Below are 57,671 nucleotides of genomic sequence, written 5' to 3'. Positions count from 1 at the left end.
ACCGCGGGCGGCGAGCACGGCGACGGGCTCGGAGACCCGCCACGCCTCCCGGCGCGGGAGCAGCAGCGCGAACGCGGCCTCGCCGTCGCCCGCCGCGAGGCAGGCCTCGGCCTGGAGCAGGGCGTTGAGCGGGGTCCGGGGGGATTCGAGGGGGTTCCCTGCCTGCGGAGGGCTGCGCCGCGCGGACGGGTTGCGCCGGCCGAGCTGCGCCCAGGACGCCGCCGTGATGGCGTCGGAGAGGCCGACGTGGTCGCCGCGGCCGGCGGCCCTCGCCACGTCGCGGCACTCCTGGGCCGCCGCGAGCGCGTCCGCCATGCGGCCCGACTGGTAGTGGACGTAGCCGAGGGTGTCCAGGAGCGGGGCGAGGAGATGGGCGTCTCCCCTGGCCCGGACGGCGGACAGCGCGCGCTCGGCGTGGCCGTGCGCGGGGCCGTACCAGCCCATCAGGGCCTCGGCCCAGCTCAGCAGGAGCAGCAGGGTGCTCTCCTGTTCGTCGGCCGGGCCGTCGTCGAGTTCGTCGAGCGTCTGGGCGGCGGCCTCCAGGGCCCGTTCGGCGGCACAGGTGTCGCCGGCGACGACGGCGCACAGTCCGCGCAGGGTGAGGGCGCCGGCCTCGGTGACCGGGCCGGCTCCCGCCGTGGCCCGGACCAGCCGCTCGACGTCGGTGCGGGCGGGCACCTGCCCGGCCAGCACCTTGGAGACGTGCCGGCGCAGCTGGAGCATGGCCGCGGCCTCCCGCGAGGGGCCGGGTTCGGCGGAGAGCTCCGCGGCGATCAGCCCCTGGGCCTCCTCGTCGCGGCTGAGGGCGGCCAGGACGGCGGACAGGTGGGCGACGATGCCGGCCCGGTGGGCGGCGCCGGTCCGGGCGGCGGGGCCGGCCAGGATCTCGCGCACGAGCCGGACGACCCGGTCGGCGTCGCCGACGGCGGCGAGGTGCTGGACGACGGACTGCCACAGCTCCTCGGTGACGGGTTCGGCAGCCGCGGCTCCCTCCTCGGTCCGGTCGGCGTGGCTTCCCGCGTGCCCGCGGCCGGTGTTCTCCGCGGCGTGCGCGGCGCGGTCGAGCCGGATCGCCACCGTCAGCCAGTGGGCCGCCGCGGCGGGCCGGCCCAGGTGGAGGGCGACGCGGGCCGCGGTGCCGAGGTCCCGGCGGTCGGCGGCGCCGACGCCGGGGCCGGCCCGTTCGATGTGCGGTGCCAGTTCGGTGGCGGGCATGCCCGACGCGCGCATGGAGTGGAGGGCCCGGCCGTGCGCCCACGACCGCCAGCACGCGTCGGTCGCCTCGTACAGGCGTCTGCGCAGCAGCGGATGACGGAAGGTCAGGTACCCGGGCTCACCGGTGGGGCGGACCAGGTCGCGGTGGCGGAGTTCGCCGAGGACCGCGCAGCTGCGGTCGCGGCTCACCTCGGCGACCTCGGCGACCGTGTCGACGGTGAAGGTGTCGCCGAGGACGGCGGCCGCCCGGACGACGGTCAGCGCCACCTCGTCGAGCGGTGCGAGTTCGGCATGCAGGTGCACTGCGAAGCCGTTCAGCGGGGGTGCCGCCACCGGGCTCGTGCCGTCGTCCTGCCGCTCCTCCTCGGCGAGGGCGAGCAGGTACAGCGGGACGCCCCCGGCCTGGTCACGCAGCCGCGGCAGGGCCGGGTCGGCGGGGTCGACGCGCAGCACCGCGGCGCACTGCGCCAGGTCCAGCGCGGGCAGCTCCACGAGATCGACGCGGCCCTGCTCCACGCCCTCGTGCAGGGGGGCGCGGACGGCGGCGGGGATCTGGCGGGGCCGGTGGGCGACGGCGACGGCCAGGCCTGCGGGGACGGGCCAGTGGATCAGGGTGTTGACGAGTTCGGCGGTCGCGTCGTCCGCCCAGTGGTAGTCGTCCAGGACGAGCAGGACCCCGCCGGGGGTGCCCGCCAGGCACGCGCCGATGAGTCGGCGTACGTCGGCGTAGTACTGGCAGCGGCTCCCGGCCGTCTTCTCGCGGCCCGGTCCCCGGGCGAGCAGGCTCAGGAGTTCCTCCGTGGGCGGCGCGTCCGCGCCGGGGGCGGGTTCGTCCTGCCAGGTCGAGAAGGCCTGGACGAAGGGGCCGTGAGGGACGGGTTCCGCTGCCTCGCCGCAGCGGCTGCGCAGGACGCGCAGCCCCCGCCGCTCCGCCCGCCGGGCCAGGGCGGTGAGCAGCCGCGACTTACCGCTCCCCGGGTCCGCGGTGAGCTCGGCGACGGCGGACCGCCCCTCCTGTGCCTCGCCCAGGATCCTTTCCAGACGGTCGAGTTCGGCGGTGCGGACGGTGGCGGGCGGGGGGTTCACGACGGTGGCGATGGTGGTGGTCACGCGGTGCGTCTCCTTCCCGGCGATGGCCAGAATCGAAATCGACCCGAAGACAGCCTACGAGACGCTTGATTCGGTCAACTCGCCTGTAACAGAAGGTTAATGGCGTCCCGAGACGGTTTCCCGCCGCGGCCTTAGGCGAGCTTTAGAGCTCCGCGTGAGCCTGAACTCCCGCCGGGCGGCGACCTGCCGTGCCGGCTCTCCGGACACCGCCTGAGGGAGTCGCCCGTGCTCGCGCCTGGGGAGACCGTCGCCGATCGTGCCGTACACCGGGTGCCGATCGGGGACCGTACGGACCTGCTCGTCGACCTGGTGTCGGGGCGGCCGCGGCTGCGCCGGCTGGATCTGGTGCTCGCCGGGGCAGGCCGCCATCTGCGGCTGGTCCGCGTGTTCCACGGCGATCGCGCCGCCGACGAGGGGTTCGGGCCGGGCTGGTCCCTCTCCGCGGAGGAGGCGACCGTCGAGGCCGGTGCCGATCCGCTGCGCGTCACCGACGCCCTGGGCCGGGTGACCACGCTGCACCGGGACGACGAGGGCCGGTTCACCAAGCTGCTCGACCCCTCGGGCGCGCAGGCCGGCGCGTTCGGCTACGACGCGGCGGGGCGCCTGGTCCGCGACGCGGACGCCACCGGCGCGGTCACGGAGTACAGCTGGGACGACGCCGGGCTGCTGGTCCGGATCACGCCGCCGCACGACGGTCCGCTGGAGCTCGGGTACACCGTGGACGGCAAGCTCGCCACGGTGGGCTGGACCGGGCCCGAGGCGCCGGTGCGCCTCGGCTTCGCGTACGGCGAGGGGCGCACGACCGTGACCGGCCCGGCCGGCCGCCGGACCGTGTACGCCCTCGACGCGCACGGTCGGCCGACCGCGGTGACCGACGCGCTGGGCAACACGGCGCGGCAGGAGTGGGACGACGCGGGCCGCCCCACGCGCACGACGGACGCCGCCGGGGGCACGCTGCTGCGCCGTCACGACGAGCGCGGCAGGGCCGTGTCCCTGCGGCTGCCGACGTCCGGGGAGTTCTCGGCGGCGTACGAGGATCCCGGCCACCCCCATCTCGTGAGCGCGCTGCGGAGCCCGGCCGGGCACGAGCTGCTGCTGGAACGGGACGCGGCGGGCCGGGTGGTGCGCACCCGGGTCGCGGGCCGGGCGGAGGCGCTGGACTCCCGGGCGTACGACCCGGAGCACGGCGGGATCACGGAGTTCACCGACGGGAACGGGGCGACGACCGCCTTCCGGTACGACGAGGCCGGCGTGCTCGTCCGCGTCGTGCCGCCCGAGCCGCTCGGGGCCACGGTGTTCCGTCGCGACGCGCTCTCCCGGATCACGGCCGTGACGTCGGGCGACGGCCGTACCCTCGGGCACCGGCACGACGCGCTGGGCCGGCCGACGGAGGTCACGGACGAGGACTCCGGCGAGACGCTGCTCTCGCTGAGCCACGACGGTCTGGGCCGGCCGGTCGGCAAGTCCGGTCCCGGCTGGTCGTACTCCTTCGGCTGGACCCGCACGGCGGGTGGCCCGAGGCTGACCCGAGCCGTGCGCACCGACGCGGAGGGCACGGAGGAGATCCGGGCCGCGTACGACGCCGAGGGCCTGCCGCTCGCGCTGACCACCCCGGGGGGTGCGACGCGCTACACGTACGACGCCGCCGGCCGCCCGGCCTCCGTCACGACCCCGGCGGGTGACACGGCCGCGCTGACACACGACGCGGCGGGCCGGCTGGTCGCGGTGGACTACGGCCCGGCCGTCCAGGAGATCGCCCGTGACGCCTCGGGCCGCCCCGCCTCCCTGACGGTGCGGCACGCCGACGGGGCGGTGCTGCTGTCGGTGCGGTACGGCTACTGCACGGGCAGCGGGGCGGACACCGGTGTCCTGCGGAACACCGTGGTCGACGGGGAGTTCACCGGCTACGGCTACGACACGCTGGGACGGCTCGTGCGCGCCGGTGACGTGGAGTTCGCCTACGACGACGCCCACCACCTGGTGCGCCTGGGCGAGGTGCGCTTCACGCTCAACCCGGCGGGCCAGGTGACCCGCTTCGGCGAGACGACGTTCGCCTACGACGGGGCGGGCAACTTCACCGAGGAGGAGAACCCGACCGGCTGCTTCACGTACAGCCCCTCGGGTCAGACCCTCACCGGGGTGTTCGGCGGTCAGCGGGTGGTGGACATCGCCTACGACGGGCTGGGCCAGGAGCTCCCGCGCAGGATCACCGAGACCACCGTCGACGGGCGCACGGTCACCCATGTGCTGACGCACAGTCACCTGGGGGTGGTGCGGGTCGTGGACGACGGCACGGCCACCGACTTCGTCCGGACTCCGGGCGGCGCCCTGCTCGCCGTCCTGACCGCGGACGGACGGCGCCACTGGGCCGTGACGGACGACCAGGGCTCGGTGCTCGCGCTCCTCGACGAGGAGGGCCGGCTCGCCGCCCGCTACCGGTACACCCCGCACGGGGCGGTCACCGCGACCGGCCCCGCGGCCGCGTCCAACCCCTTCCGCTACCGCGGCGCGTACCAGCTGCTGCGCAGCGCGCACGTCCTGGACCACCACCTCTACAACGGGTTCTGGGGGCGCTTCACGCAGCCCGATCCGACCGGTCTGCAGTACGCGCCGTACACCTTCGCCGACAACGACCCGCTCAACACCGGCACCTGGACCCGGGGCAGCTTCTGGGCGGTGCTGACCCGGACCGGTGAACCCGCGGCGGAGGTCTTCTTCCCCTCCCCCGACACCCGGCGCGCGGCCTTCGACACCGGCCCGACGACCGCCCTCACCGGGCCCGGTGTCTTTCCCGGCCGACCGCCGCTGATCGCGGGCACCGGGCCGGCCCCGGCCCTGTGACACCCCTGCACCGACCTCGCACACCCATCGAGAGGAACCGCACCATGGCAGACCAGATCGTGATCCGCGTGCCCGAGGAGATCGTCGTCAAGGTGGTCGACGACGTGGAGGTGGCGGACCCGCGGACCGGGCAGACCGGCACCTTCGACGACGAGCTGTTCGACGAGGCGGGCAAGCTCATCGGCACCTCGCACGGCTCGTTCCGGATCGAGTACGTCCGGCCGGGCGACGGCGGCCTGATGACCTACTACACCGAGGACATCACCCTCGACGACGGCACGATCCACGCCGAGGGCTGGGCCGACTTCAACGACGTCCGCACCAGCGAGTGGGTGTACTACCCGGCGACCGGGACGAGCGGCCGCTACGAGGGCCTGACGGGCTTCCGCACCTGGCGGATGACCGGTGTCCGGGCGTCCGCCGAGGCACGGATCCTGCTGTCCGACTGACCCGCGGCGAGCGCCGGGAGAGAGCACGAGGAGAAGCCACTGATGACCGGTCGGGACGTACACATCCTCTCGGCGGCGTCCGCGCTGCCGGGGCCCGCCGTGGACAACGCCGCGCTGGCCCGGCGGTTCGGCATGGACGCGCTGTGGGAGCAGTGGGTCGAGGCCTTCATCGGCACCAGGTCCCGCCATCTGGCGCTGGACCTGGAGTCGGGGCGGATCACGAGTTCGCTGGCGGACCTGGCCGAGCTGGCGGGCCGGCGGGCGCTGGAGTCGGCGGGGCTGAAGGGCTCCGACGTGGACGCGGTGGTGCTCGGCACGGCCACCCCGGACCGGCTGATGCCGGCCACGGTCAACATCGTCGCGGACCGGCTCGGCATCGACCAGGTCCGCTCCTTCCAGCTGCAGTCCGGCTGCTCGGGGGCGGTCCAGGCGCTCGACGTCGCCCGGCAGATCCTGCGCAGCGGCGACGGCCGCCGGGTGCTGGTGCTGGGCGGGGACGTGATCGCCCGGTTCTACGACGTGACGGCGGACCTGAAGAAGGCCGCCCCGGCCGAACTGGTCAACTACGTGCTCTTCGGGGACGCGGCCGGCGCGGCGGTCCTCGGGGTCGACCCCGGTCCCGGCTCGGCGCGGGTGCGGGGCCTGTTCACCCGCCTCGTCGGCCTGGGGCGGGATCCCGGGGCGGTCCTGGAGTGGTACGGCCCGGCCGACCGGGACCGGGATCCGGACCGGCCGGCGGCGAGCGAGGACTACAAGGCCATCGAGGAGCAGGTGCCGGCGCTGGCCGAGGAGGTCCTCGAGGAGCTGCTCGACACCGCGGACTGGCGCCCGGAGGACGTGGACCTGCTGCTGCCGCCCCAGCTGTCCGGCCGCATGACCGGCCTGATCTCCCGGCGGCTCGCGCTGCCGGCCGCCGAGGACGTCTCGGTGGTGACCGAGGCCGGCAACAGCGGCAACGCGATCGTCCTCCTCCAGCTGGAACAGGCGCTGGCCGGGCGGCTCGGGCCGGGGCGGAAGGCGGTCGGCATCTCGATCGAGTCCAGCAAGTGGATCAAGTCCGGGTTCGCTCTGGAGGGGAACTGACATGACGGTGGAGTCGCTGAGCGAGCTGCACCGGGCAGGGCGGCTCGCCGAGCGGTATCCGGACGTGGCGGGTCTCCTTGCCCGGTCGCCGGAGACGGAGCTGATCCGCTCCGGCCGGCTGCTGGCCCGGCTGGATCCCGAGGAGGTGCTCGCCGCCCATCCCGCGGTGCCGGCGCCGCTGGTGGCGGTGACCGGGCACGGCACCCTGTCGGCCCTGGTCCCCTCGCTCACCGTGGAGTTCGCGCGGCACGGGCTGCTGGCGCGGGTGCGGCTCTCCGACTTCGACCGGTGGGTCTTCGACCTCGTCGATCCGGACAGCTCCCTGTACGAGGCCGGGCCCGCGCTCGTCCTCTGTGTGCTCGACCCGTCGGTGGTCGCCGACGAGCTGCCGGCGCCCTGGCGGGTCGGCGACGCGGAGCGGGTGCTCGACGCGAAGCTGGCCCTGGTCGAGCGGGCCGCCGAGGTCTTCGCCGCCTCCTGCCCGGGCGGCACCCTGGTCCTCAACACCCTGCCGCTCCCACGGGAGTTGACCGCGCAGCTGATCGACCGCCGGGCACGGGCCCGGCTGGGCGCGCTGTGGCGCGAGGCGAACGTCCGCCTGCTGCGGCTGGCCGAGGAGCGACCCGGTGTGGTGACGGTGGATCTCGACCCGCTGCTCGCCGAGGGCGTGGCGGCGTGGGACGTACGCCAGAGCGTGTACGCGAAGGCCCACCTGTCGGAGCCCCTGCTCGCCGGATACGCGCGGGAGGTGGGCCAGCTGGCCCGGCAGGCCACGGGCGGCGGAAAGAAGGTCCTGGCGCTCGACCTCGACAACACGGTGTGGGGCGGGGTGCTCGGCGAGGTCGGGCCCGAGGGCATCGAGACCGGGGAGAGCCACCGCGGCGAGGCGTTCCGCCGGTTCCAGCGGGTGGCGGCGCAGCTCGGGTCGCAGGGCGTGCTGCTCGCGGTGGTCAGCAAGAACGACGAGGAGCCGGTGGTCAAGACCTTGCGCGAGCATCCGGGACTGGCGCTGCGCGAGGAGGACCTGGTGGCCGTCCGGGCCAACTGGGCGCCCAAGCACGACAATCTGACGGCGCTGGCCCGTGAGCTCAACGTGGGCGTGGACAGCGTGGTCTTCGTCGACGACAGCTCCTTCGAGTGCGGTCTGGTCCGCCGGGAGCTGCCCGGGGTCGCGGTGGTGCAGGTCGACGAGGAGCCGGCGCTGCACGTGCCCCGTCTCCTTGCCGAGGGCTGGTTCGACGTACGGGAGCTGACCGACGAGGACCGGGCTCGGCCGGCCCGCTACCGGCAGGAGCAGGCCCGGCAGGACTTCCTGGACGGTTTCGACTCGCTGGAGGGCTATCTGCGCGAGCTGGACGTCTCCGTGACGGTGGCTCCGGCGACGCCCGAGCAGTACGCCCGGATCTCCCAGCTGACGCTCCGCACCAATCAGTTCAACCTGACCACCGAGCGGCTTCAGCCCGCCGAGGTGCGCGCGCTGGCGGAGGACCCGGACGCCTCGGTGCTCGCCGTCTCCTCGGCCGACCGGTTCGGGGACAACGGACTCGTCGGCGCGGTGCTGCTGCGGCGCGCGGGCGACGCCGTGCACATCGACAACTTCCTGCTGAGCTGCCGGGTCTTCTCCCGGGGCATCGAGAACACGGTCCTCTCGGCGGTGCTCCGGGAGGCCCGGGAGCGCGGCGCGGGGCAGGTCCTCGCGTCGTACCGGCGGACCGCGAAGAACGGGAAGGTCGCCGACTTCTATCCGCGTGCGGGCTTCGCCGTGGTCGACGCCGACGAGGACGCGACGGCGTTCCGGCACGGCCTCGATCCGTTGCCGGAGCCCGCGGACCACATCCGACTCACGGCGCGGTTCGAGGCCGCGCCCCCGAAGGGAAGTGCCCCGTGAAGACCGTCGAGGACTTCGTCCTGCTGCTGCGGGACGAACTCGCGCTGTCCGTGACCGTCGAGGACCTCGGGCTCGGCTTCGACGCCGTGGACTCCTGGGACTCGGTGCATCTCCTGGCGCTGTGCACGGCGCTGGAGCGGGAGACCGGCCGGCCGCTGTCGCTGGCCGACGCGCTGGAGGCGGAGAGCCTGGCGGCGCTGTACCGGCTGGCGGTGGGGGCGGCGTGACCGAGGAGCAGGAGGGCGTGCCGCTGCCCCGGCAGCGGCGGCACACGCTGTTCTTCCTGGAGGCCGTACGGGACTTCGCACCGGTCTTCCTGGACACCGAGGTGGACATGGGCCGGGTGCTGGCCCACCGGGCCGAGGCGCGGGAGCGCGAGGGCGTGCGGTACTCGATCTCCGCGTACGTGCTGCGCGCGGCCGGCCGGGTCCTCGCGGCGCATCCGGACGCGAACGCGGCGATCGAGGGCGGCCCGCGCCGTCCGCGGATCGCGCGCTATCCGTTCGTCAACGGCAAGCTGGCCCTCGACCGGACGCTGGAGGGGCGCCGGGTGGTGCTCGGGACCGTCGTGCCGGACCTTCAGGACGCCGAACTCGCCACGGTCCAGAAGCACATCGACCGGGTGCGGGACGGCGATCCGGAGGTGCTGGAGGAGTTCGCGTCGATCCGCAGGCTGCACCGGCTGTCCTGGGCGGAGGGCCGGAAGGCGTTCCGGCAGGCCGCCGGGTCGCTGGCGCTGCGGCCGCATCTGACCGGGACGTTCTCGGTGACGTCGCTCGGGCACCGGGCGGTGGACTCGTTCCACTCGGTCGGTGGCACGACCACCACCTTCGGGGTGGGCCGGATCCTGGACCGGCCGGTGGTCCGGGACGCCCGGATCGTGATCGCGCCGGTGCTGCGGCTGAGCCTGGCGTTCGACCACCGGGCGATCGACGGCGCCGAGGCCGCCGACGTGCTGACCGAGGTGAAGGAGGCGCTGGAGAGCGTATGAACGACATCGCCGAGCTGAAGAACTTCGTGGTGGCGCACACCCGTTCACAGGGTCTGCCGCCCGAGACGTACGATCCGCTGCTCGCCCGGATCCGGCACGACGGGGACGGCACGCCGGGCTCCTGGGTGCGCGAGTGGAGCACGGAGGCCGCCCGGCTCGCGGAGGCCGGGAAGCCGCTGGAGGCGTCCGTGCACTACAACATGGCGCGCTTCCCGTTCGTCGACGGCGCCGCCCGGGCGGCGGCGCTGGCCGCGTGCACGGCCTCCTTCGCGCAGTGGGCGGCGGGTTTCCCCGCCGTCGAGCGGCTGGACGTGGAGCTGCCCGGCGGGCGGGTGCGGTGCTGGACGGTGGGTCTCGACGCGAGGAACCGCCGGCCGCTGCTGGTGATGACCGGCGGCATCGTGTCGATCAAGGAGCAGTGGGCGCCGGTGCTGCTCCAGCTCGACCAGCTGGGCTTCGCCGGTGTGGTCACGGAGATGCCGGGGGTCGGTGAGAACACGCTGCCGTACGACGCGGAGGCGCACCGGATGTTCTCGGGGCTCCTGGACGCGGTCGCGGGGCGGGCCGACACCTCGCGGACGTACGCGCTGGCGCTCAGCTTCAGCGGTCATCTGGCCCTGCGGGCGGCGCTCTCGGACGAGCGGATCCGGGGCGTGGTCGGGGCGGGGGCGCCGCTGCACGACTTCTTCACCGACGCCGGCTGGCAGCGGACGGTGCCGCGGGTGACCACCGACACGCTGGCGCACCTGGCCGGGACCACACCCGGCGAGGTGTACGGGCTGCTCGCGGACCGGGCGCTCGGTCCGGAGGAGCTGTCGGAGCTGCGGATCCCGGTGGCGCACGTGACGAGCCTGCGGGACGAGATCATCCCGCCCGGGGACGCCCGGCTGCTGCGCGAGCGGGTGCGCGGGGTACGCCTGCTGGCCCATGACGACGTGCACGGTTCGCCGCGGTTCTTCGCGCAGACACGGCTGTGGACGCTGTTGTCGGTGCTGCGGATGCGGGGCGGGTACCGGGAGCAGCGGATCGCGCTGACGCGGGAGTTCGCCCGGCTGCGCTACGCCCCCGCGGTACGGGACGCGAAGGCCCGGCCCGCGGGGGTACGGGATGCGGGGGTACGGGATGCCGCCGTACGTGACGGGGCGGTGCGGGCGTGAGCGGGATGACGGCCGCGCCGGCCGACGAGCGGTGTCTGCGCAGTGTGCTGGGGCGGTTCGCGACGGGGGTGGTCGCCGTCGCCGCGCGGGACGCGGTGACCGGCGAGCGGGCGGGCCTGGCCGCGAACTCGTTCTGCTCCGTCTCCCTGGATCCGCCCCTGGTCTCGTTCTGCGTCGCGCACACCAGCTCCAGCTGGCCCCGGATCCGTGAGGCCGGGACGCTGGGGATCTCGATCCTGGGGGCGGGGCAGCGTGAGGCGGCGACCCGGCTGGCGGCGCGCGGGGGCGACAAGTTCGCGGGGGTCGCGTGGTCGGCCTCGCCCGGGGGCGCGCCGGTCCTGGACGGGGCGCTGGCCTGGCTGGAGTGCGCGATCGAGGCGGAGCACCGGGCGGGCGACCATGTGATCGTGGTCGCCCGGGTGCTCCGCCTCGACGCGTCGCAGGAGGGTGAGCCGCTGTTGTTCTTCCGTGGCGAGTTCGAGCGGATCAGTCGCTGACGTCCGCGTCGGCGGCGGGGCTCCCGGTGGTCCGGCCGGGGGCCCCGAAGGCGCGCAGGAAGGTGTCGACGCCCGCCGTGACCACCTGGCGGACCTGCTCGGGGTCGAGTGGCCGGGTGCCCAGCGCGCTCAGGCCGGGCAGCTCCTCGTAGACGAGGGCGATGAACTGGTTGGCGGCCCGCTCGGGGTCCTCGATGCGCAGGTGTCCGGCGTTGGCGAGGCGGGCGAGCCGGCCGGCCAGCGCGTCGGTGAACTGGTTGGGCCCGCTGGCGCGGACCTCGTCGAACAGGTCGGGGAAGCGGACGGCCTCCGCGTACAGCAGCCGGCGGACCGACTCGGACTGCTCGTCGCAGTAGCAGTCGACGAGTTTGTGGGCCACGTCCTCCAGGCCGGGCCGCAGCCCCTGCGGGTCGGTCGGAAAGGACTCCAGGACGTCGAGGGTCTTGGCGTTGGAGCGGGCCGCCGTCTCGGTCATCACGTGGCGGAAGAGGTTCTCCTTCGACCCCAGGTGGTTGTAGATCGTGGGCTTCGCGACGCCCGCCTCGGTGGCGATGAGGTCGAGGCTCGCCTGGCTGTAGCCGACGCGTGCGAAGACCCGCAGGGCCGCCTCCACGATGGCCCGTCGCTTGTCCATCCGGCCCCGGTCCGCCGGGGCCGTCTTCGTCTTCGGGGTCTCGTCCGTCTGGGGGGTCTCGCCAACGCTCATGTGCCCATGCTACCGTCACAGCCACAAAAATTAACTACCCAGTTCAAATTGATGGGCACACGAGTACAAAGGAGTTGCCGTGTCTGCAACAAAAGCGGCGGAGGGCGCCCCCGCCCGGCTCGATTCGGGGCTGCTCACGCTGCTCGGCGTGATGGTGCTCGGCGGGATGATGTCGTACCTGGACGCGACGATCGTCAACGTCGGAATCTCCACCCTGAGCGGCGAGTTCACCGTCACGCTGGCCACCATCGAGTGGGTCACCACCGGCTATCTGCTCGCCGTCGCGCTGTCCATCCCGCTGGCCGGCTGGGCGCTGGTCCGCTTCGGCGCCAAGCGCATGTGGCTGCTCGGACTGACGGTCTTCCTGGTCGGCTCGACGCTCGCCGCCTTCGCGTGGAACGCCGAGTCGCTGATCGCCTTCCGCGTCGTGCAGGGTCTCGGCGGCGGCATGATCGACCCGATCATGATGACCGTCGTCGCCGGAGCCGCGGGGCCCGAGCGCATCGGCCGGGTCATGGGCCTGATCTCCGTGCCCATCACCCTCGGTCCGGTCGTCGGCCCGATCGTCGGCGGGCTGATCCTGGACAACCTGTCCTGGGTGTGGCTGTTCCTCGTGAACATCCCGTTCGCGCTCGCCGCCATCATCCTGGCGATCAAGGTCCTGCCGGCCGACCCGCCGCCGAGCGGTGACCCGGTGCCGCTCGACGCCGTGGGCGTGTTCCTGCTCTCCCCCGGCTTCGCCGCCCTCGTCTACGCGCTCTCCCAGGCCGGCGCGCACGGCTTCGGCTCCACCCGGGTGATCGTCGGACTCGTCGTGGGCCTCGGTCTGTTCGCCGCGTACGTCGTCCACGCGCTGCGCACCGACAAGACGCCGCTGCTCGACCTGCGGCTCTTCGCCAGCAAGGGGTTCACCGCCAGCGTCACCACCATGTTCCTGCTCGGCGGCGGTCTGTTCTCGCTGCTCTTCCTGCTCCCGCTCTACTACCAGCAGGTGCACGGGCACTCCGTCCTGGAGTCCGGCCTGCTCCTCGCGCCGCTCGGTCTCGGCACGCTGGTCGGCATGCCGCTGGCCGGCAACCTGGCCGACCGGTTCGGGGCGAAGGTCCTGGTCCCGACCGGCGCCCTGCTGATCGGTGCCGGCGCGCTGGTCTTCACCGGATCCGGTCCGGACAGCTCGCAGGTGCTCCTCACCGCCGCCCAGCTCGCCGCCGGATTCGGCATGGGTCTGGTCGGCGCGCCGACCATGGGATCGGTGTACCGCACGGTGCCCGGCGAGTCCGTCGCCGGGGCGACCGGCGCGGTGTTCATCCTCAACCAGATCGGCGCCTCGCTCGGCATCGCGGTGGTCGCCCTGATCCTCCAGGGCGGCGGCGCGCACGCCACGCCGACGACCGAGAGCTTCGGCGACGCCTTCTGGTGGGTGGTGGCGGCCGCCGTGGTCGTCTTCCTCGCCGGTCTGCTGCTGCCCGGCCGTCCCACCCCCGCTCCCGAGGCCCCGGCCGACACGACGGACGGCGCCTCGCCGCAGCCTGTCGCCGACCCGGCCTAGCCCGAGTCCCCGATCCAGCCCGGGTTCCCGACCCGGCCCAGCCCGAGTCCCCGACCCGGCCCGAGTCCCCGATCCAGCCCGAATCCCCGGCCGGGCGCCGTGTCACCCCCGTCGCGGCGCCCGGCCGGTCCCCCTCCCCCTCACCCGTCCGCACCGTCCGTCCGTACCTCTCCGAGGAGGGTCCATGGCCACCACCGCCACCACCCGAATACCGCTCTCCGTCCTCGACGTCGTCCCGGTCTTCGAAGACGGCTCCGCCACCGCCGCCCTGCGCGACACCGTGGCGCTCGCCCCGCGCGTCGAGGCCCTCGGCTATCACCGCTACTGGGTCGCCGAGCACCACAACACCCCCAGCCTCGCCACCTCCGCGCCGCCGATCCTCATCGGCCGGCTGGCCGCGGCCACCACCACCCTGCGGGTGGGGTCCGGCGGGGTCCTGCTCCCCAACCACGCCCCGCTGGTGGTCGCCGAGCAGTTCGGCACCCTGGAGGCGCTCCACCCCGGCCGGATCGACCTCGGCCTGGGCCGCGCCCCGGGCACCGACCCGCTCACCGCGCGCGCCCTGCGCCGCTCCCCCGACCGCGGCGAGGACGACTTCCCGCGCCAGATCACCGAACTCGACGGCTACTTCGCCCCGGGCGACCCCTCCTCCGGGATCACCGCCGTGCCCGCCGCCGACGGCCGCCCCGACGTGTGGATGCTCGGCTCCAGCCCGGCCAGCGCCGCGGCCGCCGGATCGCTGGGTCTGCCGTACGCGTTCGCCCACCAGATCAATCCGCACGCCACGGCCTTCGCCCTGGAGCGCTACCGCGAGTCGTTCCGGCCCTCCGCCCACCTGGACCGGCCGCGCACCCTCGTCTCGGTCCTGACCACCGTGGCCGACACCGACGAGGAGGCCCGTACGGTCGCCTCGCCCTATCTCCTCGGCAAGATACGGATGCGGACCGTCCGGCGTTTCGACGCCTTCCCGTCCGCGCGGACCGCCGCGGCCCACCGGTACGACGCCGCCGAACGGGCCTTCCTCGACGACCTCGTCGAGCCGCAGCTGGTCGGTGCCCCCGACACGGTCCGGGAAAAGCTCGCCGATCTGCTCGCGCGCACCGGCGCGGACGAGGTGATGGCCCTGACCGTCGTGCACGGGCAGGAGGAGCGGCTGCGCTCCTTCGAGCTGCTTGCCGGGGCGGCCTCCGGCAGCCAGGTCCTGGCCGCGAGCGGCGACGACGGTTCAGTCCGGCTTTAGTCCCGGCCACGACAGTGGCCCAGGCCGCCCCCGCACCCGTCGATCGCTCGGAGTCCGTCATGCACCCACGCCGTCCGGCTCGTACAGCCGCCCTGTTGGCCACCGTCGTCCTCGCCGGCGTCACCGCCTGCTCCGCGGGCGGCGGCGCCGTCCCCGCCGCGGACGCCAAGCCGGTGAACGGAGGGACGCTCGTCTACGCGACGGACGGTGAGCCGGACTGCTGGGACCCGCACACGAGCGCGCAGGACGTGACGGCCTTCGTCCAGCGGCCGGTCTTCGACTCGCTGGTCTACCAGACGCCCGACGGCAAGCTGGAACCCTGGCTGGCGAAGTCCTGGCGGGTCGGCGCGAACGGCACGGCGTACACCTTCACCCTCCGCGACGACGTCACCTTCCACGACGGCAGCAAGCTGGACGCCGCGGCCGTCAAGGCCAACTTCGACCACATCACCGACAAGAAGACGCAGTCGCAGTACGCGGCCGGTCTGCTCGGCCCTTATGCGGGCGCCACGGTGAAGAGCCCGACCGAGATCGAGGTCCGGTTCAGCCGCCCGTACGCCCCCTTCCTCCAGGCCGCCAGCACGACCTACCTGGGCATCGCGTCGCCCGCCTCCCTGAAATCCGGCGCCGACAAGCTCTGCGCCGGCACCGCCTCGGTGGGCAGCGGGCCGTTCCGAGCGGGCGCGTACACGCGAGGACAGCAGCGCGTCTACACCAAGAACACCGCCTACGCCTGGGCGCCCGACGGCGCGGGCCACACCGGTCCGGCCCGGCTCGACTCGTTCACGCTGCGCTTCATCACCGAGGACACCACGCGGATCGGCGCCCTGACGTCCGGTCAGGTCGACGCGGCCGGCGCGGTCCCGCCGCAGCAGGTGCGCACGGTGGAGCGGGACTCCCGGCTCACGCTCACCAGCAAGGCGGTGCCGGGCGCGGTCGACGCCTTCTACCTCAACACCCGCGGGGCGCTCTTCTCCGACATCCGGGTGCGCCGCGCGTTCCAGCTCTCCGTCGACCTCGACGCGGTGGTCCGCTCGGTCTTCCAGGGCACCGCCACCCGGGCCTGGAGCGTCCTCTCCCCCACCACACCGGACAGCTACGACGCCTCCCTGGAGAAGAGCCGGCCGTACGACCCGGCGAAGGCCGCCGGACTCCTCGACGAGGCGGGCTGGACGGGGCGGGACGGCGAGGGCTACCGCACGAAGGACGGCAGGGTGCTCACCGTCGTCGCCCCCGTCTACGGCAAGCCGAGCCTGTTCTCGCAGGCCGTCCAGGGCGAGCTGAAGAAGGCCGGGATCAAGCTGGATCTGGCCGCCTCCACCGACGCCGCCGAGGTCTCCGGCCGGCTGGACTCCGGCCGGTACGACGTGGTCGAGACGTCCTGGGCCCGGGCCGACGGCGACATCCTCAGCCACTTCTTCCTGTCGACGGAGACCTCCGCGAGCGGCGGCCACAACTTCGCCCGGGTCGCCGACCCGCAGGTCGACCGCTGGCTCAAGGAGGCCCAGGCCGCGCCCGACGGCGCCCGGCGCGCGGCGCTCTACGCCAAGGTGCAGGGCTGGACGCTCGACCGGGCCGTGGCGGTGCCCGCGTTCGTCGAGCAGTCCACGGTGGCCGTGAACAAGCGGGTGCACGGGCTGCGGCAGTCGGCCTCGGCCTGGCCCGAGTTCTACGGCGCCTGGGTCGGGACCCGCTGATGCCGGCGGCCCTGCGCCACGTCGCCGCCCGGCTGGGCGCGGCCCTCCTCGTCGTGTGGGGAGCCGCGACCCTCGCCTTCCTGGTGCTCCGGCTCGTGCCCGGCGACCCGGTCGACGCGGTGGTCGGCTCCCACGCGCTCGTGGACGCGGACACCCGCGAGGAGCTCCGGCACCACTACGGATTCGACCAGCCGCTCGCGGTCCAGTACGTGAGTTACCTCGGCCGGCTGGCGCGGGGCGACCTGGGCGAGTCGTACCAGCTCCAGCAGCCGGTCGCCCGGGTCCTCGCCGACCAGCTCGGGCCGACGCTCGAACTGGCCTTGTACGCCACGCTGGTGGCGGTGGTCCTCGCGGTCGCGGTGACCGTGCTGACCACGGGACGGGCCCGCTGGCCCCGCCGGGTGTCGGAGCTCGTCGAGCTGGTCGTGGTCTCCACCCCGTCGTTCTGGCTGGGGATCATGCTGCTGACGGTGTTCTCCTTCCGGCTCGGCTGGTTCCCGGTCTCCGACAGCGGTGACGGACGCTCCCTGGTCCTGCCGGTGCTCACGCTGGCGCTGCCGATCGCGGCCGTGCTGACCCAGGTGATGCGCGAGGGGCTCCTCGACGCGCTGGAGCAGCCGTTCGCGCTCACCGCCCGGGCCCGCGGGCTGCGCGAGCCGGCCGTACGGTCCCGGCACGCACTGCGTCATGCCGCGCTGCCCGCGCTGACGCTGGCGGGCTGGTTCACCGGCACCCTGCTCGGCGGCGCGGTGGTCGTGGAGAACGTGTTCGCCCGCTCGGGGATCGGCCGGGTCGCGCTCCAGGCGGTCGGCGGCCGGGACCTTCCGGTGGTGCAGGGGGTCGTGGCGCTGTCGGCGGTCGCCTTCGTGGCGATCGGCGCACTGGTGGAGGTGGCGTACGTGCTGGTGGATCCCCGGCTGCGCAAGGGCACGGGCGTGGTGGCCTCATGAACGCCCGGCTCCGGGCCGTCCGGCCCTCGGTGTGGGTGGCGGGTCTGGTGCTCGTCCTCGTCCTGCTGGCGGCGCTCGCGCCCGGGCTGTTCACGGGCGCCGGCGCCATGGACACCGATCCGCTGAACGCGCTGCGGCCACCGGACGGCGCCCACTGGTTCGGCACCGACCAGCTGGGCCGGGACGTGTTCGCCCGCGTGGTCCACGGCACCCGCTACTCGCTGGCGATCGGCGCGGCGGCGACCGGCGCGGGCGTCGTGGTGGCCGTCGTGTGGGGGCTGGCCGCGGCGCTGTCCGGACGGTTCGGGGACGCCCTGCTGATGCGCGCGGCCGACGCGCTGCTCGCCCTTCCCGGCCTGCTGCTCGCGCTGCTCGTGGTCCTCGTGGCCGGCAAGGGAGTGGTGGGCACGACGATCGCGGTCGCCGTCGGCACGGCACCCGGCTTCGCCCGGGTGGTACGCGCGCAGGCCCTGGTCGTGCGCCGCTCCGGGTACGTGGAGTCGGCGGTCGCCCTCGGCGTGCCGCGCCCGCTGGTCGTGCTCCGGCACGTGCTGCCGAACACCCTGGGCCCGCTGCTCGTCCTGGCGACGGTGACGCTCGGCGCGGCCATCTCCACCGGCGCGGCGCTGAGCTATCTGGGGCTCGGGGCGCAGCCGCCGACCCCGGAGTGGGGCGCGATGCTCACCGAGGGCCAGGGCTTCCTCGACCAGGCGTGGTGGATCGCCCTCTTCCCCGGTCTGCTGCTGCTGACCACGGTCCTCGCGGTCACGGCGGTGGGCCGCCACGCGCGGCACGGGGCCGAACGAAGGGCCTTCTCGTGAAAGGACGGACCCTCATGACCGGTCTGCGCGAAACGGGCGCAGGGGCGGAGCGCGTGGCCGCCGGAGCCGGGTCTCCGGCGGACGGGCCGGCGCGGGACCAGCCGCTGATCGAGGTCGCCGGCCTGGACGTGCGGTTCGGCGACGGGCCCGGCCGGGTGCACGCGGTCCGCGGCGCGTCCCTGGAGCTGGCGGCGGGCCGCTGCCTGGCGCTGGTCGGCGAGTCCGGCTCCGGCAAGAGCGCCCTGGCGCGCAGCCTCCTCGGCCTGGCCGGGCCCACCGCCACGGTGGACGCGGCGCGGCTGCGGCTGTTCGGGCAGGACGCGCGGCGGTTCGGCGACCGCGAGTGGCGGACCGTACGCGGCCGGCGGATCGGCCTGGTCGCGCAGGACGCGCTCGTCGCGCTGGACCCGCTGCGTCCCGTGGGCAAGGAGATCGCCGAGCCCCTGCTGGCCCACCGTCTCGCGTCCCGGCGGCAGGTCGGCGCGCGGGTCGTGGAACTCCTGGAGCGGGTGGGGGTGCCGGAGCCCGCCGAACGGGCGGCGAGCCACGTCCACCAGTTGTCCGGCGGGCTGCGCCAGCGGGCGCTCATCGCGTCCGCCCTGGCGGCGGACCCGGGGGTGATCGTCGCGGACGAGCCGACCACCGCGCTCGACGCCTCCGTCCAGGCCCGGATCCTCGCTCTGCTCGGGGAATTGAAGGCGGCCGGCACCGGGCTGCTGCTGATCAGTCACGACCTGGCGGTGGTCGAGGCGCTGGCCGACCGGGTGGCGGTGATGAAGGACGGTGTGATCGTCGAGTCGGGCCCGGTACGGGACGTGCTGGAGCAGCCTCGGCACGCCTACACCCAGGCGCTGCTCGCGGCCGTGCCGGGCAGCCGGCGGCGCCCCGCGCCGGCCGCCGTCACGACGGGTGAACCGCTGCTCGTCGCCCGCGACCTGGTCAAGGGGTTCGCCTCCCCGCGCGGCGGCCGGCGCACGGCCGTCGCCGGCGTCTCGTTCACGCTGCGGCCCGGCGAGTCCCTGGGGCTCGTCGGCGAGTCCGGTTCCGGGAAGTCCACGCTGGCCCGGCTGGTGCTCGGGCTCGCCGCGCCCGACAAGGGCGACGTCCTGCTGTCGGGCCGGGCGTGGAGCCCGGCGCCCGAGCGTGAGCGAAGGCCGCGTCGGGGCGAGCTGCAACTGGTGCCGCAGGATCCGCTCAGCGCCTTCGACCCGCGCTGGAGCGTGGCCCGGATCGTCGGCGAGGGACTCGCCGCCTCGGGCGTGCCGCGGCAGGAGCGGGCCGCGCGGACCCTGGCGCTGCTCCAGCGCGTGGGGCTGGCCGCCGAGCATCTCGGGCGGCGCCCCGCCGCCCTGTCCGGCGGACAGCGCCAGCGGGTGGCGATCGCCCGGGCCCTGGCGCCCGGGCCGCGGCTGCTCGTGTGCGACGAGCCGGTCTCGGCGCTCGACGTGTCGGTGCAGGCACAGGTCCTGGACCTGTTGCGGGAGCTGCAGTCCTCGTTCGGTCTCGCGACGCTGTTCATCTCGCACGACCTGGCGGTGGTCCGGGAAGTCTGCGCGCGGGTGATGGTGATGAAAGACGGCCGGATCGTGGAATCGGGGGCGGTGGAGGAGGTCTTCGCGGCGCCCTCCCATCCGTACACCCGGGCCCTCCTCGCGGCGGTCCCGAAGCGGGCACGAGCGGTGCCCGGTGAGACGGGCGAGGACCCCGGCGGCGCTCGGGCCGACGGGACGGGGCCGGCACAAGAGTGGCTTTAGATCCGGCCAACAGGGCGCTGCCAGCGTGGGCGTGCCCCCTTTCCGTCCCAGCCGGAGGTCAGCGTCCATGCCCCGCCCGCCAGCCAGCCCCGCCCTGTCCAGACTCCCGTCCCTCACGGGACTGAGATTCGTCGCCGCGCTGCTCGTCTTCGCCTTCCACGCCACCTGGCAGACCGCCTACGTCGGCGGTTCCGTCGGCGAGGCGCTCGGTGACGTGTTCGCCCACGCCGGTTTCTACGGCGTCAGTTTCTTCTTCGTGCTCAGCGGCTTCGTGCTGACCTGGTCGGCGCGGCCCGACGACACCGCACCGCGCGTCTGGCGCCGCCGGCTGGCCAAGATCTACCCGAACCACCTGGTCACGTTCGCCGCCGCGGCCGTCCTCATGCTGATCGCCGCCGACCCCTTCACCACCAAGGGCACGCTGGCCCATCTCTTCCTCGTCCAGGCCTGGTTCCCCGACATCACCGTGCCGAACACGATGAACGCGGTGAGCTGGTCGCTCTCGGTGGAACTCTTCTTCTACCTGAGCTTCCCGTTCCTGCTGCGGCTCCTCAACCGGGTGCCGGTCGCCCGGCTGTGGCCGCTGGCCGCCACCCTGGGCGCGTTCACCGTGCTCGCGCCACTGGTCGGCCGGTACCTCGTCACCGGGACGCCGCTGCCCTTCATCGACGACGGCACGCTCTCCTTCGAGCAGATCTGGTTCGTCTACTTCTTCCCGCCGGTCCGGGCCCTGGAGTTCCTCCTGGGCATGGTCGCCGCCCGACTCGTGCTCGCCGGTGCCTGGCCGAGGTTCGGGCTGCTGCCCGCCGGGCTGCTCGCCGTCGCCGGCTACGCCGTCAACTCGCTGGTGCCCTACCTGTTCGGCATCGCCGGCACCGCCGCCCTGTGGCTGACGCCGCTGGTGGCCGCCGCCGCGCTGGCCGACGAGCGGGGCACGAGGTCACCGGTGCGCGGCCGGGTCATGGTCAGGCTCGGGGAGCTCTCGTTCGCGTTCTACATGGTGCACGGCCTGGTCGTGTCGTACCTCCACCGCCGGCTGATCGCCGGCCAGGACCTGCCGCCCGCCGTCGGGGCCGTCCTGCTCGGGGCGGCGCTGCTGCTCACCCTGGCGCTCGCCCATGTCCTGTTCCGCTGGGTGGAGACGCCGCTCGTGCGCAGGCTCGGCTCGCCCCGGCCCGCACCGGCCGCACCCGTTCCGGCCACCGTGCCGCCCACCGCCACCCTGGAGGCCAAGGAATGACCGAGACGACCGGGGCCGTGGGGACGTCGTCCTCGCTGCCCGCCTATCCGCAGGCCCGCAGCTGCCCCTTCCATCCGCCGGCCGGCTACGACAGCTACCGCGCGCGGGGCCCGGTGTCCCTCGTCGAGCTGTACGACGGGCGGCGGGTGTGGGCGGTCAGCGGCCACGAGGAGGCCCGGGCGGTGCTCCTCGACGCCGCCACCTACTCCTCCGACCGGATCCATCCGCACTATCCGGCCACCGCGCCGCGGTTCGAGGCCGCCCGCAAGGTCCGCAACTTCATCGGCATGGACCCGCCGGAGCACACCGTCCAGCGCCGCATGCTGCTCTCCACCTTCACGGTGAAGAAGGTGAACGCGCTCAGGCCGGGCATCCAGCGTCTCGTGGACGAACTGATCGACGCCATCGAGGCCAAGGGCCCGACGGCCGACCTCGTACCGGACTTCGCGCTGCCGGTGCCGTCCATCGTGATCTGCGAGCTGCTCGGCGTCCCGTACGCGGACCACGCCTTCTTCGAGCAGCAGTCCCGGCGCGTGGTGACCGGCACCACCTCCCTGGAGGACAGCGCCGACGCCTTCGCGCAGCTCAGCTCCTATCTGGACGGGCTGATCCGGCGCAAGGAGCGGGAGCCGGGCGACGGCCTCCTGGACACCCTGATCGCCGAACAGCTGACGCCCGGCCACCTCTCGCACCGCGACCTGGTCGACATCGCGCTGCTGCTGCTCGTCGCCGGGCACGAGACCACCGCCAGCGCCATCGCGCTCGGGGTGTTCACCCTGCTCCAGCACCCCGAGCAGCTGGCCGCGCTGCGGGCCGACGCCACCCTGCTGCCGACGGCGGTGGAGGAGCTGCTGCGGTACATGGCCATCGCCGACGGGGTGGCCCGGTTCGCCACGAAGGACACCGAACTCGCCGGCCGGCGGATCAGGGCCGGTGACGGCGTGATCGTGGTGATCTCGACCGCCAACCGGGACGAGGACGCGTTCCCCGGCGCGGACGCCTTCGACGTGGCGCGCGGCGCGCGCCACCACATCTCCTTCGGTCACGGCGTGCACCAGTGCATCGGTCAGAACCTGGCCCGTGCCGAGATGGAGATCGCCTTGTCCACGCTGTTCCGCCGGCTGCCGGGGCTGCGCCTCGCCGTGCCGTCGGGCGCGCTGCCGCTCAAGGAGCCCGGCGGCGTGCAGGGCATCTGGGAACTGCCCGTCACCTGGTGAAAGGACCGTGCGCCGCGGGCGGACCGCGTCGCCGGCATCGCAGAAGGGACCTGAGAGATATGCGCATCACGGCCGACACCCGCCGGTGTCTGGGGGCGGGACAGTGCGTGCTGTCCGAACCCGACCGTTTCGACCAGTCGGACGACGGGACGGTGCTCCTGCTGCGGGCTCCGGTGACCGGACCGGAGGAGGAGGCCGCGGCCCGTGGGACCGTGGCGCTGTGTCCCTCCCAGGCGCTCCGGCTGGAGGCCTGAGGTGCCGGTCGACGGGCGTCTGGTCGACGCGATCGCGGACCATCGGGGCCGGCTGCTCGGCCTCGGCGAACTCCCGCCGGTACCCGGGGTGGACGTGCGGGAACTGCTCGTGCCGGGACCGCCCGGCGGCCCTGCCGTACGGGTGCGGGTGTACCGGCCCCGGGACGCGGGGACGGCGCTGCCGGCGGTGCTGTGGATCCACGGCGGCGGGTTCTGTCTGGGCAGTGTGGACTCCGTGCACCTGGGCGCCGCGCAGGCGGCGCTGTACGCCCGGGCGGTGGTGGTCGCCGTCTCCTACCGGCTGGCGCCGGAGCATCCGTATCCGGCGGGTCTCGACGACTGCTGGGCGGCGCTGGAGTGGGCGGCGGGCCACCCGGGCGAGCTGGGCGCCGATCCGGACCGGCTGGCGGTGGCCGGGGCGAGTTCCGGCGGCGCGCTGGCCGCCGGGCTCACCCTGCTCGCCCGCGACCGGGGCGGGCCCGCGCTCTGCTTCCAGCACCTGAGCACGCCGGTCCTCGACGACCGGCTGGCGACGGCGTCGATGGCCGCCTGCACCGACACCCCGGTCTGGAACCGCCGCCTGGCGGAGGAGAGCTGGCAGCTGTATCTGGGCGAGGCCGCGGACCGGGCACCCGGCCGGCTGCCGGTGTCCGCGGCCCCGGCCCGGGCGGCGGACCTCGCCGGACTGCCGCCGGCCTACATCTCTACGGCGGGCCTGGACCCGCTGCGGGACGAGGGGCTGCTGTACGGGCTGCGGCTCGCCCAGGCGGGCGTGCCGGTGGAGTTGCACAACTTCCCCGGCGCGTACCACGCGTTCGGGGGCGGCGTGCCGCCCGAGGAGCAGCAGCGGATCGGGGCGGAGCACCTCACGGCGCTGCGCGCGGGGCTGCACCGCCCCGTGGCCGACCGGGTTTAGAACGCCGCAAGCCTCCCGTTAGGGCAGGTGGCGAGTCTGGTCACGCATTCGTCCTCGACGAGGGAGTACGTGACAGACCATGGCCAAGCCCAGCTCCGCACCGATCGCCGTCGTCGGACTCGCCTGCCGTCTGCCTGGCGCCCCCGACCCCGACGCCTTCTGGCGGCTGCTCAGCCGGGGCGAGGACGCGGTGGGGGAGCCGCCGGCGGACCGCTGGTCCGCCTCGGCTCCCCGGCGGGGGGCCTTCCTCGACGAGGTGGACCGGTTCGACGCCGCGTTCTTCGGGATCTCGCCGCGTGAGGCGGCGGCCATGGACCCGCAGCAGCGGCTGATGCTCGAACTGGGCTGGGAGGCCCTGGAGGAGGCCGGGATCCTGCCCGGCTCGCTGGCGGGCAGCCGCACGGCGGTGTACGCGAGCGCCCTCTGGGACGACTACGCGGCGCTGCACCACCGGCGCGGCGAGCGGGCGGCCGGCCGGTACTCGGTGACCGGGCTCGGCCGGGGCATCATCGCCAACCGTCTGTCGTACGTCCTGGGTCTGACCGGTCCGAGTCTGACGGTCGACTCGGCGCAGTCCTCGTCGCTGGTCGCGGTCCACCTGGCCTGCGAGAGCCTGCGGCACGGGGACGCCGACCTGGCCGTGGTCGGCGGTGTGAACCTGATCCTGTCGCCCGGCAGCAGCGCGGACAGCGCCCGGTTCGGCGCCCTGTCCCCCGACGGCCGGTGCTACACCTTCGACTCCCGGGCCAACGGCTACGTCCGGGGTGAGGGCGGCGTGGCCGTCGTACTGAAGCCGCTCGCCCGGGCCGTCGCCGACGGGGACCGGGTGCACTGCGTGATCCTGGGCAGCGCCGTCAACAACGACGGCGCGTCGACCGGCCTGACGGTGCCCGACCGGGCCGCTCAGGAGGCCGTGGTGCGGGCCGCCCACGCCCGGGCGGGCACCGCCCCGGAGTCCGTCCAGTACGTCGAGCTGCACGGCACGGGCACGCCGGTGGGCGACCCGGTGGAGGCGGCGGCGCTCGGCGCCGTGCTGGGTGCGGGCCGGCCGTCGGAGGCCCCGCTGCTCGTGGGCTCCGCGAAGACGAACGTGGGGCACCTGGAGGGCGCGGCCGGTCTGGTCGGCCTGCTGAAGACCGCGCTCGCGGTGTCCCGGCGCCGCATCCCGGCCAGTCTGAACTTCCGCGAGCCGAACCCCGCGATTCCGCTCGACGCGTTGCGGCTGCGGGTTCAGACGACGGACGGCGACTGGCCGGCGCCCGAGCTGCCGCTGATCGCGGGCGTCAGCTCGTTCGGCATGGGCGGCACCAACTGCCACGTGGTGGTGGGCGAGGCGGCGCGGACGCCCGAGGGGTCGGCGGAGGCCACCGGCACCGCCGGGGGGCCGGTCGCCTGGCTGCTCTCCGGGCGCGACGAGGCGGCGCTGCGGGGCCAGGCGGAGCGGCTGCGCCGGCACCAGGAGCGGTACGGGCACGGCGCGCTGGACACGGCGTACGCGCTCGCGGCACACCGGACGCGGTTCGGCGAACGGGCCGTGGTGGTCGCCGAGGACGCCGAGGGGCTGCTCGCCGGCACGGCCGCGCTGGCCCGTGGCGAGGACCACCCGGCGGTGGTGCGCGGCACGGCCACCGCGCCCTCCCGTACGGCGTTCCTGTTCACCGGGCAGGGCAGCCAGCGCGCCGGGATGGGCCGCGAACTCCACGAGCGGTACGAGGAGTTCGCCGCCGCCTTCGACGAGGTGTGCGCCGCTCTCGACGCCCACCTCGACCGCCCGCTCAAGGACGTCGTCTTCGCCGACGACGACACCCTGCTGCACCGCACCGAGTACACCCAGCCGGCCCTCTTCGCCCTGGAGACCGCACTGTTCCGGCTCCTGGAGAGCTGGGGCGTCACGCCCGACTTCGTGGCGGGTCACTCCATCGGCGAGCTGACGGCCGCGCATGTGGCGGGCGTTCTCTCGCTGGAGGACGCGTCGCTGCTGGTCGCCGCGCGGGGCCGGCTGATGGGCGCGCTGCCGCGGGGCGGGGCGATGGCCGCCGTGGAGGCGCCCGAGGACGTGGTACGGCCGCTGCTGACCGGTCGGGTGGCGCTCGCGGCGGTCAACGGGCCCGATTCCGTGGTGGTCTCGGGCGACGAGGACGAGGTCGAGCGGGTGACCGCCCGGCTCGCCGCGGAGGGCCGGCGCACCCGGCGCCTCACCGTCAGCCACGCCTTCCACTCCCCCCACATGGACCCGATCCTGGAGGAGTTCCGCGCGGTGGCCGCGGGGCTCGCCTTCCGGGCGCCCCGCATCCCGGTGATCTCGAACGTGACGGGTGCCCTGGCGACCGACGAGGAGCTGACCTCCCCCGACTACTGGGCCCGCCACATCCGGGAGGCCGTCCGCTTCCACGACGGCGTACGGGCGCTCCACGAGGCGGGTGCCGGGGTGTACGTCGAACTCGGGCCGGACGCGATCCTGACCGGGGCGGCCCGTCGGACCCTGACGGGAGCGGGATCCGCGCCCGTCCTGGCGGCGGCGCTGCGGCGCGGCCGGCCCGAGGCGACCACCCTGCTCGCGGCCGTCGCGGGCGCGTACGCCGGGGGGACGGCGGTGGACTGGGCCGGCATGTTCGCCGACCGTGGCGGCCGGCCGGTGCCCCTGCCCACGTACGCCTTCCAGCGCGAGCGGTACTGGATGGAGGAGGGCGCGGCGGAGGCGGTCGAGCCCGCGCCGACCCCTTCGGGCATCGGCCTCACCGTGGCCGACGCCGCCGACGCGCCCACCCCGGCGGACGCGGCCGCGACCGCCGCGACCCCCGCGACCCCCGCCACCGCCGCGCCCGACGACCTGACGGAACTGGTCAGGACGCACATCGCGTTCGTGCTCGGCCATGTCACCGCCGACTCCGTGGACACCGCGCGCAGCTTCAAGGATCTCGGTTTCGACTCGCTCTCCGGCGTCGAGCTCCGCGACCGGCTCCAGTCCGCGACCGGGCTGTCCCTGCCTGCCGCGCTGGTCTACCACCACCCGACGCCCGAGGCCGTCGTCGCCCTGCTCCAGGAGCGGTACTCCGGCCCGCGAGGCGAGGCGCCCGACGCCCCCCGGAGCCGTACGGGCCGGGACGACGATCCGATCGTGATCGTGGGGATGGCCTGCCGCTACCCGGGCGGGGTGGGCTCACCGGAGGAACTGTGGGAGCTCGTGGCCGCGGGAACGGACGCCATCGGGCCGTTCCCCGCCGACCGGGGCTGGGACCTGGCCGGACTCTACGACCCCGACCCCGACCACCCCGGGACCTCGTACGCGCGGGAGGGCGGATTCCTCACCGGTGCGGGCGACTTCGACGCCGGCTTCTTCGGGATCAGCCCGCGCGAGGCCGCGGCGATGGACCCGCAGCAGCGGCTGCTCCTGGAGACGGCCTGGGAGGCGTTCGAGCGGGCCGGAATCGCCCCCGACGGGCTGCGCGGGGCGCGGGCGGGCGTGTTCGTCGGTGCCACGGCCATGGACTACGGACCTCGGCTGCACGAGGGCGCCGAGGGCTACGACGGCTACCTGCTGACCGGCGGCACCGCGAGCGTCGCCTCGGGGCGGCTGGCGTACACCTTCGGCCTGGAGGGCCCGGCGGTCACCGTCGACACCGCCTGCTCCTCCTCGCTCGTCGCCCTCCACCTCGCCGTGCAGGCACTGCGGCAGGGCGAGTGCGATCTGGCGCTCGCGGGCGGGGTGACTGTGATGCCCACGCCCGGCATGTTCCTGGAGTTCAGCCGGCAGCGCGGCCTCGCGCCCGACGGCCGGTGCAAGCCGTTCGCCTCGGCGGCCGACGGCACGGCGTGGGCCGAGGGCGTCGGCCTGCTCCTTGTCGAACGACTCTCGGACGCGCGGCGCAACGGGCACCAGGTCCTGGCGGTCGTCCGGGGCACGGCCGTCAACCAGGACGGCGCGAGCAACGGTCTGACCGCGCCCAACGGCCCCTCCCAGGAACGTGTCATCCGGCAGGCCCTGGCCACGGCCGGACTCACCGGCGCCGACATCGACGCGATGGAGGCGCACGGCACGGGCACGCGCCTCGGCGACCCCATCGAAGCGGACGCACTGCTGGCCACGTACGGACAGGACCGGCCGTCCGACCGGCCGCTGTGGCTCGGCTCGCTGAAGTCGAACATCGGACACACCCAGGCCGCGGCCGGAGTCGGCGGCATCATCAAGATGGTCGAAGCGATGCGCCACGGCGTCCTGCCCCGGACCCTGCACGTCGACGAGCCGACCCCGCACGTCGACTGGTCGGCGGGCGCCGTCGAACTCCTCACCGAGGCACGGGAATGGGCCGCACCCGGCGGACGCCCGCGCCGCGCCGCCGTCTCCTCCTTCGGCATCAGCGGCACCAACGCCCACGTCATCCTGGAACAAGGCTCCGAGCCGGCGGTCGAGGATCGGTCGGAAGCGGCTCGTGCGGACGGGCGTCCCCTGCTGTTGACGCTCTCGGCACGCACGGCGGACGCGCTGCCGGCCCAGGCCGAGCGCCTGTCCGCGTACCTCGACCGGCACACGGAGGTGGCACTCGCCCCGGTGGCCGAGGCCCTCGCCCGGGGCCGAGCCGCTCTGGAACACCGCGCGGTGCTGCTCGCCGAGGACCGGGAGGGGGCGCTGGCGGCGCTGACGGCGCTGGCGGCCGGGGATGAGCACCCGGCGGTGGTACGCGGCACGGCCACCGGCCCCGCCCGTACGGCGTTCCTGTTCACCGGGCAGGGCAGCCAGCGCGCCGGAATGGGTCGCGGACTCTACGCCGCATACGAGGAGTTCGCCGCCGCCTTCGACGAGGCCTGCGCCGCCCTCGACCCCCACCTCGACCGCCCCCTCAAGGACGTCGTCTTCACCGACGACGACACGCTCCTGCACCAGACCCAGTACACCCAGCCCGCGCTCTTCGCCCTGGAAACCGCCCTGTTCCGGCTCGCGGAACACCACGGGCTGGTTCCCGACCACGTCATCGGCCACTCCATCGGCGAGTTCGCCGCCGCCCACGCGGCAGGCGTCCTCTCACTCCAGGACGCGGCCCTCCTCGTCACCACCCGAGGCCGCCTCATGGGCCAACTCCCCACCGGGGGAGCCATGACAGCCATCCAGGCCACCGAAGACGAAACACTCCCCCTCCTCACCGGAGCCGTCGGCCTGGCAGCGATCAACGGGCCGGACTCCGTCGTCGTCTCCGGCGACAAGAACGAAGTCGACCGCCTGGCCGCACACTTCACCGCACTCGGCCGACGCACCCGACACCTCACCGTCAGCCACGCCTTCCACTCCCCCCACATGGACCCCATCCTGGAGGAGTTCCACGCGGTGGCCTCGGGGCTCACCTTCCATGCCCCCCGCATCCCCCTCATCTCCACCCTCACCGGCACCCTCGCCACACCCGAACAACTCGCCGACCCCCACTACTGGACCCGCCACATCCGCGAAACCGTCCGCTACCACCACGCCGTCCACACCCTGACCAACCTCGGCGGGCCCACGCGGGTACTCGTCGAGCTGGGCCCCGACGCCGCGCTGAGCGCGACCACCCCGGGCGCCGTGCCCTTCCTCCGCCGCAACCGCGACGAGCCCACGACGTTCCTGACCGCGCTCGCCACCGCCCACGCGCACGGCGTGCCCCTGGACCTCCCGGCGCTGTCCCCCGGTCGGGCCGTACACCCGGGCGAGTTGCCCACGTACGCCTTCCAGCGCGAGCGGCACTGGCTCGCCACGCCCACCGCCGTGGCATCCCCGGGGCTCCTGGGACTGACGGGGCTGCCGTCGGCCGGCCACCCGCTGTTGGGCTCGCGGATCGAGCTGGCCGAGGACGGCGGCCTGGTCCTCCCCGGCCAGATCTCGATCACCACGCACCCGTGGCTCGCGGACCACCGGATCGCCGGCCAGGTCCTCGTCCCCGGCACCGCCTTCCTCGACCTGGCCCTGACCGCCGGCGAGCAGGCCGGCAGCCCGAGGGTGGAGGAGCTGACCCTGGAGGCCCCGCTCGTCCTCGCCGGGGACACGCCGGCCCGTCTGCAACTGGCGGTCGGTGCCCCCGACGAGCACGGCGTGCGGACGCTGTCCGTCCATTCCCGCGCCTGGGACACGGAGGAGGACGCGGATTCCGGCGCCGACGCGGAGGCGTGGACCCGGCACGCGACCGCGCTCCTTGCCCCGGCCCGCGCCGCCGCGCCGGACACCGGACCGGCCGGGGCGTGGCCGCCCGGGGACGCCGAAGTCGTGGACCCGACCGCCCTGTACGAGGAGCTGGACGCCCTCGGATACGGCTACGGCCCCGCCTTCCGGGGTGTCCGGGCCGGCTGGCGACGCGACGGAGAGCTCTACGCCGAGCTGGAACTGCCGGCCGCGTCCGGTCCGCAGAGCACGGAGCCGCACGGCTTCGCGATCCATCCCGCGCTGCTCGACGCCGCCCTGCACCTGCCGGTCGCCGGCGTGGCCGGCCGGGCCCCCGGGGACGGGATGCCGCTGCCGTTCTCCTGGTCCGGGGTGGAGCTCCACGCCACGGGCGCCTCGGTCCTGCGGGCGCACTGGTCGGCGGACGGGCGTCTGACGTCGGTGGACCCGGACGGGCGGCCGGTCCTGTCGGCGGACGCGCTCGCGCTCCTGCCCGTGGACCCGGCCCGGTTCGGCGCGCCCGCCGCGCGGACGCGTGATCTGCACCGGCTGCGCTGGGAACCGGTGGACACCGTCGCGTCGACGGACCGGGTCGCGCTCGTGGACACGGTCGCCGAGCTGGGGCCGGAAGTGCCGGCCGTGGTCGCCGTCCGGGCGCCGGCCGGCCGCGCGGCGGCCGGGCACGCCCTGGCGCAGCTGGCGGACTGGCTGGCCGAGGAGCGGTTCCGGGACGCGCGGCTGCTGCTGCTCACCCGGGGCGCGGTCGCGGCGGCCGACGGGGACGAGGTGGCCGACCCGTGGTCGGCGGCCGCGTGGGGGCTCGTACGGACCGCCCAGTCGGAGCACCCGGGCCGCTTCGCGGTCGCCGATGTCGACATCGACCTCGACGTCCACGCCACCGGGGAGACCGCGACGGACAGCACGCTCTCTGTGCTCGGCGCGGCCTCGGCGTCGGAACCTCAACTGGCCCTTCGTGGAGGCTTGTTGAGCGCACCACAGCTGGTACGTGCCGAAGGCGAGGCGTCCGGGCCGACGCTCGCGGAGCGAGCCGGCCACCGCGCGGACCGCACGGTCCTGGTCACCGGCGCCACGGGTGCGCTGGGCCGGCTGCTGGCCCGACACCTCGTCGAACGGCACGGCGTACGGCACCTGTTGCTGCTCAGCCGCTCCGGCGGGGACGCACCGGGGGCGGCCGGACTCCGGGCCGAACTGACCGCCGCCGGTGCGGAGGTGGAGTTCGCCGCTGTGGACGTCGCCGACCGGGCGGCGCTGGCACGGGTGGTCGGGGCCGTACCCGAGGAGCGTCCGCTGGGCGCGGTGTTCCATCTGGCCGGGGCGCTGGACGACGGCACGCTCGCGTCACTGACGGGTGAGCGTCTGGACGCGGTCCTGCGGCCCAAGGCCGACGCCGCCGTCCACCTGCACGAGCTGACGGCAGGCCTTGACCTGTCCGCGTTCGTCCTCTTCTCGTCGGTCAGCGGCCTCGCCGGTACGGCAGGGCAGGGCAACTACGCCGCCGCCAACGCCGTCCTGGACGCCCTCGCGGAGCGGCGGCGGGCCGCGGGCCTGCCGGCGGTCTCCCTGGCCTGGGGCCTGTGGGACACCGAGGACGGCATGGCGGGCGGTCTGGGCGCGACGGAGCGGGCGCGCTGGGCGCGGTCCGGCTTCACGCCGCTGACGGCCGTGGAGGGCCTGGCCCTCTTCGACGCGCTCCCGGCCGTCGCGGCGGGCGCCCTCGTCCCCGTACGGCTGGACGCGGCGGCCCTGCGCGCGCGGGCGGCCGCCGGATCCCTGCCGTCGCCGCTGCGGCACCTGGTGCGGACCCCGCTGCGCCGGGCTTCGGCGGGAACGCCGGCCGACCGGACCGACGGGCGGTCGGACGGCGCCGAGACCTGGGCCGAGCGGACGGGCGCGCTGGCCGCGCCCGAGCGCGAGCGCGCGGTGGCCGAGCTCGTCCGGTCCACCGTGGCCACCGTCCTCGGCCACGCCACGTCCGTGTCGATCGACGCCGCCCGCGCCTTCCGGGACCTGGGCTTCGACTCCCTGACCGGCGTGGAACTGCGCAACCGGCTGGGCTCCCTCACCGGTCTGCGCATCCCCGCGACCGCCGTCTTCGACCACCCGTCCCCCGAGGCGCTCACCGCGTTCCTCGTGCGGCTGCTGCCGGGTGGATCCGGGCCGGGGGCGACCGCTCCGGGCGCGTCCACACCGGTCCCGTCGCCCGGCACCGGCTCGGACGATCCCGTCGTGATCGTCGGGATGGCCTGCCGTTACCCGGGCGAGGTGGGCTCCCCGGAGGAGCTGTGGGAGCTGGTGGCGTCGGGCACCGACGCGATCGGCCCCTTTCCCGCCGACCGGGGCTGGGACCTGGCCGGACTCTACGACCCCGACCCGGACCGCATCGGCACGTCGTACACGCGGGAGGGCGGATTCCTCTACGGCGCCGCCGAGTTCGACGCCGAGTTCTTCGGGATCAGCCCGCGCGAGGCCACCAGCATGGACCCGCAGCAGCGGCTGCTCCTGGAGACGGCCTGGGAGACCTTCGAGCGGGCGGGCATCGACGCGAGCGCCGTGCGCGGCAGCCGCACCGGGGTGTTCGCCGGGGTCATGTACAACGACTACAGCGCCCGGCTGAGCAGGACTCCGCAGGAACTGGAGGGGTACGTCCTCACCGGCAACACCGCGAGCGTGGTGTCGGGCCGGCTGGCGTACACCTTCGGTCTGGAGGGCCCGGCGGTCACCGTCGACACCGCCTGCTCCTCCTCGCTCGTCGCCCTGCATCTGGCCGCACAGGCGCTGCGCAACGGCGAGTGCGACCTCGCCCTGGCCGGCGGGGTCACCGTGATGGCCCGGCCGGACACCTTCGTGGAGTTCAGCCGGCAGCGCGGCCTGTCGGCCGACGGGCGCTGCAAGTCGTTCGCCGCGGGCGCGGACGGGACCGGCTGGTCGGAGGGTGTCGGCCTGTTGCTGGTCGAGCGGCTGTCGGACGCCCGCCGCAACGGGCACCAGGTGCTGGCGGTCGTCCGGGGCACGGCCGTCAACCAGGACGGCGCCAGCAACGGTCTGACCGCACCCAACGGCCCCTCCCAGGAGCGGGTGATCCGGCAGGCCCTGGCCGCGGCCGGGCTCGGTGGCGCGGATGTCGACGCGGTCGAGGCGCACGGCACGGGCACCCGGCTCGGCGACCCGATCGAGGCGCAGGCCCTGCTGGCCACGTACGGGCAGGACCGGCCGTCCGACCGGCCGCTCTTCCTGGGCTCCCTGAAGTCCAACATCGGACACACCCAGGCCGCGGCCGGAGTCGGCGGCATCATCAAGATGGTCGAGGCCATGCGCCACGGAGTCCTGCCCCGCACCCTGCACGTCGACGAACCGTCCCCACACGTCGACTGGACGGAGGGCGCGGTCGAACTCCTCACCGAGGCACGGGAATGGGCCGCACCCGGCGGACGCCCGCGCCGCGCCGCCGTCTCCTCCTTCGGCATCAGCGGCACCAACGCCCACGTCATCCTGGAACAGGGCCCCGAGCCGGCGGGGCCGAGCACGGCCACGGGTACGGATGCGGATACGGAATCGGGTACGGCACTGCTCGCGCTGTCCGCGCATTCCCCCGAGACCCTGCGCGCACAGGCCGCTCAGCTGTCGGCGCACCTCGCCGACCGTCCGGACACGGCGCGGCGGGCCGCCGCACGTGTTCTGGCCACCGGCCGGGTCGCCCTGCCACACCGCGCGGTCGTGCTGGCCCAGGACCGCGAGGACGCACTCGCGGCACTGGCCGCCGTGGAGGCCGGCACGGAGCATCCGTCGGTGGTGCGCGGTGTCGCGGAAGGCGAGCGCCGCGCCGCCTTCCTGTTCACGGGGCAGGGCAGCCAGCGCGCCCGGATGGGACGTGAACTCTACGATCGGTACGAGGTGTTCGCAGCCGCCTTCGACGAGGCATGCGCCGCCCTCGACCCCCACCTCGACCGCCCCCTCAAGGACCTCGTCTTCGCCGACGACGACACGCTCCTACACCAGACTCAGTACGCCCAACCCGCTCTCTTCGCCCTGGAAACGGCTCTGTTCCGGCTCATGGAGAGCTGGGGCGTCACCCCGCAGTACGTGCTGGGGCACTCCGTCGGTGAGTTCGCCGCCGCCCACGCGGCGGGTGTCCTCTCACTCGACAACGCGGCCCTGCTCGTCACCGCCCGAGGCCGCCTCATGGGCCGACTCCCCACCGGGGGAGCCATGGCCGCCATCCAGGCCACCGAAGACGAAACACTCCCCCTCCTCAACGGAGCCGTCGGCCTGGCAGCGATCAACGGGCCGGACTCCGTCGTCGTCTCCGGCGACAAGAACGAAGTCGACCGCCTGGCCGCACACTTCACCGCACTCGGCCGACGCACCCGACACCTCACCGTCAGCCACGCCTTCCACTCCCCCCACATGGACCCCATCCTCGACGAGCTCCACACCATCGCCTCACAAGTCACCTTCCACACCCCCCGCATCCCCCTCATCTCCACCCTCACCGGCACCCTCGCCACACCCGAAGAACTCGCCGACCCCCACTACTGGACCCGCCACATCCGCGAAACCGTCCGCTACCACCACGCCATCCAGACCCTGACCAACCTCGGCGGCCCCACGCGGGTACTCGTCGAGCTGGGCCCCGACGCCGCGCTCACCCCGCTGACCACGGGTGCGGTCTCCCTGCTCCGCCGCAACCGCGACGAGCCCACGACGTTCCTGACCGCGCTCGCCACCGCCCACGCGCACGGAGTCGTCGTGGACCGGTCCCGGTTCGCGGACGGGCCCGCCGCCGTCGGACCGGCCGATCCGCACGAGCTGCCCACCTATCCCTTCCAGCGCGAGCGCTTCTGGATGGAGGCGGGTGACCCCGCCGACGGCGGCGAGGCCGCGGACCTGCTCGGTCCGGTGGTGGAACTGGCAGACGGACGGGGGCTGTTGTTCTCCGGCAGCCTCGATCCGGCGCTGCTTCCCTGGCTCGCGGACCACACGGTGGGCGGCGCGCCCCTCGTTCCGGGCAGCGTCTTCGCCGAACTGGCCCTCCAGGCGGGCGAGTACGCCCAGAGCCCGGTCGTGGACGACCTGACCCTGGAGGCTCCGCTCGTGTTGGCCGGCTCCGGTCCGGTCGCGCTGCAGCTCACCGTCGAGGCGCCCGAAGCCGGTGGTCGCCGCGGCTTCGCGATCCACGCCCGGGCCGCCGAGGACACCCCCTGGGTCCGGCACGCCTCCGGCACACTCGCCCCCGAGGCCCCGGACCGTCACACGGACGGACCAGACGGCACGGCCGGCGCGGCCGGCGCGGCCGCGTGGCCGCCGGCAGCCGGGATCGCGCTCGACGTGGAGCGGGTGTACGCCCGTCTCGCGGGCCTCGGCTACGCCTACGGACCCGCGTTCCGCAATCTCACGGCCGCCTGGCGGGTCGGCGAGACCTTCTTCGCCGACGTACGCCTCCCGGAGGAACCGGCGGGCTTCGCCGACGGGTTCGGTCTGCACCCGGCGCTCCTGGACGCGGCGCTGCACCTCCTTCCCGTACGCGACGAGGAGGCGGCCGACGTCGTCCTGCCGTTCGGGTGGACGGGGCTGCGGCTGCACGCCACCGGGGCGACCGCCCTGCGGGTCTCGCTCGCCCCGGCAGGTCCGGGCACCGTGTCCCTGCGCGCGACGGACCCGACGGGCGTGCTCGTCGTCTCCGCCGAGGCCCTGGTGCTGCGACCGCTGCCCGAGGGCGCCCTGTCGGCAGTGCCGGCCGCCGCCGCGTTGCCGCTCTACGCCGTGGCGTGGCAGGCCCTTCCGGCGGACGCCGCCACCCTGGACGCGGAGATCGCCGCGGCGACCGAGACGGAGCGCCTCGGGCCGTTCGAGAGCCCACGGGCGGCGGCCGTCCGGGCCTTGGGGCTGGTACAGGACTGGCTGGCACGGGACCGGCCGGCGGGGGCGCGGCTCGCGCTGATCACCGAGGGTGCCGTGGCGGCCCGTCCGGGCGAGGGTCCGTCCGCGCCATCGGCGGCGGCCGGGTGGGGGCTCGTCCGCACCGCGCAGAACGAGCACCCCGGGCGGTTCGTGCTGATCGACAGCGACGGCAGCGCGGCGTCCACGGCGGCGCTCGACCGGGCGATCCGCTCCGGTGAGCCCCAACTCGCGCTGCGCGAGGGGAAGATACTCGTGCCGCGGCTCGCCGCGCTGTCGTCGGCCCAGGGCCCGGAGTCCGGTCCGCACCCGCTGCGCACAGACGGCACCGTCCTGTTGACCGGGGCGACGGGAGCGCTCGGCGCGCTGCTGGCCGAGCACCTGGTCACCGCGTACGGCATCACGCGGCTCCTGCTCACCAGCCGGCGCGGTCCGGACGCTCCGGGGGCGCGCGAGCTGGCCGACCGCCTGGGCGCCCTGGGCGCGGACGTGTCGCTGGCCGCCGTCGACCTCGCCGACGGGGACGCCGTCCGCGCGCTCCTCGACGGCATCCCCGACACCCACCCGCTGACCGCCGTCGTGCACGCCGCCGGCGCGCTCGACGACGGCCTGCTGGAGGACCTGACGCCCGAACGCCTGGACGCCGTCCTGCGGCCGAAGGCCGACGCGGCCCTGCTGCTGCACGAGGCGACCGCCGGCCTGGACCTGGACGCCTTCGTCCTCTTCTCCTCGGTGACGGGTGTGACCGGTACGGCCGGGCAGGCCAACTACGCCGCCGCCAACGCCTACCTGGACGCCCTCGCCGAGCATCGCCGGGCCCTCGGTCTGCCCGCGGTCTCCCTCGCCTGGGGCCTGTGGGACACCGAGACCGGCATGGGCGGACGTCTCGGCGCCGCCGACGTCGCCCGGATCGCCCGTACCGGCATCGCCCCCCTCACCGTCGCCGAAGGACTGCGGCTCTTCGACGCGGCGCTCGCGGTACCGGCCGGTCAGGAGGGCGCGGCGCTCGTCGCGAGCAGGTTCAGCCCCACGGCCCTGGAGGGCCCGACATCCTCGGTTCCGGCCCCGCTGCGTTCCCTCGTCCGGCCCGTCCGACGGCGTGCGGCCGTCGGCGCGGCACCGGCCGCGGCACCGGCCGAGCTGGGCGGCAGGCTGGCGGCGCTCTCCCGCGCCGACGCGGAACGCGAGGTCCTGGAGCTGGTGCGGGCGACCGCGGCCACCGTGCTCGGGCACTCGGGGGCCGACTCCGTCGCGGCCGGCCGGGCCTTCACGGACCTGGGCTTCGACTCGCTCGCCGCCGTCGACCTGCGCAACCGGCTCGGGGCGGCGACCGGCCTGCGGCTGCCCACGACCCTGGTCTTCGACCACCCGACGCCGACCGCGCTGGCGGACCGGCTCCTCGGCGAGCTGCTGCCGGACGCGCCCGCCGAGGCGGCGACCGGGGGCGGGGCCGTCGGTCCGCGCACCGCCGAGGACCCGATCGCCGTGGTCGCGATGGCCTGCCGCTTCCCGGGCGGGGTCGACTCCCCCGAGGATCTGTGGCGGTTGGTCGCGTCCGGTACGGACGCCGTGTCCGCGTTCCCCGCCGACCGCGGCTGGGACCTCGCGGAGCTCTACGACCCGGAGGGTGCGCGGCCGGGTTCGTCGTACGCGCGGGAGGGCGGCTTCCTGTACGGCGCCGCCGACTTCGACCCCGCTTTCTTCGGCATGAGCCCGCGCGAGGCCCTGACGACGGACCCGCAGCAGCGGCTGCTCCTGGAGACGGCGTGGGAGGCCTTCGAGCGGGCGGGCATCGACCCTGCGGCGCTGCGCGGTTCGCGGACGGGCGTGTTCGCCGGGGTGATGTACAACGACTACGGAGCGCGGCTGCACCAGGCCGCAGAGGCGCCCGAGGGCTTCGAGGGTTATCTGGTCAGCGGCAGCGCGGGCAGCGTGGCCTCGGGCCGGGTGGCGTACACCTTCGGTCTGGAGGGCCCGGCGGTCACCGTCGACACCGCCTGCTCCTCCTCGCTCGTCGCCCTGCATCTGGCCGCGCAGGCGCTGCGCAACGGCGAGTGCGACCTCGCCCTGGCCGGCGGGGTGACCGTGATGGCCAGTCCGGCGACGTTCGTGGAGTTCAGCCGGCAGCGGGGACTCGCCGCGGACGGGCGCTGCAAGCCGTTCGCGGCCGCGGCCGACGGTACGGGGTGGGGCGAGGGCGCGGGACTGCTGCTGGTCGAGCGGCTCTCGGACGCCCGCCGCAACGGGCACCAGGTGCTGGCGGTCGTCCGGGGCACGGCCGTCAACCAGGACGGCGCCAGCAACGGTCTGACCGCACCCAACGGCCCCTCCCAGCAGCGCGTCATCCGGCAGGCCCTGGCCGCGGCCGGACTCACCGGCGCCGACGTCGACGCGGTCGAGGCACACGGCACCGGCACCCGGCTCGGCGACCCCATCGAAGCACAGGCCCTGCTGGCCACGTACGGCCAGGACCGGCCGGAGGGCGATCCGCTGTTCCTGGGCTCCCTGAAGTCCAACATCGGACACACGCAGGCCGCGGCCGGAGTCGCCGGGGTGATCAAGTCCGTGATGGCGATGCGGCACGGCGTCCTGCCCCGGACCCTGCACGTCGACAGCCCGTCCCCGCACGTCGACTGGTCGGCGGGCGCCGTGGAACTGCTCACCGAGTCCGTGGCGTGGCCGGAGCGGGACCGGCCGCGGCGGACCGCGGTCTCCTCCTTCGGGATCAGCGGGACCAACGCCCATGTGGTCCTGGAGCACGTGCCCGACGCGGCTCCGGTGCCCGCTCCCGTCCCTGTCGAACCGGAGGGCGCGCGCCCCGGGGGAGGATCACTGCCGTGGCTGGTGTCCGCCCGGACGCCCGAGGCGCTGCACGCGGCCGCCGGCCGACTGCGCACATGGCTGGCCGCCCGCGCGGGCGCGGACTCCGTCGGGGCCGACGGTGTCAGAGGTGTCCTCGGTGTCGGCGGTGTCGGCGGTGTCGGCGGTGTCGGCGGTGTCGACAGCGTGGCACGGGCCCTGGCCGTGGGGCGGAGCGCCCTGGAGCACCGGGCGGCCTTCGTCGCCGACGGGCCGCAGGAGGCCCTGTCCGTCCTTGAGCGGCTGGCCGCGGGCGACTGGGGAGGCGCCGTGCGAAACGAAGCGCCCGCCGATCCGCCCCGGACGGCGTTCCTGTTCACCGGGCAGGGCAGCCAGCGCGCCGGAATGGGCCGCGAACTCCACGAGCGGTACGAGGAGTTCGCCGCCGCCTTCGACGAGGCCTGCGCCGCCCTCGACCCCCACCTCGACCGCCCCCTCAAGCACATCGTCTTCACCGACGACGACACCTTGCTGCACCGCACCGAGTACACCCAGCCCGCGCTATTCGCCCTGGAGACCGCCCTGTTCCGGCTCATGGAGAGCTGGGGCGTCACCCCCCAGTTCGTCGCCGGTCACTCCATCGGGACGGTCACGGCCGCGCATGTGTCCGGCGTGCTGAGCCTTGCGGACGCGGCGGCGCTGATCACGGCGCGCGGCCGGCTGATGCAGGCGCTGCCGCCGGGTGGCGCGATGGTCGCCCTCTCGGTGGACGAGGAGACAGCGCGGGCCCTGATCGCGGGCCATGAGGACGTGGCGGGGATCGCGGCGGTCAACGGGCCGCGGGCCACGGTCGTCTCCGGCGCGGAGGAGGCCGTACGGGACATCGCCGCGCGGGCCGCGGAAGCCGGGGCGAGGACACGGCGTCTGGCGGTCAGCCATGCCTTCCACTCACCGCTGATGGAACCGATGCTCGCCGAGTTCCGGGCGGTCGTGGCGGGACTCGACTTCCACCCGCCGGCCGTTCCCCTGGTCTCCGACCTGACGGGCCGGCTCGCGAGCGCCGGGGAACTCGCCTCGCCCGACTACTGGACGGCGCACATCCGGGAGGCCGTGCGCTTCGCCGACGTCCTGCGCACGCTGCGCGACCTGGGCGCGGGGGTGTTCGTCGAGCTCGGTCCGGACGCCGTGCTCTCCACGATGGCCGCCGACGCCCTCGCCGCGGGCTCCCCGGCGGACGACGCCGTCGCGCTTCCGCTGCTGCGCCGCGACCGGGCGGAGACCGTCGCCCTGCCGGAGGCGCTCGGCGGGCTGTGGACGGCGGGGGTCGCGGTGGACTGGCGCGCGTACTTCGGCGACGGGGGCGTGGACGCACCGGACCTGCCCACGTACCCCTTCCAGCGCGACCGGTACTGGCTGGACGCGCCGGCCCGCCGCCACGCGGACGTGGCCGGCGCGGGGCTCGGAGCGGCGGAGCACCCGCTGCTCGGCGCGGCCGTCGAACTGGCCGACGGCTCGGGCTTCGTGCACACCGGGCGGCTCGCCGCCCGTACCCACCCGTGGCTGGCCGACCACGCGCTGCTCGGCGCGGTCGCCCTCCCCGGCGCCGCGCTCCTTGACCTCGCGCTGTACGCGGGCCGGGCCGCCGGTACGCCGTCGCTCGACGAACTCGCTCTCAGCGCACCGCTGTTGCTACCCGAGGAAGGTGCGGTGCAGCTCCAGCTCACGGTCGGCGCGGCCGACGCCGAGGGGCGGCGGACGGTCGGCGTCCACGCGCGGGAGGCCGGCGGCGAAGGCCCGTGGACGGAGCACGCCTCCGGCGTGCTGGCTCCCGAGGCCGGCGGCCGCACGGAAGACGCCGCGCCGCTCGCGGGCACCTGGCCACCGGCGGACACGGAGGCGGTGGACGTCTCGTCGGCGTACGAGGATCTGGCGCGGCTCGGCTACGCCTACGGCCCGGCCTTCCGCGGCCTGCGGGCGGCCTGGCGCCGCGCCGACGGGGCCTGGTTCGCCGAGGTCACCGCCGCCGAGAACGCCGAGGGCGGCAGCCACGGGTTCCCGGTGGGTCCCGCGCTGCTCGACGCGGCCCTGCACCCGCTCGCCCTCGAAGGCCCCGGCGAGTCCGGGGGGCTGAGGGTGCCGTTCGCCTGGACGGGCGTGCGGGTGCACGGCGCGGCGGCCGGGCCCGGCACCCTTCGGGTGGCGCTGACTCCCGTGGGTCCGGACCGGACCCGGCTGGAGGTCGCCGACGCGGACGGGACGCCGCTCCTCTCGGTGGCCGAGCTGACCGTGCGGGAGACCGACCCGGCGCGACTGCTCGCCTCCCGGGGAACGGGCCCGGGCGGCGGCGCCCTGCACCGGCTGGACTGGGTACCGCTGACGGAAGCGCCGCAGTCCTCCGCCGCGGAGTGGGCGCCCTACGAGCAGGCGTCCGCCTCCGTGCCGTACGCCGTGCTCACCCCCGCGCCGGACGCCTCCGCGTACGAGACGCTGCGGACGCTGCGCGCCTGGGCGGCCGACGAGCGCGGCTCGGGCACGACGCTCGTCGTCCGCACCGAGGGTGCGCTCGCCGTACGGGGCACGGAGCCCGTGCCCGGCCTGGAGCAGGCCCCTCTCTGGGGGCTGGTGCGCACGGCGCAGAGCGAGCACCCGGGCCGCTTCGTCCTCGTCGACACCGACGGGAGCGCGGCCTCGCAGGCGGCGCTGGGCCGGGCCCTCGCCTCGGGCGAACCGCAATTCGCCCTCCGTGACGGCGCGTCGTTCGTCCCCCGGCTCGCCGCGCTGCCGGATCCCGGGCCGCGTGCGGAGGTGCTGCGTACCGACGGGACGGTCCTGTTGACGGGTGCCACCGGGGCGCTCGGCGCGCTCCTGGCCGAGCATCTGGTCACCACGTACGGCGTGTCCCGGCTGCTGCTCACCAGCAGGCGGGGCCCGCAGGCGCCGGGAGCCGACGAGCTGGTCGCACGGCTCACCACGCTCGGGGCCGACGTCACGTTGCTCGCGGCCGACACCGCCGACCCCGACACGGTCCGCGCGCTCCTCGACGGCATCCCCGACGCGCGTCCCCTGACCGCCGTCGTCCACGCCGCCGGTCTCACCCGGGACGGCACCCTCGACTCCCTCACCGAGGCGGATCTCGTCGACGTGTCGCGTCCGAAGGCCGACGCGGCCCGGCTGCTGCACGAACTGACCGCGGACCTGGCACTGGACGCGTTCGTCCTGTTCTCCTCCGTCGCCGGCGTCACCGGCAACCCGGGGCAGGCCAACTACGCGGCCGCCAACGCCTACCTGGACGCGCTGGCCCAGCATCGCCGGGCCCTCGGTCTGCCCGCGGTCTCCCTCGCCTGGGGCCTGTGGGACACCGAGGCCGGCATGGGCGGACGTCTCGGCGCCGCCGACGTCGCCCGGATCGCCCGTACCGGCATCGCCCCGCTCACCGTCGCCGAAGGGCTGCGGCTCTTCGACGCGGCCCTGCGGGGCGACGTGCCGGTGGTCGTACCCGCCCGGGTCGACACGGCGGCGCTGCGCCGGGCCGGCGACCCGGCCGGGATCCCGGCGCCGCTACGGGGCCTGGTCCCGCCGCCGAGTCCCGGGTCCGGGCCCGCCGCGACACGCACCGGCGGTGACGCCGGGGGCGCGGGTGGCGCTCGGGGCACGGCGGCCGGCGGCACCGGCACCCCGCCGTGGGTGCGCAAGCTCGCCGAGGCAGCGGCGGCGGACCGGCCCAGGATCGCCCTGGACCTCGTCCGGGCCACGGTGGCCGAGGTGCTCGGTCACCCGCCGAACCACCCCGTGCCCGTGGACCGCGGTCTGCTCGACCTGGGCTTCGACTCGCTCACCGCGGTCGAACTGCGCAACCGGCTCGGCGCGGAGACCGGCCTGCGGCTGCCCACGACCGTGCTCTTCGACCACCCGACGGCGAGCACGCTCGCCGCCCACCTGCTGGGCGAGCTGGCGCCCCGGCTGCCCGGCGGCGCGGCCGCGACCCTGGCCCACGTCGAGGAGCTGGAGGCCGCGTTGACCGCCGGACTCGACGGACCCGCCGACGGACCCGCCGACGGACCCGCCGACGGCCCCCGGCTGAGCCCCGAGGCGCGTGAGCGCATCGCCGACCGGCTGGCGGCACTACTGGACCGGCTGCGCCCGCAGGGCCCGGTCCCCGACGACACGCACACCACCGCACTCCTGGACGAGGCCTCCGACGACGAGCTGTTCCGGCTCATCGACGGCGGACTCGGCTCCGAGTGATCCGCATCAAGAGGAGAGTTGACGTCGAATGACGAACGAGGACAAGCTCCGCGACTACCTCAAGCGGGTGACCGCCGATCTGATGCAGACGCGGGAACAGCTGAGCCAGGTCGAGGCGGAGCGGCACGAGCCCATCGCCATCGTCGGCATGGCCTGCCGCTACCCGGGCGGGGTGCGCTCGCCGGAGGACCTGTGGCGCGTCGTGGCGTCGGGCACCGACGCCATCTCGCCCTTCCCGGAGAACCGGGGCTGGGACACGGCCGCGCTGTTCGACCCGGACCCGGAGCGCACCGGCAGGACGTACACCCGGGAGGGCGGGTTCCTGCACGACGCCGACCGGTTCGACCCGGCGTTCTTCGGGATCAGCCCGCGGGAGGCGCTGGCCGTCGACCCGCAGCAGCGGCTGCTCCTGGAGACGGCCTGGGAGACCTTCGAGCGGGCCGGCATCGACGCGCGCACGCTGCGCGGCAGCCGTACCGGGGTGTTCGCGGGGGTCATGTACGGGGACTACGGCGGCCGGATCCGCCAGGCCCCGGACGGCCTGGAGGGGTACATCGGCACCGGCAGCGCCGGGTCGATCGCCTCCGGCCGGCTCTCGTACACCTTCGGTCTTGAGGGCCCGGCGGTCACGGTCGACACCGCGTGCTCGTCGTCGCTGGTGGCCCTGCACCTGGCCGTCCAGGCGCTGCGCAACGGCGAGTGCGATCTCGCGCTGGCGGGCGGTGCGACGGTGATCGCGACGCCGGGTCTGTTCGTCGAGTTCAGCCGCCAGCGGGGGCTGTCGGCCGACGGGCGCTGCAAGGCGTTCGCGGCCGCGGCGGACGGCACCGGGTGGGGTGAGGGTGTGGGCCTGCTCCTTGTGGAGCGGCTCTCTGACGCGCGGCGCAACGGGCACCACGTCCTGGCCGTGGTCCGCGGCTCCGCCGTCAACCAGGACGGGACGAGCGGGCAGCTGTCCGCGCCGAACGGGCCGTCGCAGCAGCGGGTGATCCGGCAGGCGCTGGCCGACGCGGGGCTCACCACCGCCGACGTGGACGCGGTCGAGGCGCACGGCACGGGCACCCGGCTCGGCGACCCGATCGAGGCGCAGGCCCTGCTGGCCACGTACGGGCAGGGGCGCCCGGCCGGCCGGCCGCTGTGGCTGGGGTCGCTGAAGTCCAACATCGGACACACCCAGGCGGCGGCCGGGGTCGGCGGCATCATCAAGATGGTCGAGGCCATGCGCCACGGCGTCCTGCCGCGGACCCTGCACGTGGACGAGCCGTCGCCGCACGTCGACTGGTCGGCGGGTGCGGTCGAACTGCTCACGGACGAGGTGGTGTGGCCGGAGGCGGAGCGGCCGCGCCGTGCGGCGGTGTCGTCGTTCGGCATCAGCGGCACCAACGCGCACGTCATCCTGGAGCAGCCCGAGGAGTCCGCCGCCCCGGCGGCGGCCGCGGAGGGCGGGCCGGACGGCGCGGCGAGTGCCGTACCCGCGCCGTGGTTGCTGTCGGGCCACAGCGAGGAAGCTCTGAAGGAACACGCCGGCCGGCTGCGGACGTATCTGGAGACGCACGAGGACGCCGAACTCGACGCGGTGGGGCACGTGTTGGCGGCCGGGCGGTCGCACCAGGACCACCGGGCGGTCGTCACCCACTCCGGCAAGGAGGAGCTGCGCGAGGCCCTGGCGGCGGCGGCTCAGGGCGAGCCGCACACGAACCTGGTCCGGAACGTGGTGGGTCCGCTGGGGAAGACCGTCTTCGTCTTCCCCGGCCAGGGCTCCCAGTGGGACGGCATGGCCCGCGAACTCCTCGCCACCTCACCCGTCTTCGCCGAACACCTCACCGCCGCCTCCGACGCCATCCAGACCCACACCGGATGGAACCTCCTCGACATCCTCAACAACACCCCCGACACCCCGCCCATCGACCGCGTCGACGTCATCCAACCCGCCCTCTTCGCCATCATGACCAGCCTCGCCAAACTCTGGCAGCACCACGGCATCCACCCCGACGCCGTCATCGGCCACTCCCAAGGCGAAATAGCCGCCGCCCACATCGCCGGCGCCCTCACCCTCACCGACGCCGCCAAAATCGTCACCCTCCGCTCCCACACCATCCTCACCCTCGCCCGCACCGGAGGCATGGCCCACATCCCCCTGCCCGCCCACCACACCACCACCCACCTCACCCCCTACGACGACCTCCACATCGCCGCCCACAACGGCCCCCACTCCACCGTCATCGCCGGAAACACCGAACAACTCCACCACCTCGTCACCACCCTCCAGAACAACGACATCCGCGCCCGCACCATCGACGTCGACTACGCCTCCCACACCCCCCACGTCCACCCCCTCCACCACCACATCACCCAACTCCTCCACGACATCAAGCCGAGGACCAGCACGATCGCCTTCCACTCCACGCTCAGGGGCGGGCCGATCGACACCGCGGATCTCGACGCCGACTACTGGTACGAGAACCTCGCCAACCCGGTCCTGTTCCACCCCACGCTCCAGGACCTCGTCCGTACCGGTCACACGACGTTCGTGGAGGCGAGCCCGCACCCGACGCTCACCACCGCCATCCAGGACACCCTCGACGCGGACCCGAGTGACCTCGTCCCTCTCGTCACGGGCACGCTGCGGCGCGACGAGGGCACCCTCACCCGCTTCCACCAGTCACTCGCCGCCCTCCACACCCACGGCGCGCCCGTCACCTGGCACACCACCCCCACCACCGCCACACCCCCCACCGACCTGCCCACCTACCCCTTCCAGCACCAGCGCTACTGGCTGGAGGACGCGGCGACCGGCGGCGACCCGGAGAGCCTGGGGCTGCACACCACCCGGCACCCCCTGCTCAGCGCGGCGACCACGCTCGCCGACGGGGACGCCCTGCTGCTGACCGGCCGGATCGCCGCCCACGCCCACCCCTGGCTGGACGAGGCGGTCCTGAACGGGACCGTCCCCTTCGAGCTGGCCCTCCAGGCGGCCCGCGTGCTCGGCGGCCTCGGCCTCGCGCGACTGTCGCTCGGCGACGCCGTCGCGCTGCCCCCGGCCGGCGGGGTCGACGTCCAGCTCACCGTGGCCGCGCCCGGGGAGGACGGGGCGCGGGAGTTCGCCCTGCACGCCCGGCCGTACGAGGACGGGGCCGACGACGACGCCCTGCACCGCCCGTGGACCGCACTCGCGTCGGGCCTCCTCTCCGAAGCGGCGGCGCGGGCCGTTCCGGCGGTCCCGGCCGACGGCGTCCGGGCGGAGGTCACGCTGCCCGAGGAGACGGCGGGCGAGGCGATGCGGTACGGCCTGCACCCGGCCCTGCTCGACTCCGCGCTGAGGGCCGCACTCGTCGAGCTCGACCAGGACGTCGTACCGGCCGAGTGGCGGGACGTGACCCTGCACGCCGTGGGGGCCGGGGCCGTCCGCGTGGTGCTCGTGCCCCGGGGCGAGGCGTACGAGCTGCACGTCCACGACGCCGAGGGCGCACCGGTCGCGACCGTCGCGTCCGTCACCCCGCGTCCGCTTCCCCGTACCTCCGGCGCCCGCCACGACTGGCTGCTCGGCCTCGACTGGCAGGCGCTCGCGTCCGTACCGCAGCCGTCGGCCGCGGTCGGCGGCTGGGGGCTGGTCGGCCCCGAAGTCCCGGGTGTGGCGGAGGCGTTCGGCACCGCACCACTGCCCGTCCCCGCGTACGGCTCCGAGGACTCCGGTCCACCGGAAGCGCCGGACCCCGCCACGGAGTCCGGCACGGAGGCCGGCACGGAGGCCGACGCGACCCCTGATCTCGTTCTCCTGCCGGCTCTCGACGCGGCGGAGCTCCTCCCCCACCTCCAGGGGCTGCTGGCCGCCCCGTGGGCGGCGGCGACCCGGCTCGTCGTGGTCACGCGGCACGCCGTGGCGACCGACGCGGACGAGGTGCCGGACCTGGCACCGGCCGCGGTGTGGGGGCTCGTCCGGGCCGTCCAGTCGGAGCACCCCGGGCGGGTCGTCCTGCTCGACCTCGACGGCGCGGCCGGCTCGCTCGCCGCGCTGCCGAGCGCCCTCGCCGCCGACGAGCCCCAACTGGCCCTTCGGGACGGCAGGTTCCTCGTGCCCCGGCTGACCCGCAGTCGGCCCGACGACTTCGCCGACGCTCCGCTCCCCGCGCTCCCGGTGGGCGGCGGGGCCGGCGGCACGGTGGTCGTGTCGGGTGACGGTGATCTCGCGGAGGCGGCCGCGCGTCACTTCGTCGAGGTGCGCGGCCTCCGGAGTCTGCTGCTGCTCGGCGCGGCTCCCGACCGGGCGGCGGCGTACGCCGCCGACGGTGTCGCCGTGCGGACCGTCGAGGGTGGCGCGGCGGACCGGGACGGGCTCGCCGCCGCCTTGGCCGCGCTGCCCGCCGACGAGCGGCCGGTGGCCGTCGTCCATGTCGCCGAAGCGGTCGAGGGCAGCGTCCTGGCGTCCACCGATCCGGCGGCGTTCGCCGAGGCCCTGCGGGACGGGGCCGCCGCGGCCTGGAACCTGCACGAGCTGACCCTGGACCTGGAGTCGGCCTCCTTCGTCCTGCTGACGCCCGACACGTCCGGGGTCCTCGGCGGGACCGGGCGCGCGTCGGCGGCGGCGCTGGGCGCCCACTTCGACGCCCTCGCCGGCCACCGCCGCGCCCTCGGCCTGCCGGCCGTCTCCGTGGCGTGGGGTCCGCGCGAGGCGGCCGACGCCGCACCGCGCGGCCTGGTCCCGTTCGGCTCCGGCCAGGTGGGCGGCCTTCTCGCCCTGGCCGACCGCGCCGAGCGCCGCGCCGCGCTCACCGCTGCCCGGCTGGACCGGGCCGTGCTGGTGGAGCGCGCCCGCGCGGGGCTGCTGCCTCCGGTCCTCGGCTCCCTGGTCCGCGCGGAACCCGGCGCGGCGTCGGCGGCCGGTACCGCCGCGGCGGCCGGCTCCCTCGCGTCCTCGCTGGCCGCGCTGCCGGAGGCCGAGCAGCTGCGGGCCCTGCTCGACCTGGTGAGGACACAGGTGGGCGGGGTGCTCGGGCACTCGGCGCGGGACACCGTGGACCCCTCGCGGGCCTTCAAGGACCTGGGGTTCGACTCGCTGACCGCCGTCGAGCTCCGTAACCGTCTGAACAGCGCGACCGGTCTGCGGCTGCCCAGCACGCTCGTCTTCGACCACCCCTCGCCCTCGGCGCTCGCCGCCCATCTGCGGGCCGAGCTGCTCGACGGCGTCGCCGCGGCCCCGGCCGCCCGGGCGGGCACGAACGGGCGGGGCGCGTACGCCGGGGAGCCGATCGCGATCGTGGCGATGGCCTGCCGCTACCCGGGCGGGGTGCGCTCGCCGGAGGAGCTGTGGCAGGTGGTCGCGTCGGAGAGCGACGTCATCTCGCCGTTCCCGGTCAACCGCGGCTGGGACCTGGACCGGCTGTTCCATCCCGACCCGGCCCACCCGGGCACCTCGTACGCCCGCGAGGGCGGGTTCCTGCACGACGCCGACCGGTTCGACCCGGCGTTCTTCGGGATCAGCCCGCGCGAGGCCACCAGCATGGACCCACAGCAGCGGCTGCTCCTGGAGACCGCCTGGGAGGCGTTCGAGCGGGCCGGCATAGACCCGGCGTCCCTGCACGGCTCGCGCACGGGGGTGTTCGCGGGCGTCGTCTACACGGACTACGGCTCGCGGGTGAAGCTCCCGGCCGACATGGAGGGATACCTCGGGATCGGCAGCGCCGGGTCGATCGCCTCCGGGAGGATCGCCTACACCCTCGGTCTCGAGGGTCCGGCGGTCACCGTGGACACGGCGTGCTCGTCGTCGCTGGTGGCCCTGCACCTGGCCGTCCAGGCGCTGCGCAACGGCGAGTGCGATCTCGCGCTGGCGGGCGGTGCGACGGTGCTCGCCAACCCGGACATCTTCATCGGTTTCAGCCGCCAGCGGGGCCTGGCGCGGGACGCCCGCTGCAAGGCCTTCGGGGCGGGTGCCGACGGCACCGCGTTCGGCGAGGGCGTGGGCCTGCTCCTTGTGGAGCGGCTCTCGGACGCGCGGCGCAACGGGCACCACGTGCTCGCCGTCGTCCGGGGCACGGCCACGAACCAGGACGGCGCCAGCAACGGCATCACCGCCCCGAACGGACCGTCGCAGCAGCGGGTGATCCGGCAGGCGCTCGCCGACGCGGGGCTCACCGGGGCCGATGTGGACGCGATGGAGGCCCATGGGACGGGCACGACGCTCGGCGACCCGATCGAGGCACAGGCGATCGTCGCGACGTACGGGCAGGACCGGCCGGCCGGCCGGCCGCTGTGGCTGGGGTCGCTGAAGTCCAACATCGGACACACCCAGGCGGCGGCCGGGGTCGGCGGCATCATCAAGATGGTCGAGGCCATGCGCCACGGCGTCCTGCCCCGCACCCTGCACGTCGACGAGCCGACCCCGCACGTCGACTGGTCGGCGGGCGCGGTCGAACTCCTCACCGAGGCACGGGAGTGGACGGCGGACGGACGACCGCGGCGGGCCGGCGTGTCCGGATTCGGCATGAGCGGGACCAACGCCCACGTGGTGCTGGAGGAAGCTCCCGCGTACGAGCCCTCGAAGGAGCCCTCGCCCGAGCCCGAGCCGGGGAGCGGTCAGGGCGCCGGCGGCACGGGAACGCGTCCCTGGTTGCTGTCGGGCCACAGCGAGGAAGCGCTGAAGGAGCAGGCGAGCGGCCTGCTGGCCTGGCTGGAGTCGAAGGAGGACGCCGAACTCGGCGCGGTGGCCCATGTGCTGGCGACGGGGCGGTCCCACCAGGACCACCGGGCGGTCGTCACCCACACGAGCCGGGACGAGCTGCGTGCGGAGCTTGAGGCCCTGGCCGCCGGCACGGCGCACGCCGGTCTCGTCCAGGGTTCCGTGGGGCCGCTGGGGAAGACGGTGTTCGTCTTTCCCGGTCAGGGCTCCCAGTGGGACGGCATGGCCCGCGAACTCCTCGCCACCTCACCCGTCTTCGCCGAACACCTCACCGCCGCCTCCGACGCCATCCAGACCCACACCGGATGGAACCTCCTCGACATCCTCAACAACACCCCCGACACCCCCGGCACCCCGCCCATCGACCGCGTCGACGTCATCCAACCCGCTCTCTTCGCCATCATGACCAGCCTCGCCAAACTCTGGCAGCACCACGGCATCCACCCCGACGCCGTCATCGGCCACTCCCAAGGCGAAATAGCCGCCGCCCACATCGCCGGCGCCCTCACCCTCACCGACGCCGCCAAAATCGTCACCCTCCGCTCCCACACCATCCTCACCCTCGCCGGCACCGGAGGCATGGCCCACATCCCCCTGCCCGCCCACCACACCACCACCCACCTCACCCCCTACGACGACCTCCACATCGCCGCCCACAACGGCCCGAACTCCACCGTCATCGCCGGAAACACCACCCAACTCCACCACCTCGTCACCACCCTCCAGAACAACGACATCCGCGCCCGCACCATCGACGTCGACTACGCCTCCCACACCCCCCACGTCCACCCCCTCCACCACCACATCACCCAACTCCTCCACGACATCAAGCCGGTCTCGTCGACCGTGGCCTTCTACTCGACCCTCACCGGCGGCCTCGTCGACACCGGCACTCTGGACGCCGACTACTGGTTCCAGAACCTCGCCAACCCGGTCCTCTTCCACCCGACGCTCACCGCGCTCGTCGAAGCCGGCCACACCACCTACGTCGAGGCGAGCCCGCACCCGACACTGACCACAGCCATCCAGGACACCCTGGACACCCTGGACACGGCCTCCACCGAGCTCACCCCGCTCGTCACGGGCACCCTCCGCCGCAAGGAAGGCACCCTCGTCCGCTTCCACCAGGCGCTGGGCCTGCTCCACGCCCACGGCGCGCCCGTCACCTGGCACACCACCCCCACCACCGCCACACCCCCCACCGACCTGCCCACCTACCCCTTCCAGCGCCGGCGCTACTGGTTGGAAGGCCCCGCCGCGCACAGCGACGCCGGCAGCCTCGGTCTGGACGCCTCGGACCACCCGTTCCTCACGGCGGTCACGACGCTCGCCGACGAGGGCACGCTCCTGCTCACCGGCCGCGTCACGGCCGCCTCGCACCCGTGGCTCGCCGACCACGCCGTGAACGGCAGCGCGCTGCTGCCGGCCACCGCGCTCCTGGAGCTCGCCCTGCGGGCCGCCCATCGGCTCGACACCAACCGGATCGACGAACTCACCCTGGAGGCACCGCTGTTCGTGCCCGAGCGCGGCGGCGTCCGGGTGCAGGTCTCCGTGCAGGCACCGGACGAGGCGGGCCTGCGCCGGATCGCGGTGCACTCCCGCCCCGACTCCCCCGGCACCGGTCCGGACCCCGACGGGCCGGCGGCCGGGAGCGCGTCCGAGCCGTGGACCCGGCACGCCACCGGAGTCCTGGCCCCGGCGGACGACGGCACGGGCACGGAACCGTCACCGGCCACGGCGTCCTGGCCGCCCGCGGGCGCCGAACCGCTCGACGTGAGCGGTCTGTACGACGAACTGGCCGCGCTGGGCTACGAGTACGGGCCCGCGTTCCAGAACCTGAGCGCCGCCTGGCGGGCCGGGGACACCGTCCACGGCGAGGTGGCGCTGGCCCCGGAGCACCACGACGACGCGGCGCGGTTCACCCTGCACCCGGCGCTCCTCGACTCCGCGCTGCACACCATGGGACTCGGCGACTTCCTCGGCGACGGCGTACGACTGCCGTTCTCCTTCAGCGGGGTCTCGCTGCGCGCCACGTCCGCGACCGCGCTGCGCGTCACGGTCGCCCCGGGCGCGAGCGGCGAGGACTCGGTGTCGGTGTCGGTCGCCGACCCCGGCGGCGCGCCCGTCCTGTCGGTGGACGCGCTGACCCTGCGGCCCCTGGCGCCGGGACAGTTGTCCTCGGGGCCGCGTCCGTCCGGCGAACGGGCGTTGTACGAACCGGTCTGGACGGAACCGGCCGAGCCGTCGCGGTCCCCGGCCGACCCGGGCGCGTACGAACTCCTCGACGCCACCGGCCCGTACGGAGGTCAGGGGCCCGAGGCGGTCCGCGCCGCGGTGGCGGACGTGCTCGCCCGTCTCCAGGGGTGGAGCGAACGGGATCCGGACGGACGCCTGCTGGTGCTGACCCGGGGCGCCGTGGCGGCCGGCCCGGGCGACGTGGCGGAGCTCGCGGCGGCCCCGCTGTGGGGTCTCGTACGGTCCGCCGCCACCGAGAACCCCGGCAGGATCGTGCTGGCCGACATCGACGACCCCGCTCCCGACTCCGCCTCGCGCCGGGTGCTGGACGCGGCGGTCGCCATCGGGGAGCCGCAGTTCGCCCTCCGGGAGGGCCGGATCCTCGTCCCCCGTCTCACGGCCGTGCCCGGGGACGCGCCGCTCGCGCCGCCCGTCGAGGACGGGCCGTGGCGGCTCGCGACGCCGGGCGGCTCGCCGGACGACCTGTACGCCGCTCCCCACCCCGAGGCGGGCGCGGCCCTGGCCGAGGGCCAGGTGCGGATCCGGGTCCGCGCGGCGGGGCTGAACTTCCGGGACGTGCTGACCGTCCTGGGCATGGTGCCCGTCGGCGCACCGCTCGGCACGGAGGCCGCCGGCACGGTCCTGGAGACGGGACCGGGGGTGGACGATCTCGCCGTCGGCGACCGGGTGTTCGGGCTCGTGCCCGGCGCCGTGGGGCCGGTGGCCGTGGCCGACCGGCGGCTGATCGCCCGGATCCCCGGCCACTGGTCGTTCGCGCAGGCGGCCGGTGTCCCGGCCGTGTTCACCACCGCGTACTACGGGCTCGTCGAGCTGGCCGGGCTGAAGGCCGGGGAGCGGGTGCTGATCCACTCCGCCGCGGGCGGCGTCGGACTCGCCGCCCTCCAGCTGGCCCGCCATCTGGGGGCGGAGGTCTTCGCGACGGCCGGTCCGGCCAAGTGGGGCGCGCTGCGCGCGCTCGGCGTCGCCGGGGACCGGCTGGCCTCCTCTCGTACGACCGACTTCGAGGAGTCGTTCCGCGCCGCCACGGACGGTGCCGGGGTGGACGTCGTCCTGAACTCGCTGACCGGTGAGTTCATCGACGCCTCGCTGCGGCTCCTCGGGCCGGGCGGCCGGTTCGTGGAGATGGGCATCGCCGATCCGCGCGACCCGGAGGCGGTGGCGGCCGTACGGCCGGGTGTCGCCTACCTGCCGTTCGAGCTGCTCGACATGGACCCGGAAACGGTGGGCGCGGTCCTGGCCTCGGTCCTCGACCTGTTCGAGCGGGGCGCCCTGGAGCCGCTGCCGGTGACCACCTGGGAGGCGGGCCGTGCGCCGGAGGCGTTCCGGTGGTTCGCCCAGGCCCGTCAGGTCGGCAAGGTCGTCCTCACCCTGCCGGCGCCGTCGGCCGCCGGGACCGTGCTGATCACCGGTGGCACCGGCACGCTGGGCGCGGCGCTGGCCCGGCATCTGGTGACCGCGCGCGGTGCCCGCCACCTGCTGCTGACCGGCCGCCGGGGTCCGCAGGCGCCCGGGGCGGACGCGCTGCGGGAGGAGCTGGAGGCCCTCGGGGCGCGCGTGCGGATCGTCGCCTGCGACACCGCCGACCGCGAGGCGCTGGCCGCGCTGCTCGCCTCGGTCGACCCGGAGCATCCGCTGACGGACGTCGTCCACGCGGCCGGCGTCCTCGACGACGGGGTGCTCGCGTCGCTGACGCCCGAGAAGACGGAGGCCGTGCTGCGTCCCAAGGTGGACGCGGCCTGGCATCTGCACGAACTGACCCACGGGCTCGATCTGTCGTCCTTCGTCCTGTTCTCCTCCGCCTCCGGCCAGCTCGGCGGCGCGGGGCAGGCCAACTACGCGGCGGCGAACGTCTTCCTGGACGCGCTGGCCGGTCACCGGCGCCGGCTCGGTCTGCCGGCCGTGTCGCTGGCCTGGGGCATGTGGCAGGACGCGAGCGGAATGACCGGTCATCTCGCGGACGCCGACCTGGCCCGGATCGGCCGGGGCGGTCTGGTCGCGATGAGCGTGCCCGAGGGCATGGCGCTCTTCGACGCCGCGCTCGACGCGGGGCGGCCGGTCCTGGTGCCGGCCCCGCTGGACCTGGCGGCACTGCGGTCCCGCCCGGAGGGGATCCCGGCGGTGCTGCGCGGCCTGGTGCGGGGTCCGGTCGTACGGCGGGCCGCGCAGGCGGCGCCCGGATCGGCGGGGAGCCTGGCGGACCGGCTGGCGGAGCTGCCCGGGCCGGAGCGCGAGCGGGTGCTGCTGGCCCTCGTACGCGATTCCGTGGCGGCCGTCCTGGGGCACACGGCGCCCGAGGGGATCGCGGCGGACCGGGCCTTCAAGGAGATCGGCTTCGACTCGCTGACGTCCGTGGAGCTGCGCAACCGGGTCGCCGCGGCGACCGGGCTGCGGCTGCCGACGACGCTCGTGTTCGACTTCCCGACGCCGCAGGCGCTGGCCGGACGGCTGCTCGCCCTGCTGGCACCGACCGACCCGGCCGCCGATCTGGACCGGCTGCTGGCCTCCGTGACCGTCGACAGCCCGGACTTCCCGGTGCTGCGGGAGCGGCTGCGGGCCGCGCTGTGGCGCTGGGAGGAGGAGGCCGCTCCGGCGGGCTCCGCCGACGGGCCCGAGGGCGAAGGCGGTGCGCCCGACCTGTCGGACGCCACCGACGAGGAACTGTTCCGCGCACTGGACGACGAGCTCGACGGCGAACTGGACGGCGAACTGGACGGGGAATTCGATGCCTCTTGAACCGCTGAACGGAGAGAGGGCCACCGCGATGAGCAACGAGGACAAGCTCCGCGACTACCTGAAGCGGGCGACCGCCGACCTGAAGCAGGCCAAGCGGCGGATCCGGGAGCTGGAGGACCGGAGCCGGGAACCGATCGCCATCGTGGCGACGGGCTGCCGCTTCCCCGGCGGCGCCGACTCCCCCGAGGCCCTGTGGCGGCTGGTGGCCGAGGAGCGGGACGCGATCTCCGGCCTGCCGGTGGACCGGGGCTGGGACCTGGAGGCGCTGTACGACCCGGACCCGGACCGGCCCGGCACGACGTACGCCCGGGAGGGCGGCTTCCTCCACGAGGCGGCCGGCTTCGACGCGGCCTTCTTCGGGATGGGCCCGCGCGAGGCGATCGCCACCGACCCGCAGCAGCGGCTGCTGCTCGAAGTGGCGTGGGAGACGTTCGAGCGCGCCGGGATCGCGCCGACCTCGCTGCGCGGCAGCCGTACCGGGGTGTTCGCCGGGGTCGTCTCGCAGGCGTACGTACCGCCGCCCGCCGAGGTGCCCGAGGGGTACGAGGGGCATCTGATGACGGGGAACGCGACGAGCGTGGCCTCCGGACGGGTCGCCTACCACCTGGGCCTGGAGGGGCCGGCCGTCACCCTGGACACGGCCTGCTCGTCCTCGCTGGTGGCGATGCACCTGGCGGCGCGGGCGCTGCGCGACGGCGAGTGCGACCTGGCGCTGGCGGGCGGGGTCACGGTGATGGCGACGCCCCAGCTGCTCGTGGAGTTCAGCCGGCAGCGCGGGCTCTCGCCGGACGCGCGGTGCAAGGCGTTCGCGGCGGCGGCCGACGGGACCGGTTTCTCCGAGGGGGTCGGCCTCGTCCTGCTGGAGAGGCTCTCCGACGCCCGCCGCCACGGGCACCGGGTGCTGGCGCTGCTGCGCGGTTCGGCGGTCAATCAGGACGGCGCGAGCAACGGGCTGACCGCGCCCAACGGGCCCACCCAGGAACGGGTGATCGCGCAGGCGCTGGCCTCGGCCCGGCTGGCGCCGCAACAGGTCGACGTGGTCGAGGCGCACGGCACGGGCACCCGCCTGGGCGACCCGATCGAGGCGCGGGCGCTGCTCGCCGCGTACGGGCAGGGCCGGCCCGCGGGCGAGCCGCTGCTGCTCGGCTCGCTGAAGTCGAACATCGGGCACACGCAGGCGGCCGCCGGGGTGGCCGGCGTGATCAAGATGGTGGAGGCGATGCGGCACGGCGTACTGCCGCGGACCCTGCACGTGGACGAGCCGACCCCGCACGTCGACTGGTCGGCGGGCGCGGTGGAGCTGCTCACGGAGACCGTGCCGTGGCCGGACCGGAAGCGGCCGCGCCGGGCGGGCGTGTCCTCGTTCGGGATCAGTGGCACGAACGCCCATGTGATCCTTGAGCAGACGCCCGAGGACCCGCCGGCCCAGGCCGCGAGGCGGACCCGCCCGGCACCCGAGGCTTCCGGGACGCCCGGGACTTTCCGGACGCCCGAGGCTGCCCGGACGCCCGGGACTTCCGGGACGCCCGGGGCGGCTGACGTGCCGGCGACGCCCTGGCTGCTGTCGGCCCGTACGGAGGAGGCGCTGCGGCGGCAGGCCGAGCGACTGCTGGCACGCCTGGAGCAGCGGGCGTCGTCGCCCGAGGCCGTCGGCCGCACGCTCGCCCTGGGCCGCGCCCATCTGCGGCACCGCGCGGCCGTCCTCCCCGGTGGCCGGGACGGCGCCCGGACCGCCCTCGCGGACCTGGCGGCGGGCCGGCCGAGCGGGCGCCTGGTGCGCGGCCGTGCGGCCGAACGTCCCGTGACGGCCTACCTCTTCACCGGGCAGGGCAGCCAACGTGCCGCGATGGGGCGTGCGTTGTACGAGGGTCGGCCGGAGTTCCGCTCGGCCCTGGACGAGATCGGCGAGGCGTTCGCCACTCCCCTGGGCAGGCCGCTGGTGCCGGTGCTGCTGGCGGACGAGGGCAGTGCGGAAGCCGCCCTGCTGGAGCGGACCGAGTTCGCCCAGCCCGCCCTGTTCGCCCTGGAGCTGGCGCTGTTCCGGCAGTTGGTCCGGGTGCTGCCGGAGCCGGAGTGGGTGGCCGGGCACTCCATCGGCGGCCTCACGGCCGCCGTCGCCGCCGGGGCGCTGTCCTTGGAGGACGCGGCCGTCCTGGTGACGGCGCGCGGCCGGCTGATGCAGGAGCAGCCGCCCGGTGGCGCGATGCTGGCCTGCGAGGCGTCCGAGCAGGAGGTGCTGGCGCTGCTCCGGGAGTACGACGGCCGGGTGGGTCTGGCCGCGGTCAACGGGCCGTCCTCGGTGGTGGTCTCGGGTGACGCCGACGCCGTGACGGAGATCGCCGCGGCCCTCACGGTGTGGCGCCGGCGGACCAGCAGGCTGCGGGTCAGCCACGCCTTCCACTCGCACCACATGGACGGCGTCCTGGAGCCGCTGCGCGCGGTCGTCGCCGGGCTCACGTTCCGGCCGCCGACGCTCCGGATCGTCTCCGACCTCACCGGCCGGCCGCTGGACGTCGACGACCTGCGCCGGCCCGCGTACTGGGCCGACCAGCTCCGCTCCCCGGTCCGCTTCGGCGCGGCCCTCGGCACGCTGTACGAGGCGGGCGTCACGGCCTTCGTCGAGGTCGGCCCGGACGCGGTCCTGGCCCCCATGGTGGCCGCCGCACAGCCGGCCTCGGCACCGGCCCCCGTGGTGACGCCGACCCTCGTGCGAGAACGCCCGGCCGAAGCCACCCTGGCCGAGGCGTTGACGCGGCTGCACGTGGCGGGCGTGGAGGTGGACTGGCGCGCGTGGCTGGGCGACCCCGGAGGCACGGGGGCGGTCGAGGACGCGGACCTGCCGACGTACCCGTTCGAGCACGTCCCGTACTGGTGGCCGGCGCGTGCGGGCGCGGTGCGGGGCGACTCGGCCGGAACGGCGGCCTCGCCCGAGTCACCGCCGGCCCTCACCCCTGCCCCTGCCCCTGCCCCCGGCCCCGCGCAGGCACCCGTCCTCGTCGAGGCCTCGTTCCTGGAGCTGGTCCGGGTGCACGCGGCGGACGTGCTGGGGCATGCCTCGCCCGAACTGATCGACGCCGAGGACAACTTCCTCGACATCGGTTTCTCCTCGTTCACCGCGCTGGAGGTACGCAACCGGCTCTGCGAGGCGACCGGCATGCTGCTGCCGCCGGTGCTGCTGTACGACTACCCGACGCCGGCGGCGGTCGCCCGCTTCATGGAGGAGCAGGCGGCCTAGCGGACGGGAGCGGCGGGCGCAGGGAGAGGACCCCGCGCCGGACGTCCTCGTCGGCGGGCAGCGGGTGCGGATGGATGAGGTCGAGGCGGAACCGGCCGAGGAAGAGTTCCTTGGC

At 75.0% G+C, this 57,671-nt stretch carries 23 protein-coding genes (1 of these 23 running past the window's edge); 21 read left to right on the top strand and 2 right to left on the bottom strand.

The features are described from left to right. Nucleotides 1-2,325: the 5' portion of a helix-turn-helix transcriptional regulator gene (locus tag ACWEJX_RS20500; protein WP_451608854.1), read on the bottom strand. It extends 519 nt beyond the left edge of the window; only the first 2,325 of its 2,844 coding nucleotides appear in the window; its start codon is at nt 2,323-2,325; its stop codon lies off the left edge, out of view. A gap of 225 nt (nt 2,326-2,550) precedes the next feature. Between ACWEJX_RS20500 and ACWEJX_RS20495 the strand changes: the two genes are divergently transcribed. From ACWEJX_RS20495 to ACWEJX_RS20460, 8 genes are read left to right on the top strand one after another with little or no spacing between them, the layout of a single operon-like run. Continuing rightward, nucleotides 2,551-5,166 (top strand): DUF6531 domain-containing protein, encoded by a 2,616-nt coding sequence (locus ACWEJX_RS20495; RefSeq protein WP_451608853.1) that lies wholly within the window; start codon nt 2,551-2,553, stop codon nt 5,164-5,166. 44 nt (nt 5,167-5,210) lie between these two features. Continuing rightward, nucleotides 5,211-5,615 (top strand): allene oxide cyclase barrel-like domain-containing protein, encoded by a 405-nt coding sequence (locus ACWEJX_RS20490; protein WP_451608852.1) that lies wholly within the window; start codon nt 5,211-5,213, stop codon nt 5,613-5,615. A 42-nt stretch (nt 5,616-5,657) separates the two neighbouring features. Continuing rightward, entirely contained in the window at nt 5,658-6,698 is a 1,041-nt protein-coding gene (locus ACWEJX_RS20485) for a 3-oxoacyl-ACP synthase III family protein (RefSeq protein WP_451608851.1), read from the top strand. Between the two features lies 1 nt (nt 6,699). Then, nucleotides 6,700-8,586: an HAD-IIIC family phosphatase gene (locus ACWEJX_RS20480; protein WP_451608850.1), complete on the top strand. Its 1,887-nt coding sequence runs from the start codon at nt 6,700-6,702 to the stop codon at nt 8,584-8,586. Then, on the top strand, nt 8,583-8,813 hold the full coding sequence (locus tag ACWEJX_RS20475; RefSeq protein ID WP_451608849.1) for an acyl carrier protein: 231 nt from the start codon (nt 8,583-8,585) through the stop codon (nt 8,811-8,813). Before ACWEJX_RS20480 ends, ACWEJX_RS20475 begins: the two co-directional genes overlap by 4 nt. Then, entirely contained in the window at nt 8,810-9,577 is a 768-nt protein-coding gene (locus tag ACWEJX_RS20470; protein ID WP_451608848.1) for a 2-oxo acid dehydrogenase subunit E2, read from the top strand. The genes ACWEJX_RS20475 and ACWEJX_RS20470 overlap by 4 nt, the downstream gene beginning before the upstream one ends. Next, nucleotides 9,574-10,734 (top strand): alpha/beta hydrolase, encoded by a 1,161-nt coding sequence (locus tag ACWEJX_RS20465; protein WP_451608847.1) that lies wholly within the window; start codon nt 9,574-9,576, stop codon nt 10,732-10,734. The genes ACWEJX_RS20470 and ACWEJX_RS20465 overlap by 4 nt, the downstream gene beginning before the upstream one ends. Before the next feature lie 5 nt (nt 10,735-10,739). Beyond that, nucleotides 10,740-11,231: a flavin reductase family protein gene (locus tag ACWEJX_RS20460; RefSeq protein ID WP_451608858.1), complete on the top strand. Its 492-nt coding sequence runs from the start codon at nt 10,740-10,742 to the stop codon at nt 11,229-11,231. Here the strand turns inward: ACWEJX_RS20460 and ACWEJX_RS20455 are convergent. Beyond that, complete coding sequence (locus ACWEJX_RS20455; protein WP_451608846.1) at nt 11,221-11,937, bottom strand: TetR/AcrR family transcriptional regulator; 717 nt, start codon at nt 11,935-11,937, stop codon at nt 11,221-11,223. The two genes, ACWEJX_RS20460 and ACWEJX_RS20455, sit on opposite strands and share 11 nt — an antisense overlap. 79 nt (nt 11,938-12,016) lie before the next feature. On the opposite strand from ACWEJX_RS20455, the gene ACWEJX_RS20450 reads away from it, so the two are divergent. From ACWEJX_RS20450 to ACWEJX_RS20390, 13 genes are all read left to right on the top strand, one after another. Next, nucleotides 12,017-13,486, top strand: a complete 1,470-nt coding sequence (locus ACWEJX_RS20450; RefSeq protein ID WP_451608845.1) for a DHA2 family efflux MFS transporter permease subunit — start codon at nt 12,017-12,019, stop codon at nt 13,484-13,486. A gap of 184 nt (nt 13,487-13,670) precedes the next feature. Then, on the top strand, nt 13,671-14,726 hold the full coding sequence (locus tag ACWEJX_RS20445; RefSeq protein WP_451608844.1) for an LLM class flavin-dependent oxidoreductase: 1,056 nt from the start codon (nt 13,671-13,673) through the stop codon (nt 14,724-14,726). A gap of 95 nt (nt 14,727-14,821) precedes the next feature. Beyond that, nucleotides 14,822-16,423, top strand: coding sequence for an ABC transporter substrate-binding protein (locus ACWEJX_RS20440; RefSeq protein ID WP_451608843.1), 1,602 nt, complete (start codon nt 14,822-14,824; stop codon nt 16,421-16,423). Next, the gene (locus tag ACWEJX_RS20435; protein WP_451608842.1) at nt 16,423-17,373 is read left to right on the top strand and encodes an ABC transporter permease; all 951 of its coding nucleotides are present in this window, start codon (nt 16,423-16,425) and stop codon (nt 17,371-17,373) included. Before ACWEJX_RS20440 ends, ACWEJX_RS20435 begins: the two co-directional genes overlap by 1 nt. After that, on the top strand, nt 17,370-18,194 hold the full coding sequence (locus ACWEJX_RS20430) for an ABC transporter permease (protein WP_451608841.1): 825 nt from the start codon (nt 17,370-17,372) through the stop codon (nt 18,192-18,194). The genes ACWEJX_RS20435 and ACWEJX_RS20430 overlap by 4 nt, the downstream gene beginning before the upstream one ends. Nucleotides 18,195-18,208: 14 nt before the next feature. Then, entirely contained in the window at nt 18,209-19,948 is a 1,740-nt protein-coding gene (locus ACWEJX_RS20425; protein ID WP_451608840.1) for a dipeptide ABC transporter ATP-binding protein, read from the top strand. 67 nt (nt 19,949-20,015) lie between these two features. Further along, nucleotides 20,016-21,188 (top strand): acyltransferase family protein, encoded by a 1,173-nt coding sequence (locus ACWEJX_RS20420; RefSeq protein ID WP_451608839.1) that lies wholly within the window; start codon nt 20,016-20,018, stop codon nt 21,186-21,188. Continuing rightward, complete coding sequence (locus ACWEJX_RS20415; protein ID WP_451608838.1) at nt 21,185-22,405, top strand: cytochrome P450; 1,221 nt, start codon at nt 21,185-21,187, stop codon at nt 22,403-22,405. Before ACWEJX_RS20420 ends, ACWEJX_RS20415 begins: the two co-directional genes overlap by 4 nt. A 59-nt stretch (nt 22,406-22,464) precedes the next feature. Next, nucleotides 22,465-22,659: a ferredoxin gene (locus ACWEJX_RS20410; RefSeq protein ID WP_451608837.1), complete on the top strand. Its 195-nt coding sequence runs from the start codon at nt 22,465-22,467 to the stop codon at nt 22,657-22,659. 1 nt (nt 22,660) lies between these two features. Continuing rightward, nucleotides 22,661-23,575 carry an alpha/beta hydrolase gene (locus tag ACWEJX_RS20405; RefSeq protein ID WP_451608836.1) on the top strand — a complete coding sequence of 305 codons (915 nt, stop codon included), beginning with the start codon at nt 22,661-22,663 and terminating at the stop codon, nt 23,573-23,575. A 79-nt stretch (nt 23,576-23,654) separates the two neighbouring features. Next, the gene (locus tag ACWEJX_RS20400) at nt 23,655-42,659 is read left to right on the top strand and encodes an SDR family NAD(P)-dependent oxidoreductase (RefSeq protein ID WP_451608835.1); all 19,005 of its coding nucleotides are present in this window, start codon (nt 23,655-23,657) and stop codon (nt 42,657-42,659) included. A gap of 28 nt (nt 42,660-42,687) precedes the next feature. Beyond that, complete coding sequence (locus tag ACWEJX_RS20395; protein ID WP_451608834.1) at nt 42,688-54,321, top strand: SDR family NAD(P)-dependent oxidoreductase; 11,634 nt, start codon at nt 42,688-42,690, stop codon at nt 54,319-54,321. 28 nt (nt 54,322-54,349) lie between these two features. Then, a complete protein-coding gene (locus ACWEJX_RS20390) occupies nt 54,350-57,556 on the top strand; it encodes a type I polyketide synthase (RefSeq protein ID WP_451608833.1) in 3,207 nt (1,068 codons plus the stop codon). The last annotated feature ends 115 nt before the right edge of the window (nt 57,557-57,671 follow it).

The sequence above is a fragment of the Streptomyces sp. NPDC004788 genome (genome assembly GCF_053601115.1).
The sequence above is the reverse complement of the archived record's forward strand: the minus strand, read 5'-3'. Positions and strand labels throughout refer to the sequence as shown.

What these genes read in the sequence shown, in the direction of transcription:
- ACWEJX_RS20395 (WP_451608834.1), top strand. Translation starts at nt 42,688, where the DNA reads ATGACGAACGAGGACAAGCTCCGCGACTACCTCAAGCGGGTGACCGCC.
- ACWEJX_RS20460 (WP_451608858.1), top strand. Translation starts at nt 10,740, where the DNA reads ATGACGGCCGCGCCGGCCGACGAGCGGTGTCTGCGCAGTGTGCTGGGG.
- ACWEJX_RS20420 (WP_451608839.1), top strand. Translation starts at nt 20,016, where the DNA reads ATGCCCCGCCCGCCAGCCAGCCCCGCCCTGTCCAGACTCCCGTCCCTC.
- ACWEJX_RS20480 (WP_451608850.1), top strand. Translation starts at nt 6,700, where the DNA reads ATGACGGTGGAGTCGCTGAGCGAGCTGCACCGGGCAGGGCGGCTCGCC.
- ACWEJX_RS20425 (WP_451608840.1), top strand. Translation starts at nt 18,209, where the DNA reads ATGACCGGTCTGCGCGAAACGGGCGCAGGGGCGGAGCGCGTGGCCGCC.
- ACWEJX_RS20400 (WP_451608835.1), top strand. Translation starts at nt 23,655, where the DNA reads ATGGCCAAGCCCAGCTCCGCACCGATCGCCGTCGTCGGACTCGCCTGC.
- ACWEJX_RS20485 (WP_451608851.1), top strand. Translation starts at nt 5,658, where the DNA reads ATGACCGGTCGGGACGTACACATCCTCTCGGCGGCGTCCGCGCTGCCG.
- ACWEJX_RS20490 (WP_451608852.1), top strand. Translation starts at nt 5,211, where the DNA reads ATGGCAGACCAGATCGTGATCCGCGTGCCCGAGGAGATCGTCGTCAAG.
- ACWEJX_RS20445 (WP_451608844.1), top strand. Translation starts at nt 13,671, where the DNA reads ATGGCCACCACCGCCACCACCCGAATACCGCTCTCCGTCCTCGACGTC.
- ACWEJX_RS20465 (WP_451608847.1), top strand. Translation starts at nt 9,574, where the DNA reads ATGAACGACATCGCCGAGCTGAAGAACTTCGTGGTGGCGCACACCCGT.
- ACWEJX_RS20410 (WP_451608837.1), top strand. Translation starts at nt 22,465, where the DNA reads ATGCGCATCACGGCCGACACCCGCCGGTGTCTGGGGGCGGGACAGTGC.
- ACWEJX_RS20430 (WP_451608841.1), top strand. Translation starts at nt 17,370, where the DNA reads ATGAACGCCCGGCTCCGGGCCGTCCGGCCCTCGGTGTGGGTGGCGGGT.
- ACWEJX_RS20435 (WP_451608842.1), top strand. Translation starts at nt 16,423, where the DNA reads ATGCCGGCGGCCCTGCGCCACGTCGCCGCCCGGCTGGGCGCGGCCCTC.
- ACWEJX_RS20415 (WP_451608838.1), top strand. Translation starts at nt 21,185, where the DNA reads ATGACCGAGACGACCGGGGCCGTGGGGACGTCGTCCTCGCTGCCCGCC.
- ACWEJX_RS20390 (WP_451608833.1), top strand. Translation starts at nt 54,350, where the DNA reads ATGAGCAACGAGGACAAGCTCCGCGACTACCTGAAGCGGGCGACCGCC.
- ACWEJX_RS20455 (WP_451608846.1), bottom strand. Translation starts at nt 11,937, where the DNA reads ATGAGCGTTGGCGAGACCCCCCAGACGGACGAGACCCCGAAGACGAAG.